The sequence below is a fragment of the Ottowia cancrivicina genome (assembly GCF_029813755.1).
Classification (GTDB): domain Bacteria; phylum Pseudomonadota; class Gammaproteobacteria; order Burkholderiales; family Burkholderiaceae_C; genus Ottowia; species Ottowia massiliensis.
Genome location: NZ_JARVII010000019.1, coordinates 1 through 51,157, shown reverse-complemented (window position 1 = coordinate 51,157; position 51,157 = coordinate 1). Strand labels below are relative to the sequence as shown.

General features: G+C 65.0%; 56 protein-coding genes. 33 read left to right on the top strand and 23 right to left on the bottom strand.

What is annotated here, in order from left to right; genetic code table 11:
- The first annotated feature begins 240 nt into the window (after positions 1 to 240).
- The 3 genes from QB898_RS09555 to ispF are packed head-to-tail and all read left to right on the top strand — an operon-like array spanning position 241 to position 1,800.
- On the top strand, positions 241 to 528 hold the full coding sequence (locus QB898_RS09555; RefSeq protein ID WP_279524764.1) for a hypothetical protein: 288 nt from the start codon (positions 241 to 243) through the stop codon (positions 526 to 528).
- Positions 525 to 1,292 carry a 2-C-methyl-D-erythritol 4-phosphate cytidylyltransferase gene (gene ispD, locus QB898_RS09550; RefSeq protein ID WP_279524763.1) on the top strand — a complete coding sequence of 256 codons (768 nt, stop codon included), beginning with the start codon at positions 525 to 527 and terminating at the stop codon, positions 1,290 to 1,292. Before QB898_RS09555 ends, ispD begins: the two co-directional genes overlap by 4 nt.
- Positions 1,279 to 1,800, top strand: a complete 522-nt coding sequence (gene ispF / locus QB898_RS09545; protein ID WP_279524762.1) for a 2-C-methyl-D-erythritol 2,4-cyclodiphosphate synthase — start codon at positions 1,279 to 1,281, stop codon at positions 1,798 to 1,800. Before ispD ends, ispF begins: the two co-directional genes overlap by 14 nt.
- Here the strand turns inward: ispF and QB898_RS09540 are convergent.
- Entirely contained in the window at positions 1,790 to 1,969 is a 180-nt protein-coding gene (locus QB898_RS09540) for a hypothetical protein (protein WP_102284201.1), read from the bottom strand. The two genes, ispF and QB898_RS09540, sit on opposite strands and share 11 nt — an antisense overlap.
- A gap of 18 nt (positions 1,970 to 1,987) precedes the next feature.
- Here QB898_RS09540 and QB898_RS09535 point away from each other — a divergent pair, with 18 nt between their 5' ends.
- Together QB898_RS09535 and QB898_RS09530 are read left to right on the top strand one after the other, a co-directional pair.
- Positions 1,988 to 2,182: a hypothetical protein gene (locus QB898_RS09535; protein ID WP_279524761.1), complete on the top strand. Its 195-nt coding sequence runs from the start codon at positions 1,988 to 1,990 to the stop codon at positions 2,180 to 2,182.
- The gene (locus tag QB898_RS09530; RefSeq protein ID WP_279524760.1) at positions 2,164 to 2,409 is read left to right on the top strand and encodes a hypothetical protein; all 246 of its coding nucleotides are present in this window, start codon (positions 2,164 to 2,166) and stop codon (positions 2,407 to 2,409) included. Before QB898_RS09535 ends, QB898_RS09530 begins: the two co-directional genes overlap by 19 nt.
- A 571-nt stretch (positions 2,410 to 2,980) precedes the next feature.
- Here the strand turns inward: QB898_RS09530 and QB898_RS09525 are convergent.
- Complete coding sequence (locus tag QB898_RS09525) at positions 2,981 to 3,406, bottom strand: DUF2628 domain-containing protein (protein ID WP_279524759.1); 426 nt, start codon at positions 3,404 to 3,406, stop codon at positions 2,981 to 2,983.
- A 189-nt stretch (positions 3,407 to 3,595) separates the two neighbouring features.
- On the opposite strand from QB898_RS09525, the gene QB898_RS09520 reads away from it, so the two are divergent.
- Positions 3,596 to 4,720, top strand: coding sequence for an FAD-dependent monooxygenase (locus QB898_RS09520; protein ID WP_279524758.1), 1,125 nt, complete (start codon positions 3,596 to 3,598; stop codon positions 4,718 to 4,720).
- Positions 4,721 to 4,868: 148 nt separating this feature from the next.
- Here QB898_RS09520 and QB898_RS09515 read toward each other — a convergent pair whose 3' ends face one another.
- The 5 genes from QB898_RS09515 to QB898_RS09495 form a co-directional block, all read right to left on the bottom strand.
- Positions 4,869 to 5,717, bottom strand: coding sequence for a class I SAM-dependent methyltransferase (locus tag QB898_RS09515; protein ID WP_279524757.1), 849 nt, complete (start codon positions 5,715 to 5,717; stop codon positions 4,869 to 4,871).
- Complete coding sequence (locus tag QB898_RS09510; RefSeq protein ID WP_050714370.1) at positions 5,702 to 6,463, bottom strand: class I SAM-dependent methyltransferase; 762 nt, start codon at positions 6,461 to 6,463, stop codon at positions 5,702 to 5,704. The genes QB898_RS09515 and QB898_RS09510 overlap by 16 nt, the downstream gene beginning before the upstream one ends.
- Before the next feature lie 276 nt (positions 6,464 to 6,739).
- A complete protein-coding gene (locus QB898_RS09505; protein WP_279524756.1) occupies positions 6,740 to 7,393 on the bottom strand; it encodes a C40 family peptidase in 654 nt (217 codons plus the stop codon).
- Positions 7,394 to 7,765: 372 nt separating this feature from the next.
- Positions 7,766 to 8,149, bottom strand: a complete 384-nt coding sequence (gene gcvH, locus QB898_RS09500; protein ID WP_279524755.1) for a glycine cleavage system protein GcvH — start codon at positions 8,147 to 8,149, stop codon at positions 7,766 to 7,768.
- Between the two features lie 6 nt (positions 8,150 to 8,155).
- Complete coding sequence (locus QB898_RS09495; RefSeq protein ID WP_050714372.1) at positions 8,156 to 9,862, bottom strand: electron transfer flavoprotein-ubiquinone oxidoreductase; 1,707 nt, start codon at positions 9,860 to 9,862, stop codon at positions 8,156 to 8,158.
- 230 nt (positions 9,863 to 10,092) lie between these two features.
- On the opposite strand from QB898_RS09495, the gene QB898_RS09490 reads away from it, so the two are divergent.
- The 4 genes from QB898_RS09490 (at position 10,093) to QB898_RS09475 (ending at position 14,208) form a co-directional block, all read left to right on the top strand.
- Positions 10,093 to 10,989: a DMT family transporter gene (locus tag QB898_RS09490; RefSeq protein WP_279524754.1), complete on the top strand. Its 897-nt coding sequence runs from the start codon at positions 10,093 to 10,095 to the stop codon at positions 10,987 to 10,989.
- 25 nt (positions 10,990 to 11,014) lie between these two features.
- Positions 11,015 to 12,433: a DNA recombination protein RmuC gene (locus QB898_RS09485; protein ID WP_279524753.1), complete on the top strand. Its 1,419-nt coding sequence runs from the start codon at positions 11,015 to 11,017 to the stop codon at positions 12,431 to 12,433.
- Positions 12,434 to 12,681: 248 nt separating this feature from the next.
- Positions 12,682 to 13,575: a 3',5'-nucleoside bisphosphate phosphatase gene (locus QB898_RS09480; protein WP_279524752.1), complete on the top strand. Its 894-nt coding sequence runs from the start codon at positions 12,682 to 12,684 to the stop codon at positions 13,573 to 13,575.
- 105 nt (positions 13,576 to 13,680) lie between these two features.
- Entirely contained in the window at positions 13,681 to 14,208 is a 528-nt protein-coding gene (locus tag QB898_RS09475; RefSeq protein ID WP_279524751.1) for a hypothetical protein, read from the top strand.
- On the opposite strand, the gene QB898_RS09470 is transcribed toward QB898_RS09475, so the two are convergent.
- Positions 14,123 to 14,968: a uroporphyrinogen-III synthase gene (locus QB898_RS09470; RefSeq protein WP_279524750.1), complete on the bottom strand. Its 846-nt coding sequence runs from the start codon at positions 14,966 to 14,968 to the stop codon at positions 14,123 to 14,125. The genes QB898_RS09475 and QB898_RS09470 overlap by 86 nt on opposite strands.
- Here QB898_RS09470 and QB898_RS09465 point away from each other — a divergent pair.
- Complete coding sequence (locus tag QB898_RS09465) at positions 14,967 to 15,230, top strand: hypothetical protein (RefSeq protein WP_146006996.1); 264 nt, start codon at positions 14,967 to 14,969, stop codon at positions 15,228 to 15,230. The two genes, QB898_RS09470 and QB898_RS09465, sit on opposite strands and share 2 nt — an antisense overlap.
- A gap of 376 nt (positions 15,231 to 15,606) precedes the next feature.
- Here the strand turns inward: QB898_RS09465 and hemC are convergent, their stop codons facing one another.
- Together hemC and QB898_RS09455 are read right to left on the bottom strand one after the other, a co-directional pair.
- The gene (gene hemC / locus QB898_RS09460) at positions 15,607 to 16,524 is read right to left on the bottom strand and encodes a hydroxymethylbilane synthase (RefSeq protein ID WP_279524749.1); all 918 of its coding nucleotides are present in this window, start codon (positions 16,522 to 16,524) and stop codon (positions 15,607 to 15,609) included.
- A 339-nt stretch (positions 16,525 to 16,863) separates the two neighbouring features.
- A complete protein-coding gene (locus tag QB898_RS09455; protein WP_279524748.1) occupies positions 16,864 to 17,010 on the bottom strand; it encodes a hypothetical protein in 147 nt (48 codons plus the stop codon).
- Between the two features lie 376 nt (positions 17,011 to 17,386).
- Here QB898_RS09455 and QB898_RS09450 point away from each other — a divergent pair, with 376 nt between their 5' ends.
- The 5 genes from QB898_RS09450 to rplS all read left to right on the top strand — a co-directional run bounded on the left by QB898_RS09450 (position 17,387) and on the right by rplS (position 22,095).
- Positions 17,387 to 17,839 carry a DUF2069 domain-containing protein gene (locus QB898_RS09450; protein WP_279524747.1) on the top strand — a complete coding sequence of 151 codons (453 nt, stop codon included), beginning with the start codon at positions 17,387 to 17,389 and terminating at the stop codon, positions 17,837 to 17,839.
- A 46-nt stretch (positions 17,840 to 17,885) separates the two neighbouring features.
- Positions 17,886 to 19,298 (top strand): FAD-binding oxidoreductase, encoded by a 1,413-nt coding sequence (locus QB898_RS09445; protein ID WP_279524746.1) that lies wholly within the window; start codon positions 17,886 to 17,888, stop codon positions 19,296 to 19,298.
- A 176-nt stretch (positions 19,299 to 19,474) separates the two neighbouring features.
- Positions 19,475 to 19,963, top strand: coding sequence for a tripartite tricarboxylate transporter TctB family protein (locus QB898_RS09440; protein WP_279524767.1), 489 nt, complete (start codon positions 19,475 to 19,477; stop codon positions 19,961 to 19,963).
- Positions 19,964 to 20,039: 76 nt separating this feature from the next.
- A complete protein-coding gene (locus tag QB898_RS09435; protein WP_279524766.1) occupies positions 20,040 to 21,548 on the top strand; it encodes a tripartite tricarboxylate transporter permease in 1,509 nt (502 codons plus the stop codon).
- A 157-nt stretch (positions 21,549 to 21,705) separates the two neighbouring features.
- Positions 21,706 to 22,095 (top strand): 50S ribosomal protein L19, encoded by a 390-nt coding sequence (gene rplS, locus QB898_RS09430; protein ID WP_050714381.1) that lies wholly within the window; start codon positions 21,706 to 21,708, stop codon positions 22,093 to 22,095.
- A 397-nt stretch (positions 22,096 to 22,492) separates the two neighbouring features.
- Here the strand turns inward: rplS and QB898_RS09425 are convergent, their stop codons facing one another.
- The gene (locus tag QB898_RS09425; protein ID WP_279524745.1) at positions 22,493 to 24,757 is read right to left on the bottom strand and encodes a M48 family metallopeptidase; all 2,265 of its coding nucleotides are present in this window, start codon (positions 24,755 to 24,757) and stop codon (positions 22,493 to 22,495) included.
- A 358-nt stretch (positions 24,758 to 25,115) separates the two neighbouring features.
- Between QB898_RS09425 and QB898_RS09420 the strand changes: the two genes are divergently transcribed.
- The 4 genes from QB898_RS09420 to QB898_RS09405 all read left to right on the top strand — a co-directional run bounded on the left by QB898_RS09420 (position 25,116) and on the right by QB898_RS09405 (position 28,569).
- Entirely contained in the window at positions 25,116 to 26,108 is a 993-nt protein-coding gene (locus tag QB898_RS09420; RefSeq protein WP_279524744.1) for a hypothetical protein, read from the top strand.
- Between the two features lie 119 nt (positions 26,109 to 26,227).
- The gene (locus tag QB898_RS09415; protein WP_102284634.1) at positions 26,228 to 26,815 is read left to right on the top strand and encodes a LemA family protein; all 588 of its coding nucleotides are present in this window, start codon (positions 26,228 to 26,230) and stop codon (positions 26,813 to 26,815) included.
- A gap of 66 nt (positions 26,816 to 26,881) precedes the next feature.
- Positions 26,882 to 27,364 carry a hypothetical protein gene (locus QB898_RS09410; protein ID WP_279524743.1) on the top strand — a complete coding sequence of 161 codons (483 nt, stop codon included), beginning with the start codon at positions 26,882 to 26,884 and terminating at the stop codon, positions 27,362 to 27,364.
- Between the two features lie 77 nt (positions 27,365 to 27,441).
- Complete coding sequence (locus QB898_RS09405) at positions 27,442 to 28,569, top strand: M48 family metalloprotease (protein WP_279524742.1); 1,128 nt, start codon at positions 27,442 to 27,444, stop codon at positions 28,567 to 28,569.
- Between the two features lie 328 nt (positions 28,570 to 28,897).
- On the opposite strand, the gene QB898_RS09400 is transcribed toward QB898_RS09405, so the two are convergent.
- The 5 genes from QB898_RS09400 to QB898_RS09380 all read right to left on the bottom strand — a co-directional run bounded on the left by QB898_RS09400 (position 28,898) and on the right by QB898_RS09380 (position 34,501).
- Positions 28,898 to 30,001: a DUF1176 domain-containing protein gene (locus QB898_RS09400; RefSeq protein ID WP_279524765.1), complete on the bottom strand. Its 1,104-nt coding sequence runs from the start codon at positions 29,999 to 30,001 to the stop codon at positions 28,898 to 28,900.
- Positions 30,002 to 30,006: 5 nt separating this feature from the next.
- Entirely contained in the window at positions 30,007 to 31,104 is a 1,098-nt protein-coding gene (locus QB898_RS09395; protein ID WP_279524741.1) for an NADH-dependent flavin oxidoreductase, read from the bottom strand.
- Between the two features lie 209 nt (positions 31,105 to 31,313).
- Complete coding sequence (locus tag QB898_RS09390; RefSeq protein WP_279524740.1) at positions 31,314 to 32,306, bottom strand: ABC transporter substrate-binding protein; 993 nt, start codon at positions 32,304 to 32,306, stop codon at positions 31,314 to 31,316.
- A 154-nt stretch (positions 32,307 to 32,460) separates the two neighbouring features.
- The gene (locus QB898_RS09385) at positions 32,461 to 33,099 is read right to left on the bottom strand and encodes a bifunctional adenosylcobinamide kinase/adenosylcobinamide-phosphate guanylyltransferase (RefSeq protein WP_279524739.1); all 639 of its coding nucleotides are present in this window, start codon (positions 33,097 to 33,099) and stop codon (positions 32,461 to 32,463) included.
- Between the two features lie 61 nt (positions 33,100 to 33,160).
- Entirely contained in the window at positions 33,161 to 34,501 is a 1,341-nt protein-coding gene (locus QB898_RS09380) for a YihY family inner membrane protein (protein WP_279524738.1), read from the bottom strand.
- A 77-nt stretch (positions 34,502 to 34,578) separates the two neighbouring features.
- On the opposite strand from QB898_RS09380, the gene QB898_RS09375 reads away from it, so the two are divergent.
- Together QB898_RS09375 and QB898_RS09370 are read left to right on the top strand one after the other, a co-directional pair.
- Positions 34,579 to 34,959, top strand: a complete 381-nt coding sequence (locus QB898_RS09375) for a hypothetical protein (RefSeq protein WP_279524737.1) — start codon at positions 34,579 to 34,581, stop codon at positions 34,957 to 34,959.
- Between the two features lie 47 nt (positions 34,960 to 35,006).
- Positions 35,007 to 35,510 (top strand): tetratricopeptide repeat protein, encoded by a 504-nt coding sequence (locus QB898_RS09370; protein WP_082202756.1) that lies wholly within the window; start codon positions 35,007 to 35,009, stop codon positions 35,508 to 35,510.
- 317 nt (positions 35,511 to 35,827) lie between these two features.
- Here the strand turns inward: QB898_RS09370 and QB898_RS09365 are convergent, their stop codons facing one another.
- The 6 genes from QB898_RS09365 to QB898_RS09340 all read right to left on the bottom strand — a co-directional run bounded on the left by QB898_RS09365 (position 35,828) and on the right by QB898_RS09340 (position 39,621).
- Entirely contained in the window at positions 35,828 to 36,319 is a 492-nt protein-coding gene (locus QB898_RS09365) for a DUF2269 family protein (protein WP_279524736.1), read from the bottom strand.
- Positions 36,316 to 36,732 carry a DoxX-like family protein gene (locus QB898_RS09360; RefSeq protein ID WP_279524735.1) on the bottom strand — a complete coding sequence of 139 codons (417 nt, stop codon included), beginning with the start codon at positions 36,730 to 36,732 and terminating at the stop codon, positions 36,316 to 36,318. Before QB898_RS09360 ends, QB898_RS09365 begins: the two co-directional genes overlap by 4 nt.
- Positions 36,733 to 36,995: 263 nt before the next feature.
- A complete protein-coding gene (locus QB898_RS09355) occupies positions 36,996 to 38,024 on the bottom strand; it encodes an NAD-dependent epimerase/dehydratase family protein (RefSeq protein WP_279524734.1) in 1,029 nt (342 codons plus the stop codon).
- The gene (locus QB898_RS09350) at positions 38,021 to 38,437 is read right to left on the bottom strand and encodes a hypothetical protein (protein WP_279524733.1); all 417 of its coding nucleotides are present in this window, start codon (positions 38,435 to 38,437) and stop codon (positions 38,021 to 38,023) included. Before QB898_RS09350 ends, QB898_RS09355 begins: the two co-directional genes overlap by 4 nt.
- Positions 38,438 to 38,471: 34 nt before the next feature.
- On the bottom strand, positions 38,472 to 38,912 hold the full coding sequence (locus QB898_RS09345) for a hypothetical protein (protein WP_279524732.1): 441 nt from the start codon (positions 38,910 to 38,912) through the stop codon (positions 38,472 to 38,474).
- A 178-nt stretch (positions 38,913 to 39,090) separates the two neighbouring features.
- Complete coding sequence (locus tag QB898_RS09340) at positions 39,091 to 39,621, bottom strand: GbsR/MarR family transcriptional regulator (protein ID WP_279524731.1); 531 nt, start codon at positions 39,619 to 39,621, stop codon at positions 39,091 to 39,093.
- Between the two features lie 199 nt (positions 39,622 to 39,820).
- Between QB898_RS09340 and QB898_RS09335 the strand changes: the two genes are divergently transcribed.
- Complete coding sequence (locus tag QB898_RS09335; RefSeq protein ID WP_279524730.1) at positions 39,821 to 40,273, top strand: four-helix bundle copper-binding protein; 453 nt, start codon at positions 39,821 to 39,823, stop codon at positions 40,271 to 40,273.
- A 46-nt stretch (positions 40,274 to 40,319) separates the two neighbouring features.
- Here the strand turns inward: QB898_RS09335 and QB898_RS09330 are convergent, their stop codons facing one another.
- Positions 40,320 to 40,655, bottom strand: coding sequence for a hypothetical protein (locus QB898_RS09330; protein ID WP_279524729.1), 336 nt, complete (start codon positions 40,653 to 40,655; stop codon positions 40,320 to 40,322).
- A 627-nt stretch (positions 40,656 to 41,282) separates the two neighbouring features.
- Between QB898_RS09330 and QB898_RS09325 the strand changes: the two genes are divergently transcribed.
- From QB898_RS09325 to QB898_RS09280, 10 genes are all read left to right on the top strand, one after another.
- The gene (locus QB898_RS09325) at positions 41,283 to 42,527 is read left to right on the top strand and encodes an ATP phosphoribosyltransferase regulatory subunit (protein ID WP_279524728.1); all 1,245 of its coding nucleotides are present in this window, start codon (positions 41,283 to 41,285) and stop codon (positions 42,525 to 42,527) included.
- A 56-nt stretch (positions 42,528 to 42,583) separates the two neighbouring features.
- A complete protein-coding gene (locus QB898_RS09320) occupies positions 42,584 to 43,960 on the top strand; it encodes an adenylosuccinate synthase (protein ID WP_279524727.1) in 1,377 nt (458 codons plus the stop codon).
- Positions 43,957 to 44,199 carry a hypothetical protein gene (locus tag QB898_RS09315; protein WP_279524726.1) on the top strand — a complete coding sequence of 81 codons (243 nt, stop codon included), beginning with the start codon at positions 43,957 to 43,959 and terminating at the stop codon, positions 44,197 to 44,199. Before QB898_RS09320 ends, QB898_RS09315 begins: the two co-directional genes overlap by 4 nt.
- Positions 44,199 to 44,723, top strand: coding sequence for a phosphoribosyltransferase (locus tag QB898_RS09310; RefSeq protein ID WP_050714398.1), 525 nt, complete (start codon positions 44,199 to 44,201; stop codon positions 44,721 to 44,723). The genes QB898_RS09315 and QB898_RS09310 overlap by 1 nt, the downstream gene beginning before the upstream one ends.
- A gap of 184 nt (positions 44,724 to 44,907) precedes the next feature.
- Positions 44,908 to 45,336, top strand: coding sequence for a holo-ACP synthase (acpS, locus tag QB898_RS09305; protein WP_102284631.1), 429 nt, complete (start codon positions 44,908 to 44,910; stop codon positions 45,334 to 45,336).
- Positions 45,333 to 46,262 carry an ATP-binding protein gene (locus tag QB898_RS09300; protein ID WP_279524725.1) on the top strand — a complete coding sequence of 310 codons (930 nt, stop codon included), beginning with the start codon at positions 45,333 to 45,335 and terminating at the stop codon, positions 46,260 to 46,262. The genes acpS and QB898_RS09300 overlap by 4 nt, the downstream gene beginning before the upstream one ends.
- A complete protein-coding gene (locus QB898_RS09295) occupies positions 46,259 to 46,789 on the top strand; it encodes an NUDIX domain-containing protein (protein WP_279524724.1) in 531 nt (176 codons plus the stop codon). The genes QB898_RS09300 and QB898_RS09295 overlap by 4 nt, the downstream gene beginning before the upstream one ends.
- An 80-nt stretch (positions 46,790 to 46,869) precedes the next feature.
- Entirely contained in the window at positions 46,870 to 47,928 is a 1,059-nt protein-coding gene (gene cobT, locus QB898_RS09290) for a nicotinate-nucleotide--dimethylbenzimidazole phosphoribosyltransferase (RefSeq protein ID WP_279524723.1), read from the top strand.
- Positions 47,929 to 48,258: 330 nt separating this feature from the next.
- Positions 48,259 to 49,800: a glutamate--cysteine ligase gene (locus QB898_RS09285; protein WP_279524722.1), complete on the top strand. Its 1,542-nt coding sequence runs from the start codon at positions 48,259 to 48,261 to the stop codon at positions 49,798 to 49,800.
- 305 nt (positions 49,801 to 50,105) lie between these two features.
- Positions 50,106 to 50,735, top strand: a complete 630-nt coding sequence (locus QB898_RS09280; RefSeq protein WP_279524721.1) for a GDSL-type esterase/lipase family protein — start codon at positions 50,106 to 50,108, stop codon at positions 50,733 to 50,735.
- Positions 50,736 to 51,157: the final 422 nt, after the last annotated feature.

Sequence of the window (51,157 nt, the reverse complement as noted above, 5' to 3'; positions counted from 1 at the left end):
GCGCCGCCCGTCGATTGACAAATGTTCCAGTTGCATCGCTTCGCTCCTTTCCGTAAGTGGTCACTCGTTTAAATAGCGGAATCCATCGTAAGCCGAGCATGGCGGTTTTTGCCAGATCAATCAAGTGTGCCGTTCCCAAAACTCGCCGCCGCCCTCTGCAACACCCGTTGCGTTAGTAATGCTCATACATTTGAATAGGGAAAATTCCACCGCTGGCAAGGCTTTCTGCCACTCCAAAAGATGGACTGGCTAGCTGCCAGGCCGCGCCATGAAGAGTTGCCGCAGGCGTCCCTCGACTGGGCGCGGGTTAGCAAAAAAGTTGTCAGCCATGTCTTTTTTCATGTTTTTCTTCCATACGGCCCTGGCTTGGCCTTGATGATTTGCGGAACGCGAATGTGTTTGCGGGGTGGCGGGGCGGCAGGCAAAGCTGTATGCGGCAAATCAATAAAAATACATATCTTCCGCCAATATCATTTCCATGAAAATCGCGCTTTTTGCGCTGCGCGCCAGCTTCTGCCCTGCCCATGAAATCCGCCGCTCCCAACTGCCGCGTTGCCCGCTGCCATGCCCTGATTCCCTGCGCGGGCAGCGGCTCGCGCGCGGGCGCGGGGCGGCCCAAGCAATACCAGCCCATCGGCGGCGCGCCGCTGGTGTGGCACACGCTGGCGGCCTTTGCGGGCGTGCCGCGCATTGCGCAGACGCTGATCGTGACCGCGCCGGGCGATGACGCGCTGGCCGCCCGCCTGCTTGACCGCCTGCCCCATGACGCTTTCGCGCTGGCCGATTGCGGCGGCGCCAGCCGCGCCGAAAGCGTGTTCAACGGGCTGGCGCGCCTTTTGCAGCGCGGCGCGGCCGGCAGCGACTGGGTGCTGGTGCACGACGCCGCCCGCTGCCTCATCACCCCCGCGCTCATCAACCGCCTGATCGACGCCTGCCTGAATGCCGCCAGCGCAGACGAAGAAGGCGGCCTGTCTGGCGCCCTGCTGGCCATGCCCCTGCCTGACACGCTCAAGACCGCTGACGCTGCGGGGCGCGCCGCCGCCACGCTGCCGCGCGAGGGCAAGTGGCTGGCGCAAACGCCGCAGATGTTCCGCATCGCCCCCTTGCATGCCGCGCTGGCGGCGCGCGCGGCCAGCGGCTTTGCGGGCATCACCGACGAAGCCAGCGCAATGGAAGCCGTTGGCAGCCGCCCGCTGCTGGTGCGCGGCAGCGCCCACAACATCAAAGTCACCTGGCCGGAAGATTTCGCCCTGGCCGCCGCCCTTTTGCAAACCCGCCATGAACCTGCCTGAAAACACCTCTGCCGCCCCTGCTGACTTGCCGCCCATGCGCGTGGGCGAAGGCTGGGACACCCACGCCCTCGTCCCGGGCCGCCCGCTCATTCTGGGCGGCGTGCACGTGCCCCACACCCACGGCCTGGCGGGCCATTCAGATGCCGACGCGCTGCTGCACGCCATCACCGACGCCGTGCTCGGCGCGGCGGGCCTGGGCGATATCGGCACGCACTTTCCCGACACGGATGCCGCCTTTGCCGGGGCCGATTCGCACGCCCTGCTGCAAGAAGCCGCCCGCCGCGTGCGCGCCGCCGGCTGGCGCATCGCCAATGTGGACTGCACCGTCATCGCCCAGGCCCCGCGCATCGGCCCCCACCGCCCGGCCATGACGCAGCGCATCGCCAGCGCCCTGGGTGTGGCACCCGAACAGGTGAACGTGAAAGCCAAAACCGCCGAAAAGCTCGGCCCCGTGGGCCGGGGCGAAAGCATGGAAGCGCGCGCCGTGGCGCTGCTGGTCAGGCCCTAGGCGCGAAAAGGCGGCAGAAAGCGCATGCCTGAAAAATGCCCTTGCGCTTGCCGGCCATGAAAATGAATGCCGCTTCTTCCGGAAAAAAACTTTTCCCATTCAGGCCATCGCCAAAAACGCACGCACCCATTTCTTCATGACGCATCAGCCAAACCGGCAGACCGTGCATGATTCATGCAAATGATGATTGGCTGACGCTGCGCAAGAAACCGGTCATTGCACAAGCGGTCGGTTTTTCATACTGGCCGATCATTTTCAGCGCCGTGAATCGGCGCCGGTACAAGCAATTCAAAAGGGGCTGATCAAAGCGGCAAAATTGCCCCGCTCCAATGTTTCGGCGCGAAAACAGAAGAAAACCGGAAAATGGAACGAAGCCATCTGAAAACACCTGAATCAAATGCCATCCGCACCGGCCCATGCCATTTGGCCCGCGAAATTCGGCCCGCAAATCAACTTCAGGCAAAAGCCATATCGGAATGGCGGTCCGTCATTTCGGTTGGCGCAGTTTGGCAGCAGTTCCGGGCATCAGAAAACATTGCGCGGCAGATGAATTTGAGGCAAGCCCATTGCCATGCGCATAGCCGCCCGGAGCTTTTCGCCTGCCCGTGAAATGAAATCACGCCCCTGAAGCGCCAGCATAAATGTTGCCCTTCTGCGCGGCGGCTTTTATCCGCCCGCCCAATTTTCCAGCTTTGCGAACGCAGTAGCAAAGGGTCGCAGCATTCAGTCTGAAATCTGAAAATCGGGCCTTTTCGTCAAAAGCCGTTTTTTGCCGTTTCCAATCTGGTTGCAAACGCGAAAAAGCCGCGCAGGAGCGAACGCGGACTGTGCAGGATACCGCTTTGCTGCACGCAGCACTTTTTGCTCCTTCATTCATAGCATGAGGTCCTAGTGGGCACTGCGCGAGACGGCTTTTTGTACCCTTTGAATTTGCTCCTGTTTCTGATGTCATTTGGCAAGCGCGGCCTGCCCCAAGGTGCAGCCCCTCCCACGCTGGCGGGGCGGGAGCGGCATCAGAAATGCGGGCGGGCCGGGCGTTTCATCAAGGCAGTTTTGCTAGCCGCCGGGAAACTGGCCGCCGCGCTGCGCCAGGCGCGCGGTCAAGTGAAACCGGAACGCGCGCGGCTTTCCCGGTTTCCAATTCCCCGCTCATTTATTCGGCCAACGCCGGGCGCCAGTATTACAGCATCCAGCCAATATTCTTGCCCTTGGCCTTGCTCAGGTAATACCAGTAATTGGCGCGCAAGGAAGACAGATATGAAATGCCGAAACCCAGGGCGCGAACGACATTGTCAGGCAAGTCGAAAATGACGCCAATTACGCCTGCCAGCATGGCCAGGCCAAAGATCATGAGCGCCTGTTTCCACAGTTTCAGGAAAAAGCCGACGTAGATGAATGTGAAAAAGAAGGCAAGCCAGTTGTTCAGAACCAGCAGCCGCTCCTTCCACGGCATGGCCTTGAGCCTGGCGGCCATTTCGGGCGAGCCTTTGAACATTCGCACGGGCGGCACGCTGTCGAAAAAGGCGAAGCGCTTTTTCCATTTCTCCTTCAGATTGGGGTCATTGCGCCAATCATAAGCATCGGGTTCGGGCATGAAATCAGACATGGTGTCACCTTCCGGACAGGGTTCAAAAGCGCCGATTGTAACTAACCTCATTCGCAAAACAACCACCGTGCGGCATTTTCAGCAAACCCCGCTTTCCTGCCGCGAGAAACATGCCCATTCTGTTTTTCCGTCTTCAATGGCCGCGCTTTCGGGTTTTCTGCTCCCCTGCCCCGCCTAAAATCCGCCGCCATGAGTGCATTTCAAGCTGACATCTGCATACGCGGCGCAGGCATTACGGGCCGTGTGCTGGCGCTTTTGCTGGCGCGTGAAAAACTGCGCGTGGCGCTGACGGCCCCGCCTGAGCGTGCGTCCAAAGCGCCTGACGTGCGCGCCTACGCCATCAACCCCGCCGGGCAAAAGCTGCTGGCCGGCCTGCGCTGCTGGCCCGCGCCGGAGCACGCCACGCCCGTGATGGAGATGCAGGTGCGCGGCGACCAGCACGGCCAGTTGCGCTTTACCGCCGCCATGCAGGGCGTGCCGGCGCTGAACTGGATCGTGGATGTGCCGGTTCTGGAAAACCTGCTGGCCGAGGCCGTGCGCTTTGCGCCGGGCATTGAAGTCACGCCCGAGGCCGTGCCTGCGCCGCTGACGGTGATTTGCGAGGGCCGCGACAGCGCCACGCGCGAAGCCCTGGGCGCGGGCTGGCAGGCCGTGCCCTACCCGCAGCACGCCGTGGCCGCGCGGCTGGCGTGCGAGCGCCCCCATGAGCAAGTGGCGCGGCAGTGGTTCACGCCAGAGGGCGAAATCGCCGCCCTGCTGCCGCTGGATGGCCCGGCGGGCCGCCGCGTGGCGCTGGTGTGGTCTGCCCGCCCGGAGCACGCGGCGCAGCTGATGGCGCTGCCGCCCGAAGCCTTCGCCGCAGAAGCCGCTGCCGCCAGCGAACACGCACTGGGCGCGCTGGCGCTGGAGGGCGAACGCGCCTGCTGGCCGCTCATGCTGGGCCGCGCCAGCCGCTGGAGCGGCCCCATGCCCGGCCGTCCCGGCCAAAGCTGGGCGCTGGCGGGCGATGCCGCCCACGCCATGCACCCGCTTGCGGGCCAGGGCCTGAACACCGGCCTGGGCGATGTGGCCTGCCTGGCCGCCACGCTGGCGCAGCGCGAATACTGGCGCAGCGTGGGCGATGCCCGCCTGCTGCGCCGCTACGCCCGCGCCCGCGCCCTGCCGGTGGCCGCCATGCAGTGCGCCACCGACGGGCTGCAACAGCTCTTTGGCCAGCCGGACAGCGCCCCGCTGGCCGCCCTGCGCAACTGGGGGCTGAGCGGCGTCAATCAGCTGCCTGCGCTCAAGCGCTGGCTGGCCCGCCAGGCCATGTGATCCGCTGGCGCCAGAGGCCGCTTTTTCGCGCGGCCCATCGCCCGCAAGCGCGGGCCGGGCATGCAGCGGCTGGCGAAAAAACGGCCAGGCCCAGCCCGCCGCCGCCAGCCCGCCTGTCGCCTTGCGCCCCCGTTCTGCCTGCTTTTTTCTAGGTGGAAACGGGCTCTTGGCCAGACGACCCTTCCTGCGGCAATTGCAGCCAGCACACGCCAGGGAAATGATTGGCCAGCCAGGGCAGGTAATGCTCGCTCATGGGAATGAACCAATGCAGGGGGCCGCGCGGAAAAACAAAGGTGACGTTGTGCACCCGCACGGGCTGGCCCAGCCAGCGCGAAAAGAGCGGCTCCAGCTCGTCGCGGTTCACGCCCCAGGGCATGGGCGGCGTGCGGTAGTAGGGCGTTTTCATCCAGCCATGCTTGCTCAAGGTGCGGCGCGAGAGGCTGCGGCTGATGTAGTCGAACATGAGGATGGCGCCGGGAAAACGCTGCGCCAGCGCCCGCGCGAAGCGGGCCATTTCCTCTTCGCTGAAATACATGAACAGGCCCTGGGCGGTGATAAAGCAGGGGCGCCCTGGCGGCACGGCGCCGAACCAGGCGGCGGTGTCCAGCGCGCTGGCGCGCACGTGCAGGTGGCGCGCGTCAGGCTGGATGAAACGCTCGCGGATGGCAAGGGCCTCGGGCACATCCACGCTGATCCACAGGGCCTCGGGCGCGTCAATGCGGTAACGCTGGGTTTCCAGCCCTTCGCCCAGATTGACGATGGCGGCGCGGGGATGGGCGGCCAGAAAGATGCGCAGGTGCTCATCAAACAGCTGCGAGCGCACGCCGTGCGAGCCATCGGCATGGCCAAAGTGGCGCTCGTAGTCGTAATGCAGGGCGCGGTAGATGTGCAGGCACATGGGATCGCGCAGACAGCCGTCAGGGCGGGCGGCTTCGCTGGCGCGGTTGTGCAGCGTCCAGAGCATGGTTTCGGAAATGCCCGTCAGGCCGGGTTGCATGGCCGCGCTCCTTCTTTGGAAAAAGTAATGCAGTAAAAGCGCCCCTGCCAGAGCAGGCGCGTGCGGCGGTTCAGAACACCGGGCGGAATGCAGCTTTCAATGGCGGAGAGGTCAAAGCGCGCGTCGCGGAAATCCCGGCGCGTGAAAAGGCTGCGCTTGTACTGGCGCTCAATGTGCTCAGCCGTTTCGTCCGCAATGAGCAGGGCCGCGCCGGGGCGGGCCACGCGCAGCATCTCCCGCACGGCCTGCGCCGGGTCGCTGAAGAAGTTGATGCCGCCCACGTGAAAAACGATGTCAAAAGCGCCATCCTGAAACGGCAGCTCTTCCGCCTGGCAGCGCACCAGCTCAAGGCGCGCTTTCCGCGCCCAGACAGCGCGGCAGCGGCAAAGCATGCCCTGCGACAGATCCGCCCCAATGAGGCGGATGGCGTTCAGATCCGCCGGAATAGAGGCCAGATCCATGCCCGTGCCGATGGAAACATACAGCGCCCGGCAGCCAGGCCGCCAGGGCAGGCTGGCCATCAGCTCGCGGCGCATGCGGGCGATGGAGCGGCCATAAAGCAGCCGGCCTATCCAGCGCTCGCCCAGGTCGTACCAGCGGGCGAGGCGGTCGTACATGCGCATGTATCTGGCATTGCTGCCCTGCACCTGGCTCGCGTCCAGGCACTGCCAGATGCCGTCCCGCATGGGAATGCCCGCAGCGGCCAGGCCAGGCTTGAAGGGAATGTCTGATTCGGAAGGGTTCATGGTCTGGCCTCAAAGAGCAAATCGGGATGGAGCGCACCGTACGGACAAGGCCCGAATGCACGGGATATTTCAGCTCCTTGTTTCATAGCATGATGTCCTAGTGGAAACTGCGCGAAGCGGCATTTCAACCCGCCCGAATTCGCTCCTGTTTTTGATGAATCCAGGCATGCGCAGGCGACTTGTCGCGCCAGCTTCTCACCCTTCGCCGCTCGCTGTCATGCCAAGGGCGGGTTCTGCCAGACGCGCGGCCATGCTGGCCGTTTCAGCATCAGGCTCTTAGCGCGACCGCCGGGGCAGCAAGCCTGCTCTTTCAGCAGCGGCAATGGCCGACTCGGCCGCTTCCGTGGGCGATGAAGGCGGCGGCATCAACGGAGCGGCAATGGCTGAAGGCACAGGCGGCTTGAGGCCGGACAACACGCGGCGCGCGCCATCAAAGCGTTGCTGCCAATAACGGGCATTCATGCTCTCCAGACGCACCTTCTCGCCCGTGCGCGGGGCGTGAATGAATTTGCCATCCCCCACGTAAATGCCCACATGGCTATGGGCGCGGCGCTGCGTATTGAAAAAAACCAGATCGCCCGGGGCCAGATGAGCCGCGTCAATGGGTTGCGTGGCCGCCGCTTGCGATGCGGTATCACGCGGCAGTTTCAAACCCACCGCGTCCCGGTACATGTGCTGCACAAAGCCGCTGCAATCAAAACCCGTTTCCACCGAAGTGCCGCCCATCCGGTAGGTGCTGCCGCTGAACCCCAGCGCCGTCATCAGCAGCTTGCTGGCTTGATCCGGGCTGACGGATGGGCCGCTAACCGGCGTGCTGACTGGCAAAAGCCCCCGGCTAGCCAGCAAGGCTGCCAGTGGGTCCTGCTCGGGCGAGGCATGGACGGCAAAGGCCGTCAAGGCCAGACACAGGAGCAGCAGTTTGTTCAGCATGACAGCACCGGCAGGAGGAAGATGGGGCAAAAAAACGCCTGAAGTTTAAGCGCCTATTCCGCTGCAAGGCAAATAAAACAGGCACCTTGAAACAAAAGATACGCAACTGCCTGGCGCTTGCGTCCATTTCCAGCGCATCCGGACGCGTTTTCCTGGATGCTTGGCAATTCGCCTCTGCTCACAACAAAGAGAAGCGTCGAAACCGGTTCGCGCAGCAGCTCAAAACCCGCTTTCTGCTTTTCGCGTTGGCATGTTTCCAACGCAGACAGCTATTCCCGCAGGCATAAAAAAGCGCCTGAAACAGGCGCTTGAAAGTCGGGGAACCCTTTCAGGTTGCATAAAACCTGTTCACAGCCGACCGTCAACAGGCTCTTAAAGCGCTCGCGTCAGTGCCAGGTAGTCCGCTTCATCCAGCAGAGTTTCCAGCTGGGATGGATCGCTCAGTCTGACCTTGAAAATCCAGCCCGCCCCCATCGGGTCGGTGTTGAGCAGGGCTGGATTGGCTGCCAGGGCGCTGGCATTGGTTTCGACAATTTCACCCGAAGCGGGCATGAAAACGTCTGCGGCGGTTTTCACGGACTCAATCACAGCGGCGATGGCATCCTTGGCAATGACCTGGCCCACATCAGGGCACCTCACGTAAACGATATCGCCCAGCGCGTCTTGCGCATGAATCGTGATGCCTACGGTGGCTATGCCCGCCGCCGCATCGTCCACGCGCAGCCATTGATGCTCTGGTGTGTATTTGAGGGTCATATGGCTTTACATGCCTGAATAGTTGGGACCGCCGCCGCCTTCGGGCGCAACCCACACGATGTTTTGCGTGGGGTCCTTGATGTCGCAAGTTTTGCAGTGCAGGCAGTTGGAGGCGTTGATTTGCAGGCGCTGGGCGTTGCCGCCTTTGGTTTCGTCGGGCACGTATTCGTACACGGCGGCGGGGCAGTAGCGCGCCTCGGGGCCTGCGTATTTGGCCAGGTTCACCTTCACGGGCACATCGGGGTCTTTCAGCGTGAGGTGCGAGGGCTGGTTTTCCTCGTGGCTGGTGTTGCTGATGAAAACGCCCGAGAGGCGGTCAAAGGTAAGTTTGCCGTCAGGCTTGGGGTAATCAATGGGCTGGCACTGGGCAGCGGGCTTGAGCTGCACGTGGTCAGGCTGGTGGCGGTGCAGCGTCCAGGGCATGTGGCCGCGCAGCGCCATTTGCTCGAAGCCGTTCATCAGGCTGCCCACCGTCAGGCCCTTCTTGAACCAGTTCTTGAAGTTGCGGTCTTTTTCCAGCTCGGCATACAGCCAGCTTGAGTAGAAGGTGCGCGGGTAATCGGTGAGTTCGTCTTGCTGGCGGCCTTGCGTCACGGCGTCATAGGCGGCTTTGGCGGCCAGCATGCCGCTTTTGATGGCCGCATGCGCGCCCTTGATGCGGCTGACGTTCAGAAAGCCCGCGTTGCAGCCCAGCAGCGCGCCGCCCGGAAACACCAGCTTGGGCAGCGACAACACGCCGCCAGCGGTGATGGCGCGCGCGCCGTAGGACACGCGCTTGGCGTTCACGTTGCCGTGGTCGTCGGTGAAATACCAGCTGATGCGCGGATGCGTTTTCCAGCGCTGGAATTCCTCGAAGGGGCTGAGGTAGGGATTGGTGTAGTTCAGGCCAATGACGAAGCCGCAATACATCAGGTTGTTTTCGGCGTGGTACATGAAGGCGCCGCCGTAGGTCATTTCGTCCATGGGCCAGCCGGCGGTGTGCATGGCAAAGCCGGGGGTGTGGCGCGAAGGGTCGATTTCCCACAGCTCCTTGATGCCAATGGCGTAGCTTTGCGGGTCGCTTTCGGCGTCGAGCTTGTAGCGGGCGATGAGCTGCTTGCCCAGCTGGCCGCGCGAGCCTTCGGCAAACAGCGTGTATTTGCCCAGCAGCTCCATGCCCAGCTGGAAGTTTTCGGTCGGCTCGCCGTCTTTGCCCACGCCCATGTTGCCCGTGGCCACGCCCTTGACGCGGCCTTCTTCGTCATACAGCACTTCGGCGGCGGGAAAGCCGGGGAAGATTTCCACACCAAGCTCTTCGGCCTGCGCGGCCAGCCAGCGCGTGACGTTGCCCAGGCTGACGATGTAGCAGCCGTGGCTGTCGGCAAAAGGCGGCAGCAGCACGCCGGGCACCCGCGCGCCGCCGCCGTTGCGGTTCAGAAAGACATAGGCTTCGTCCGTGACGGGCTGGTTCAGCGGCGCGCCTTTTTCCTTCCAGTCGGGGATCAGCTCGTTCAGCGATCGCGGATCCATGATGGCGCCTGAAAGAATGTGCGCGCCCGGCTCCGAACCTTTTTCCAGCACCACGACAGAAAGCTCTTTTCCGTCTTGGGCGGCCAGCTGCTTGAGCCGGATGGCGGCTGACAGGCCGGCGGGGCCGCCGCCAACGATCACCACGTCGTATTCCATGGCCTCGCGCGGGCCGTACTGCTCCAAAATGGCTTGTGCTGTACTCATGGTTTTGTCTCTTTCTTGTGAGTGGGAGAAGATCACTTCTCATTGTAAATATGCCTTCCGTCAAAACGAAGGAACAGCACAGGGCTGGAGCGCTCCGTAATACAAGGTATTGAGTTGGGTCACTGAACCTGCTTTCAACGCTGGCCAGCCCGTTACGCGGCCCTGATTCGCTGCTATCCTTTCAGGAGTTGCGCGTGTGCAAATGAACGTTTTCGGGCGAAGCTCTAAGCATGTGGATTGGCGTTTTTGCGGGCTTGGGCGCGGGCGCGTTCTGGGGCTTTTCCTTTCTGGCGCCGCGCGTGGTTCCGGCTTTTTCGGCATTGGATGTCAGCGCGGCCCGCTTCATCGTTTATGGCCTGACGGCGCTGCTCATGATGGCCTGGCGCTTCGCTCCCAGCCGTCTGCCCGGTTTGCGGCACTGGCTGGCGGCGCTGGCGCTGTCGGTGTTGGGCTTCACGGGCTACTACCTGCTGGTCGTGCTGTCCATCCGGCGGCTGGGCGTGGCGCTGCCCGCGCTCATCATGGGCACCGTGCCCATCTGGGTGATGCTGCTGGGCAAGCCCCAATCCCTGCGCTGGGCCGCCCTGCTGCCGGGGCTGGCGCTCACGGCGGCAGGCCTGTGGCTGATGGGACTGCACAGCGCACAACACGCAGCCACGGGCCGCCTAGACGCCGCAGGCCTGGCGCTGGCTTGCGGCGGCCTGGCAAGCTGGACGGCCTTCGCGCTGCTCAACGCCGCCTGGCTCAAGCGCCACCCTGATGTCGGCGCCCGCGACTGGACCAACTGGCTGGGCGTGGCCACGGGCCTGGGCGGCGCGCTCATGTGGCTGGCCGCCGGCACGCCCGCCACGCGGCTGGCCGCCACACCCGGCCTGGGCGTTTTTCTGTTGGTGGCCTTCGCCATCGGCTTTTGCGCAAGCTGGCTGGCCACCGTGCTGTGGAACGTCGCCAGCCAGCGCCTGCCCGCTAGCCTGTGCGGGCAGCTCATCGTGAGCGAAACCCTCTTCGCGCTGTGTTACGACGCGCTCTGGGCGCGCGCCTGGCCTGATGGCGTGCAACTGGCCGCCGCCCTTCTTTTCACCCTGGGCATCGTGGCCGCCATCCGGGCGCACCACGGCAGTCATTGAGACCGGACCGGCTCGCTTCATTTCCATGAACCACCCTGCTTTTCTTTTCTGGGCCGCCCTGGCCTTGGGCCTGCTGAATGCTGCGCTGCTCATCGCCGTGCTGCTGCGTAGGCCGCAGCGCGCGGCGGATGCACCTTCGCTGCAAGACATGCAGCTGCTGACCCAAAGCGCTGCCGCACAGGCTGCCACGCATGCGCAGGAGCAGCGTGAAACCTCCGTGCGCCTGGAGCGCGAACTGCGCCAGCAAATCGCCCAAGGCGCGCGCGAAGGGCGGCAAGAAAGCCTGCACGCGCTCACCGCCTTTCAGCAAACCATCACCCGCCAAAACGCCGAAGCCACCCGCACGCAAAATGCGCAGATAGACGCCTTCGCCCAGCAGCTGGCCCTGCTGCAAAAAACGCTGGCCGACACGCTGGCCACGCAACTGCAATCGCTCAGCGAAAACAACGCCCGCCGTTTGCAGGAAGTGCGCGGCGCCTTGCAGCAAGAGCTGGCCCGCCTGCAACAAGGCAACGCCGAAAAACTGGACGAAATGCGCCGCACCGTCGATGAAAAACTGCAAACCACGCTGGAGCAGCGCCTGGGCGAGAGCTTCCGGCAAGTGGCCGAGCGGCTGGAGCAAGTGCATCGCGGCCTGGGCGAAATGCACACGCTGGCGCAAGGCGTGGGCGATCTCAAGCACCTGCTGGCCAACGTGAAAACGCGCGGCATCTTTGGCGAAGCGCAGCTGGCCGGCCTGCTCGAGCAGGTCTTCACACCGGAGCAATACGCCGCGCAAGTGGCCACGCGCCCCGGCAGCCGCCAGGCCGTGGACTTCGCCATCCGCCTGCCGGGCCGGGGCGAAGACGGCGAAAGCGTCTGGCTGCCCATCGATGCCAAATTTCCCACCGAAGACTACGAGCGCCTGCTGGACGCCCAGCAAAGAGCCGATGCGCCTGCCGCCGAAGCCGCCGCCCGCGCGCTGGAAGCGCGCTTGCGGCAAGAAGCGCGCAGCATGGCCGACAAATACCTGCAGCCGCCGCACACCACCGACTTCGGCATCCTCTTTCTGCCCGCCGAAGGCCTGTATGCCGAAGCCCTGCGCCGCCCCGGCCTGCTGCAAGCCTTGCAGCGCGAATGCCGCATCACCCTGGCCGGCCCCGTCACCTTGCTGGCCATGCTCAACAGCCTGCAAATGGGCTTTCGCACGCTGGCGCTGCAAAAGCGCAGCAGCGAAGTCTGGCAGGTGCTGGGCGCGGTGAAAACCGAATTCGGCAAATTCGGCGACGTGCTCACGCGCATCCGCAGCCAGACGCAAACCGTGCTCAACACGCTCGAGCAGGCGCAAACGCGCAGCAACGTGATGCACCGCGCCCTCAAACAAGTGGAAGCCTTGCCCGAGAGCGCGGCGCAAACCCTGCTGCCGCCCGCGCCGCCCAGCAGCCGCCCGGCCGCTGAAGGCTAGGCCCCCGCTAAGCGCCTGTTTGCAATCTGGCCGTGAGAAGCAAAACAGGCTCCAAACCTTTCCAAGAAAGAAAATGATTTGCAAATACATCCATGACATCTGACTGGGCAAGCATCAAAACGCCTTCACGTCCTAGTCCACGCGTGTTTTCCTGCTATCAATTCCAAAGCGGAAAAAAGCTTTTTCAGCCCTTCGTTTAGGTGGTTTTCCAGGCCTGTCCGCCCTTGCCTTCCTCCTAGAATGCCTACGTGAACATCAGCCGCCCCAAAACCTCCATCTCCCCCCTCTCACCCGAACTCAATGCCGACCTGCACAGCCACTCCACTGCCTCTGACGGCACCTTGGAGCCTGAAGCGCTGGCCGAGCGCGCCGCTGCCAACGGCGTGCAGTTGTGGTCGCTGACCGATCACGACGTCATCAGCGGTCAGGCGCGCGCGCATGCCGCCGCCAGCGCCTGCGGCATGCGCTATCTCACCGGCGTGGAAATTTCCGTCAGCTTCGCAAGCGATACCGTCCACATCGTCGGCCTGGGCTTTGACCCGGCGGAAAGCACCGCCCTGGCGCGCGGCCTGGCCGCCAACCGTGACGGGCGCGGCCCCCGCGCCCAGAAGATGGCCGAAGGGCTGGCCAAGGCAGGCATTTCAGGCGCTTACGAAGGCGCATTGCGCCATGCGGGCAGCCCCGCCCTCATCGCCCGCACCCATTTCGCCCGCTTTCTGATTGAAACCGGCGTGTGCCGCGACAACGGCGAAGTCTTCCGCCGTTTCCTCACCGCCGGCAAGCCCGGCTATGTGCCCCACCACTGGGCCGGGCTGAGCGAGGCCATAGGCTGGATCACGCAGGCAGGCGGCGTGGCCGTCATCGCCCACCCGGCGCGCTACCGGCTCACGCCCGTCGAAAAATACGCGCTGTTTACCGAATTCAAGACGCATGGCGGGCATGGCATTGAAGTGGTCACCAGCAGCCACACCCCGGCCGAAATCGCGCACTACGCCAGCATCGCCCGGGAATTCAACCTGGCCGCCTCGCGCGGCAGCGACTTTCACAGCCCCCGCGAAAGCCGCACCGACCTGGGCCGCCTGCCGCCCCTGCCTGCGGGCCTTACTCCCGTCTGGATGCTGCCGCAGCTGGCTAGCCGCTAAATCTCCAGCGCTGCCGTTTTTGCCTTTTTGCCTTTTTCAGCTTGATGCAAACCGGCAAACGCCCAGCGCCGCAAACAACAGAAAATATCCATTTCCAGCATCGCCATGCGCTCTGGCGATATCCGTTTCAGCCATTCATTCAAGCGCATTCAAAATCCGGCGCGGCATTGCAAATACCCTGAATGCCCTGTCAGCATCCTGAAACAGCGGCGTCTTTCAGGCGCGCGCCAGCGCTTCATGCAAGCCTATCGAAGAAATAGCGCCAGACAAACCCACGCCCGGCATGGCGCAATGGCGAATCTGAAAACTCCCGCCTGCCGTCATGCGCTGGATACCTTGAAAATCACCCATAATGACGAGGCGAAAGCGACAGGCGGCAAATTATTGCCGGATTTATCCGGCAATCTGCGTCTTGAAAGACACATCGCCCAGTCAATCCAGCGCATCTCCAATATGACCAATCGCCCGCTCTGGCGAGCGGATTTCAGCGATTTTCAAACCATTGATCTGACGGGATCCGGGCGTTATTTTCATGTGCGCCGCTTTTTCAGGGCTGCGGCGCGTCCTGCTCCTGCGCAGGCTCCTGCTGCGGCTCGTCCCAGCAGCGCAGCGCCTGCACCACGGCCTGCATGACAGGGCGGGACTCGCGCACTGTGCCAAAGCCCGCCTCGCGCGCTGCCTGCGCGATGCGCGGATGCGTGGTCAGCGCGCGGGCCTTCTGCCAGTTTTGCCCGGGCGCGGACTTGCGCAGGTTGGAAATGGCTTCGGAGCTGCTGAACACCCACACCGTGCCATCGCCCGCCGCCTGGCGTGCCAGCGCCTTCTGCTCGGCGCTGAAGATGGGCGCGGTGCGGCAGTAGGCCACCACCTGCTCCACTGTCACGCCCGCCTCCGTCAGCTGCTCGGCCAGCCAGTCGCGCCCCTGGCTGCGCCCCTGGGCATCGCCGCCGCGCACGATCAGCACGCGCTCGCCGGGGCGCACGTTTTCGCGCACGCTCTGCCATAGCGATTCGGAATCGAATTGCGGCGCATCCGCCGCAGGCTGCACGATCAACGCCGTAGGCCAGCCGCATTCGCGCAACACTGCGCTGGTGCCGGGGCCAGGCGACCAGGCGGCCATCTCCAGCAAGCCCGATTCCAGCAACTTGGGCGCAAAGCGCTTGAAGGCCATGAAAAAGTGCCGCGCCGCATTGCCGCTCACAAACATCAGCGCCGAATAGTTGCCCAGACGTGCAAATGTGTCGATCAGCGCCGCTGCATCCGGCACGGGCTGAATGGCGATGAGCGGCAGCACATGCGCGGGCACTCCCCGCGAGGCCAGCGCCTGCACCCAGCGGCTGGCTTCAGGCTCCGGACGGGTAATGAGGGCGCGGGGGCAAAGAGGCTCGGTCATGATCGTCAACTACTCGAAAAACGGAAGGGAAAAACAAAAAGAGATTTCCGTCCAAACGGATTTCCGCGCATTTTGTCACGCCATTGCCTGTGCACCGGCCCCGCTCGTCCCGCGCGCGGCGCCGTGCACCCCGGTTCAAGGGCCATTCAACGCACGAAAACCGCCATTTTCAAAGCCGCAATGCCCATATTTGCAAAAAGCATTTTTGCCGTGTTTGAAAAATACCCGTCACACAAGGCCGCCGCCAAAAGAGCTGTGCTGATCCTGCTGTTTTTTCACCAAAGTCCGGAGCCTGCCCGCAACCTGGTTGCAAGTGCGGAAAGAGCGGGCTATAGCGTTTAAAGCGATAACGAAGGGATATTTTTGCTCCTTTATTCATAGCACAACGTCCTAGTAGGACGTGCGCAGAAAGGCATTTTTGCCCCATCAAATCCGCTCCTGTTTTTAATGCCGCATGGCGGGCATACCGCCACTTGCTCCGGCGTCAGTCGCAAGCAGTCGCACAGATCCCGCTGCCATCTGGCTGTGGGGGCGGCGGATCGGGGGCTGCGCGGCGCGAATCACAAGCGGGTTTTGTGACACGGCGAGGATTTCCAAGGCCGCGCTTTTTGCCCCACGGCCTGACTTTGGAAAGGTTTTCAGGGCCTGGCGCCGCCCGCTTGCAAATCGGCCGCCACGCGCTGGCCCAGGGCGCGCGCTTCGGCCTGCGTGGCGACGGCGGCGCTGCCTTGCGCGGTCACCAGGCGCGGCTGTCCCTGCGGATCGCCCCAGGCGGCGCGCAGGCGCATGGCGCCGCCTTCCAGCGTGGCATGGGCGGCCAGCGGCATGGAGCAACTGCCGCCCAAGGCGCGGCTGACGGCGCGCTCGGCCTCCACGGCCAGCCAGGTGGCCTGATCCGCCAGCGGTGCCAGCGCGGCTTGCACATCAGCGCGGCCTTCGCAAATTTCGATGCCCAATGCGCCCTGCCCTGCGGCAGGCAGCATTTCGTCAGTAGAAAAAAGGCGGCGGATGCGCCCGCCCAGTCCCAGGCGCTTGAGGCCGGCGGCAGCCAGCACGATGGCGGCGTAGCGCCCTTCGTCCAGTTTGCGAAGGCGCGTGTCCAGGTTGCCGCGCAGCGGCTCAATGCGCACGTCAGCCCGCCCCAGCGCCGCCAGCCGCGCGCGCAGCAGCACGGTGCGGCGCAGGCTGGAAGTGCCAACGGCCGCGCCCGGCGGCAGCTCCTCCAGGCTGGCGCAGCCGGGCGACACCCAGGCATCGCGCGGGTCTTCGCGCCGCATCACGCAGGCCAGCGCGAAGCCGGGCGGCAGCTCCATGGGCACATCTTTGAGCGAGTGCACGGCCAGATCGGCGCGGCCCTCATGCAGCGCCGTTTCCAGCTCTTTCACGAACAGGCCCTTGCCGCCGACTTTGCTCAGCGCCACGTCCAGAATCTGGTCGCCGCGCGTGGTCATGCCCAGCAGGGAGGCCGCATGCCCTTGCTGCTGGAGCAGCGTTTTGACGTGTTCGGCCTGCCATAAGGCCAGGCGGCTTTCGCGGGTGGCAATGGTGAGGAGCATGGTGCGCGGCATGTTCGAGTGGCGAAGCAGGCGATTATCGGAAGGCTTGGCGCCGGAAAGCCTCGCGCCCCTGTCCGCGCCGTTTTCCACGCCGTTTTCCACGCCGTTTTCCACGCCGTTTTCCGCGCCAGTCTGCCCCCTTCAAAAACCCGCTTCGCTTTGCCGTCTGGCTCCAGGCCAGGCGCCAATCAAGGGTGCAAGAGCCTTTTTCTAAACGCTGTTCTTTTTTGAATCATCGACAGCGCCACCAAAAGTGTCCGCATGCATCAATATGGGGTTTATTTCGCATGGGCGCCGGCTGTTTTCCGGCGTTTTGTGAAAGCAGTGACATTCAATTGGTTAATGACGTGCAGCCAGGCGGGTAAAACCATTTTCAGGCGAAAGACTGTGCCGGATGCGCAGAGGCAACGAGGCCAGCTCATCAATCAAAGCCGCCAGCGTCATGCGCGCGACAAAAATCAGCTTTCTGAAATTCGTGGCAGCCATTGCTTCAATCTTTCATGCCGCATCTGATTTGTCATTGCTGCCGGGGCCGCCATTCAGCCAGCGGGCCAGCGCGGCTTGCGCCCGGAGCAACGTGGCGCGCCAGGCAGCGGCATGTCGAAAAGGGCGGGTTGCAGAAGCTGTTTACCAAGGATGGAGAAGCTTATTTCGCTCCTGCATCGATAGCATGAGGTCCTAGTGGAACGGGCGCAGAAGCCATTTTTCGGCCTTCTGGATTTGCTCTGTTTTTTAATGCAAGAAGCGGCCGACCCGCTCTTCTTGCGCTGCTGGCCCTGGCGTCTGTGCCTGCCCATCCGGGTGCGGCCAGACTGTCCATCCACGCATCAATGCAGGCCGGTATGATGCCCGCCGCCTTGTCATGACCGCTGTTTCCGCTCCTTTGCCAGCTTGCGCGCCCTGCCCCGCCCGGCCTTCGCCTGCCGCGCGCGCCACGCGCGCTGCCGCCGTGGCCTGCGTGCTGGCGCTGGCGCTGCTGGCGCTGGCCTGGGAGCTGTGGCTGGCCCCGCTGCGGCCAGGCGGCTCGTGGGTGGCGCTGAAGGCGCTGCCCGTGTTGCTGCCGCTGGGGGGGCTGTGGCGCTACCGGCTCTATACCTACCGCTGGGTGAGCCTGTTTTTGTGGCTGTATTTCACCGAAGGCGTGGTGCGCGCCACGACAGAAGGCGCGCCTGCGCGCTGGCTGGCGCTGGGCGAGGCGCTGCTGTGCCTGGGGCTGTTTGCCGCGTGCGTGCTGCACATCCGGGCGCGGCTGAAGGCGGGCCGGCTGGCTGCGCAGGCCACGCAGACCGCCAGGCAGGAAGCGGCGGGCGCTTGAAAATCAGCCTTTCCTTTTTTCTCCCACTGCAAATAGCCAGATATTCATGTCCCATCCTGTTCTCGATACTTTTCGCAGCGCCATTGGCGCCGAACACGTGCTCACTGAAGGTGATCTTTCGGCCTGGGAGCAGGACTGGCGCCAGCGCATGCGCGGCAAGGCGCTGGCCGTGCTGCGCCCCGGCAGCACGGCGGAGGCGGCCGCTTGCGTGCGCGCGTGCGCCGCGCATGGCGTGGCCATCGTGCCGCAGGGAGGTAACACGGGGCTGGTGGTCGGCTCCGTGCCCGATGCCAGCGGCCGCCAGGTCGTGCTTTCCACCACGCGCCTGAATGCCGTGCGCGGCATTGACGCGGCCAATCTCACCATGACCGCCGAAGCCGGCTGCGTGCTGCAAAACGTGCAGCAAGCCGCGCGTGACGCAGGCCTGCTCTTTCCCCTGAGCCTGGCGGCCGAAGGCAGCTGCACCATCGGCGGCAATCTGGCCGCCAACGCGGGCGGCACGCAAGTGCTGCGCTACGGCAACGCGCGCGAGCTGTGCCTGGGGCTGGAAGTGGTCACGCCGCAAGGCGACATCTGGAACGGCCTGACGGGCCTGCGCAAGGACAACACGGGCTATGACTTGCGCAACCTCTACATCGGCAGCGAAGGCACGCTGGGGCTGATCACGGCCGCCACGCTCAAGCTCTATCCGCTGCCTGCCGCGCGGCTGACGGCCTGGGCCGCCGTGCCATCGATTGCCGCCGCCGTTGATTTGCTGGGGCTGGCGCAAAAGTTTCTCGGCTCCAGCCTGACTGGCTTTGAGGCCATGTGCCAATTTGCGCTCCAGCTGGTGGACCGGCACTACCCGCAGCTGCGCGTGCCCTTGTGGCAAGGCAGCCCCTGGTGCGTGCTGCTGGAAAATTCCGACGACGAGAGCGAGGCCCACGCCCGCGCGCGCTTTGAGGCCCTGCTGGAAGCCGCGCTGGAAGCGGGCTGCGTGAGCGACGCCGTGGTGGCCGAAAGCCTGGCGCAAGCCAAAAACCTGTGGCACATCCGCGAAAGCGTGCCGCTGGCGCAAGCCGCCGAGGGGCTGAACATCAAGCACGACATCAGCATTCCCATCTCGCGCATTCCCGAATTCGTGCAAGCCACCGACGCGCTGCTCACCCAGGCCATACCGGGCGTGCGCCTGGTCGATTTCGGCCACCTGGGCGACGGCAACCTGCACTACAACGTGCAAGCGCCCGAAGGCGCGGATGCCGCCGAATTCCTGCGCACGCAAGAAGAGCGCATCAACGAAATCGTCTATGGCAGCGTGAAGGCGCACGGCGGCTCCATCAGCGCCGAGCACGGCGTGGGCAGCCTCAAGGCGCACACGCTGCCGCATTACAAGCCCGCCGTGGCGCTGGATTTGATGCGCGCCATCAAGGGCGCGCTGGATCCGCAAAACATCATGAACCCGGGCCGCGTGCTGGCTTGAAAGGGCCGCTACGAACGGCTGGCGCGGCGCTGCCCGTCCGCCGCCCCCTCCCTTCCGGCAGGGCGCGCGATGCGCCACTGCTTATGAATTCATAGGTGGCATCCACAAGAAAAACATTCATGCGGCTGGCAACAATCGCCCCCATTCATTCACACACGAGCGAGGAGAAGAAAGCCGTGCTCATCAAAAGCCAGAAGGATTTTTTCGCCGGCTTGCTGTTCATCGCCATTGGCCTGGGCTTTGCATGGGGCGCCACGGATTACGAACTGGGCAGCACGGCGCGCATGGGGCCGGGCTACTTTCCCATGGCGCTGGGCGCGCTGCTGGCGGCGCTGGGGGCCGTGATCGCCTTCAAGGCGCTGGTTATTGAGACCGCCGACGGCGAGCCGGTCGGGCGCTGGGCCTGGCGGCCGCTGTTTTTCGTGACGCTGGCCAACGTGCTGTTTGGCGTGCTGCTGGGCGGCGCGCCCTGGCTGGGATTGCCGCCGATGGGCCTGATCGCTGCGGTGTACACGCTGGTGCTGGTGGCGTCGCTGGCCAGCCGCGAATCGCGCCTGAAGGAATCGCTGGCGCTGGCCACCGTCCTGGCGCTGGGTTGCTGGGGCGCTTTCGTCGTGGGGCTGAAGCTGCCGTTCCAGGTTTGGCCCGCTTTCATTTCCGGGTGATCAGGCCCCGATAGCCGCAACAACAAGAAAAATGGAAATTCTGAGTCAGTGGGCGGCGGGTTTCGCTCCCGCCCTGATGGAACTGCAAGGGCACCTGTCGCTGGGCTTTTCCGTCGCCTTCACGGTTGAAAACCTGCTGTACGCGCTGGTGGGCTGCCTGCTGGGTACGCTCATTGGCGTGCTGCCCGGCATTGGGCCGGTTTCCACCATTGCCATGCTGCTGCCCGCCACTTACGGGCTGCCCCCCACGGCAGCGCTGATCATGCTGGCAGGCATTTACTACGGCGCGCAGTACGGCGGCTCCACCACGGCCATTCTGGTGAACCTGCCGGGCGAAGCCTCGTCCGTGGTCACGGTGATTGACGGCTACCAGATGGCGCGGCGCGGGCGCGCGGGGCCGGCGCTGTCGGCGGCGGCCATTGGCTCGTTTTTCGCCGGCTGCGTGGGCACGCTCACGCTGGCGGCTTTCGCGGCGCCGCTGGCGGAGCTGGCCTTCAAGTTCGGCGCGGCCGAATACTTCTCGCTGCTGGTGCTGGGGCTGGCCGGCGCGGTGGTGCTGGCCTCCGGCTCGCTGCTCAAGGCCGTGGGCATGGTCGTTCTGGGCCTGCTGCTGGGCATGGTGGGCACGGACGTGAATTCGGGCGTGATGCGCTACACGTTCGACGTGCCGGAGCTGAGCGACGGCATCAGCTTCATCGTGATTGCCATGGGCATCTTCGGCTATGGCGAAATCATCTCCAACCTCTCGCACACTGAAAAGCGCGAAGTCTTCACGGGCAAGCTGGAACACGTGTATCCCACCCGGGAAGACTTCCGCCTGATGATGCCCGCCATGCTGCGCGGCACGGCGCTGGGCGCGGCGCTGGGCGTGCTGCCCGGCGGCGGCGCCATGCTCTCGGCCTTTGCCGCCTACACCGTCGAAAAGAAAACGCGCCTGCGCCCGGGAGAGGTGCCCTTCGGCCAGGGCAACATCCGTGGCGTGACCGCGCCGGAGTCGGCCAACAACGCAGGCTCGCAAACATCCTTCATTCCGCTGCTGATTCTGGGCATTCCGCCCAATGCCGTGATGGCGCTGATGGTGGGCGCCATGACCATTCACGACATTCAGCCCGGCCCGCAGGTGATGACGGGCAACCCGGATCTCTTCTGGGGCCTGGTCGCCAGCATGTGGATCGGCAATCTGATGCTGGTCATCCTCAATCTGCCGCTCATCGGCATCTGGGTGCGGCTGCTGAAAGTGCCCTACCGCTGGCTGTTTCCGGCCATCGTGCTGTTTTGCGCCATTGGCGTTTACTCGCTCAACAACAACACCTGGGACGTGTGGCTGCTGGGCTGGTTCGGCATCATCGGCTACGTGTTCATCAAGCTCGGCATGGAGCCGGCGCCGCTGCTGCTGGGCCTGATCCTGGGGCAGATGATGGAAGAGAACCTGCGCCGCGCCCTGCTGCTCTCGCGCGGAGACTGGAGCGTGTTTGTCACGCACCCCATTTCCGCCGCGCTGCTGGCCGCCGCCGCCTCGCTGCTGGCCGTCGTGCTGCTGCCAGCCATCCGCAAAAAGCGCGAAGAAGCCTTCGTCGAAGAGTAGCCGGGCGCCTGCGCCTCAACCATCCGCGCTGGCTATAATGGCGGGCTTTGCGATCCTCTGCCAGCCGCGGCACGGAACCCCAGGCCCTGCGGGAGTCCTTTCCCCAGGGTTGCCGCCTTTAGCGTAGCGTGAGCATGATCGGAAGACGAGGACTTTCATGAACCTGATTCAACAGCTCGAAAAAGAAGAAATCGAGCGTCTCGGCAAGCAAATTCCTGACTTCGCCCCCGGCGACACCGTGGTGGTGAACGTGAACGTGGTGGAAGGCAACCGCAAGCGCGCCCAGGCCTATGAAGGCGTGGTCATCGCCAAGCGCAACCGCGGCCTGAACAGCAGCTTCATCGTGCGCAAGATTTCCAGCGGCGAAGGCGTGGAACGCACGTTCCAGACTTACAGCCCGCTGATTGCCAGCATTGAAGTCAAGCGCCGTGGCGACGTGCGCCGCGCCAAGCTGTACTACCTGCGCAGCCGCAGCGGCAAGAGCGCCCGCATCAAGGAAAAGCTGCCCAGCCGCGTGGCCAAGCAGCAGGCCAAGGCCGAAGCCTGACAGACACGCGGGCGGCCTTGCCGCCTTCCCATCAGCCGCCTTGCAGATTCGCCGTCTGCAAGGCGGTTTTTATTTGAGCCAGACAAGGCGTCTGGGCTGCCCCGCTGGCGGCATCACCGTTGCCGCATTCCGGGAACCCGTTTGCAATCCGTTCGTGCAGGCGCCGCAGACAAACGCTTATTTTCGCTACTGTATTCGTAGCATGAGGTCCCAATGGAAACTGCGCGAAATGGGATTTTTGCCCCCTTGAATTTGCTCCTGTCTTTGATGCAGCCTGGCGGGCGGGAAGCGAACTGGAGACTCCGCTGCGCCGCCGTCAGCCGGGGCAGCTGATGGGCAAGCCGCAAGAGCCGGTTTTCAGAACCTGTTCGCAACCGGCCCGCAAGCGCGCGGACGCTCACATCTGCCTGAGCGCCTCACTGGCATGCCAGGCGCGCAAGTAGATAACGAGCAAGTCGAGCAGACGCTGTCTTTTCAGGCCTCTGGGGCTGGACATTTGTGCAATGACGCTGCGTTTTTTGGCCTTCACGCTCAAGCGCTGATAGTTGCCGTGCTGGCGGACGGGCAAGGCTGCTTCGGAAGTGAGCTGGAAGGTGATGGTGAAGAAGTTGCCGATGTCTTCGGCGCTGAAATCTTCAATATCGCCCCACGCCAGGGGCGCGGCCAGGCCGGGCAAAAGCAGGGCGGCGGGCGTCAGGGTCATCACCGGGTGGCGGCAGCGCAGCCAGAACCAGCGGGTCATGAAGGCGAAAAAGGCGCAGGCGGCCAGCAGCCCCAATGCGGCATGCCAGGCGCGGTGCATGACGCAGGCGCAAACGGCAGCGCCCAGACCCAGGGTGATGAACGCGGTCAGCCCCAGAAAAAAGCGCCCCTCGTGCACGATGACCTCGCCATGCACCTGGTCACGGATTTCAGTCAGTTCACGGCGCCTTTCTTCGTTGTGCATGGCGGCGTCGGTTTTGAAGTCTTGCAGCAGCTGGCGCTGCACGGCGTCGCTGTCGGCAAACAGGGAACGCACCCAGGCAAGCGAGTCGGCATCGGGCGCGGCCAGCGCGGGCAGAGCGCTGGCGCTGCCGCTGCCGCTGCCTTCTGGCAGAGCGCCAAGGGCACGCAGGCGCTCCAACGTGGGCGGGTGGCTGTCAAAGGGGTGGCTGGTGGCGGCTTCGGCGTCAAGGTCATGCGTCTGCAAGGGGTGGGCCTGCACGTCGGCCTGAAGCATGGCGATGAGGTCTTGCCCGGCCTCGGCGGGGCGGCGGGCAATGGCGCTCAGGCGTTCATACACCACCGGCTCCAGCGCGCTCACATGCACCAGCGCGCGGGCTGCGGCTTCGGGGCCGGCCACGCGGGCGCTGACGGCGTCGGCCTGCAACTCGCGCACGCGGCTCCAGTGGCTCACGGCACGGTGAAAGCTCTCCAGAACGTATTCGCCAAAGATGACGGCAGAGATGCAGCCCCAGGAAATCCCGTCCTCATCGCCTTCGGCCACGCTGTCGAGAGCGTGCATCATGCTGGCGTACATGGGCGCAAAGCGGACGCTGTAGGCGCTGTCTTCCCCCAGAAAATGGCCCAGCTCGTGGGCGAGGATGGCATCCGTCTCATCACGCCGCAGCAAGCTCAGGTAAGTCAGCGGCAGATGCAGCGTGCGGCCCTCCAGCAGCTGCCCGCCGGGCATCACGCGCTGGCGGGCGCAGGTGACGTAAAAGCTTTCGGTCATGCCCAGCACCATGTGATCGGGCGGCGCGGTGCCCACGCGGCGTGCCAGGTCGGTCACGTGCCGCCACAAACCGGGCGCCTGCCCATGCGAAAGCAGCATGCCCAGCACTTCGCCCGGCTCATCGGCCTCCGGCATGGCATGCCGCAGCCGCCACAGAGCCGCCAGCGCGCCCAGGGCGGCAAAAGCCACCAGCAGCAACATCCAGACGCCGCCCCGCATATGGCTCCGCGCCGCGCCGTCACCCGCCAGCGCCGCCCACATGGCGGCCGCGCGCGCTACCAACAGCGCCACCAGGGCCAGCGCCAGCAGTGCGAGCAGCAGCCCCAGATAGCGCCCCAGCCCATGCCGCCAGCGTGAAAAGGCGCTGATCAATTCGTCACGCGAGCGCATGGCCCGCCGCCCCGAGCGGCGCGCCGCCCAAATGCCCAGGCCGCCCCACAGCGCCGCCGCCACGCCTGCGGCCACCGTCACCTGCGCCGCAAGCCGCACCAGGCGGACTGCGCGCTCATCGCCGTCAGGCGCGGCCGCCGCCTCCTCGCGCAGGCGTTGCAGGCGGCGTTCCACCTGCATTTGTGCGGCCTGCCCTACCTGCTGTTCGTCAGTCACCTCTGCCAGCAGCGGGGCGGCGGGGCGGGCTTGCAGCGCAGCCTGCAAATCGGCCTGAATACCTTCCAGCTGGCGGATTTCTTCCTGCCGCTGGGCCTGCCCATCGGGATACAGCGCCAGCTGCCACGCCCCTACAGCCGCCACGGCCAGAGGCAGCGCCACCGCCCACAGCAACACACGAACAATGCGCGGCAGGTTTTGCAGAAACTTGAACAGCAGGTCTGACAGGTACTGGAACATACGGGGCAGGCGCTGGCAGGGCAGCGGAAAAAAGCCAATGGCCGTGGCGGGCGGGACAGCCGCAAAACCGGACGAGCCAAAGCGCGCGATTGTTGCAAACAAATACAAACCATAACAGAGCGGCAGCGCCGTGCCGGGCAAAGGCTGCGGGCACAACGGCCAGCCGCTGGTTTGGCTGCGCAAGGAATTCGCCTGCTCTTTTATCCATGGCAAACCCTCGTTGCGCATCCAGCGGCAAAGAGCATCCAGAACGGCTCCGTTGCGCCTTCACCCAAAGCCTGCGCGCAATGGAGGCCTGCACATGATCTGGCCGCAAGGGGCGCAAGTGCGGATCGGGATGGGCTGCAAGGCGGTTTTTCTCTGGGGCAGACAAGGCGTCTGGACTGGGCGCCTGGACTGCTCCGCTGGCAGCAGCACAATCGTCACATTCTGAAACCTGCCTCGCCTGCCTTCACCCGCCATGCTGATTCCGAAATACTGGGCCAGCGCCTCCGCCCCCGCCCAAAACCGCTGGCGCCACACCGTCACCGTGCGCCGCTGGGGCTGGTCTGACGACAGCCAGCAGGCCGCCGAAGCGCACGCGCAAGAGCGCCTGCGGCAGGCGCTGGCCGCCTACGCGCAAGGCCAGGCCAGCGCCCATGAAAACCGCCCCGGCTACAACGGCGCGCAGGGCCTGCCCATCTGCGAGGAAGTGCTGGCCCGCCACGGCAGCGCCGTGCTCACGCGCAACAGCTATGGCGCGCACTGCATCAACACGCCCGACGTGCTGTTTGCCGACGTAGACGATGCCCAATACACCGGCTACGACATCGGCTGCCTGATCGCGCTGCTGGCCCTGGTCACGCTGCTTTGCGCGCTTTACTGGCTGCTCTCCCCAGCCTGCAAGCCGCCGCGCTCGCCGCAGCCCTTTTACATCTCGTGCGCGCTGCTGCTATCCGCATGGATTTATGCGCGCTGGCAGCGCTGGCGCCATCGCCCCGCCGCCGCGCGCCGCGCCTCGCTGGAAAGAATTCGCCGCTTCGCCTCAGCCCGCCCGGACTGGAGCCTGCGCCTCTACCAAACACCGGCGGGCCTGCGCCTGCTGGCCACGCACCGCACCTTCGCGCCCGGCGACCCCGCCGTTCAGGAGCTGTTCAAAGCCGTGCGGGTTGATCCGGTCTATCAGCGCATGTGCCTGTTGCAACAGTGCTTTCGCGCCCGCGTCACGGCCAAGCCCTGGCGCATCGGCATCAATGCCCACATCCGGAACGGGAGCCGGGCATGGCCCATCGCCCCCGGCAGGCAGGCCGAGCGCGATGCCTGGATCGCCCGCTACGAGCAAACGGCCAGCGCCTGGGCCGCCTGCGCCTTCATCGAAACGCTGGGCGCCGGACAGATCGATATCAACGTCCGTCCCGTGCTGGACTGGCACGACGAACTCAGCCGCGCCACCTGCGCCCTACCCTTGGGATAAGCAAAAAAAAGCGACATGAAAAGCCAGAATCAGACATAACATGGCCGCTTATTTGATACATTTGCAAACCTTCCAACCTCCATTGCCAGAAAGGGAAAAACGCCATGCCGGTTTCTTTCATGGGTCTCATCATCGTGTGCGCACTGATTGCAGGCGTGCTGCTGTGGGCCGTGCGCGCCTACAACCGCATGGTGGAGCTGCGCAACCGCATCGCCAATGCCTTCGGGCAGATTGACGTGCAGCTCAAGCGCCGCCACGACCTCATTCCCAACCTGGTGGAAGTCGCCCGCAAATACATGGAACATGAAAACGCCACGCTCACCGCCGTCATCCAGGCGCGCGGGCAGGCGCAGGGGGCCACTGCCGCCGCGCGCGCCAACCCGGGCAACGCGGCGGCCATCGGCGCGCTGGCCGTGGCCGAGCAGGCGCTCATGGGGCAGGTAGGCCGCCTGCTGGCCGTCTCTGAAAGCTACCCCGCGCTCAAAGCCGACCAGAACATGCGCGAGCTGAGCGAGGAAATCACCAGCACCGAAAACCGCATCGGCTTCGCCCGCCAGGCCTACAACGACGCCGTGCTTGACCTGAACAACGCCGTGCAAGCTTTCCCTGATGTGCTGCTCGCCCGCCTGACCGGCTTCGCCCCCGCCGCGCCGCTGGAATCCACCGCCAGCGAGGCCGAACGCGCCGCGCCGCGCGTGGCCTTCTGAACGCGCCCCAAGCCGCAAAGCGGGCCACTCCGGCCCGCTATTTGCCATTGGCATGCAGCCCTGTTCATGAAAACAAAAAAGCAAATGCTCTGCGCCATGATATTGATCCTGGCGCCTGCGCTGGCCCTGGGTTTTCTGTTCTTTTCTGAACTCAGGGAAAAAGAAATGCACGAGCCTTCCATTTTCAAAAACGGGTTCCGGGCAGAATTTGAAGTTCCATGCAACCGCTTTCATGCAATGGAAATTGGCTTCGAAATTGCTCCTCCGCTTCCCGTGGCTGATTTCGCGAACTTCAGCAAGGCCATTGCGGGAAATGCCACGCTTTCCTTTTCGTCCCATGGCGTGACCGAGCGGCACGACATCAATCTTCTCGAAACATCCACGGGAATGAACAGCAAGGGAATCTGGATCAAAACACTGCTTCTCAAACCCGGAAAATGGCGCTTGGCGTGCCCCGAAACCAGAGTTTCAATAGAGGCGAGAAACGTCAATTTCGACATGAACCAGCATCACATCAGCATTTTCGTCTCAAGAAGCCTGAAAAAATAAGCGCCATCCGTGCTGCATATTAAACAAGGTGATTTGTAGCGGTTTTATCCAGCCATCTCCATCTGATTTCAGAAAACATGCGCTTTTTTGACCAGCAAGCCGACGCCCGCACCCGTTCCCGCCAGCTCTCATGGGCTTTCGCGCTGGCGGTGGCGGCCACCGCCGTGGGCATGAACCTGGCGCTGTCGCTGCCGTGGGTCATCTGGAATGCGTTCGCCCCCCATTACGCCGCGTATCCGCTGGGCTTCATGCCCATCAACATCGGGCTGACGCTGCTGCTCATTCTGGGCGGCTGGTGGATTGAAAGTAGCAACTGCCGCCACGGCGTGCGCCTGGCCGAAAAGCTGGGCGCACGCCGCGCGCAGCCGGGCACGCGCTTTGCCGAGCAGCGGCTGGTGAACATCGTCGGCGAAATCTGCATTGCCGCGCACATGCCCGCACCCGCCGTCATGGTGCTGCCGCGCCATGAAGGCATCAACGCCTTTGCCACCGGCACCACGCCGCTGGACTGGGCCGTCACCGTCACCGATGGCGCGCTCGAGCGCCTCACGCGCGACGAACTCATGGGCCTCATCGCCCATGAATGCAGCCACCTCAAAGAAGGCGACACCGCCCTGAACATGCGCCTGATGGGCATGGTGGCCGGCCTGGAAATGGTGTGGGACTTTGGCCGCAGCCTCATCCCTGAACCAGAGGCGGACGGCGACCGGCGCAACGAAGACTGGCGCTGGCAGCTGCGCACCTTCCAGACGCCGCTGGCCGCGCTCGGCCTTGTTTTCGGCCCCATCATCATGGCCGTAGGCTGGCTGGGCTGGCTGGCCGGCCACATCCTGCAAGCAGCCGTCTCGCGCGAGCGCGAATACCTGGCCGACGCCCGCGCCGTGCAATGGACGCGCCAGGCCGACGGCCTGGGCCGCACCCTGCGCAAAATCCTCACCCAGCAGCAGGAAGCCGCCGCCCAGCGCCCCCTGGCCCGCCCGCTGCTGCGGCTCAGCCGCGCCTCCCACCTCTTTCTGGTGGCCGACGACGGCCAGTGGCCCACCCCCGAAAACCCGGGCCGCCTGGGCCGCTTCCTTGCCACGCACCCGCCGCTGCCCGAGCGCATCCGCCGCATCTATGGCCGCCCCCGCAGCCCCCTGTCCCTGCCGCTCATCGACCAGCGCACAGGCGAACCCGTCATTGAGCTGCCGCCCCACGCCTGGTAAGCGCCGGCAAAGCAGACCGGCTCATATTCGCTCCTTATTCAATAGCATGATGTCCTAGTGGATATTGCGTGAAGCGGCATTTCAACCCCCTTGGATTTGCTCCTGATTCTGATGTTGATGCTCCCGGCGGGCGTGGCCGTCAGATGCCGCATTAGGCTGGTGCGCAAGGCGGCTTTCATGCGAGGGCATGGACGCGGCTTTTCCCGTGAGATGCCGGCATTGGCCCGGCGGAAACCGGCCAAGGCGGGGAGTGAATGGCGCTCCCGCCAGCAGGCGCTGCCGCTCCCGGCTGAATGTGCAGCCGTCAAACCATTCGAATAGGCGGCCTTTACGGTTTTCCTGAGCGGCGTTTCTTTTTGGGCGGCAACACTTGGCTGGTGTGCTGCGTAAATTCCCAAGGTGGAGTATCAGCAAATCCGTCAAAACCGCGCGCCATACCGCTGTTGCTTTTGCTGGCCAGAACAAAACGCCTGCCTGTCCACACCCAGGTTTCCCATGATTGCCCATCGCCCGGGGCCGTTTCTTTCCAGTATCCGGTAATGGTCAAAACGCCTTGTTCGTCAAGCCCATAATCGTTAGTGATATGACTGTCAATTACGTCCACAACGTGATTCAGATCGCGAGTCAGCACGGCATAGGCATTATGGCTGTTGAAACCCGTATGCGCGCAGGGAATTTCTGCCAGCGTGAGATTGGAAGTCAGAGGGTCAAGCGTAATGGTCCGCCATTCGTCGTGACTGAACACATCGCACCCATCCAGCCTCCATTTATTCGCGTTTTCCTTTTTTTCCAGCATTTCGCGCAAGGCGGCAAATTGCGGATCGGAATGCGCCAGCACGCGCCTTTGCTCCCTGGCCGTGGCAGCCGCCGCCTGAATTTTGGGCACGGCGGCAGGCGCTCGCACGGGGCGCCGCGAGCGGCCTTTGTCAATGAGCGCGGATGGCGTGCCGCTGCGTTGCTGGTAATCGTCCATGAAGCGCAGGGCAGCAAGCGCGCCATTGCTGGAAAGCTGCCAGACCGGTCCGCCCTCAGCCGCCCAAGTGATGCTGCTGCCGCGCTTGAGTGCCTCGAGCAGCGCGGCAATTTCCTGCGGCGTGAGTATTTCATTGCGAGTGAGCGGTTTGCCGTCAATCCGCAAACTGCCGCCTTCAGGCAATGGCTCGTCGCTGCCGCGATAAATGGCAAACCAGAGGCCTGCAACCTTGGCTTGGGCGCCTGCCTCGCGATAAAAAGACAAGGTAATGAGGCGCTCAGCGCCATCAGCGTTGTAGCCCGCCGTGCGGCAGCTGCCCGTGTTATCGCAAACGGTCAGCCAGTCGCCCGTCCATAAATCGGCGGGCTTGGGGCCGGCGGTTTCAGCGGCGCCGGCTGCACGGGCGGCCAGCAGGCAAACAAGCAGCGCAAAAAACCAAAAACGGGCATGCCTGTGCATGATTTTCACGCTCCCTTGACTTTGGGCAGAAATCCCGCGTTCTGCATATTGCGTTTCCACAGGTTTTCGGGATAGCGGTATTTGGCTTTTTGCGCGGGGTCCAGTTCGGTTTCAATGCGGTCATATTCGCCGCTTTTCAGCAGTTCGGCCATATTGGAATTGAGCAAAACGGCGCGGCCCAGCGCGATCAGTTCCGCCGCGCCGGTGGCCCAGGCTTTTTCAATTTGCGCAGCGGTCAGCAGGCCGCCTACGGCCATGAGGGGCAGTTTGCCGCCAATATGCTGGTGCAGCAAATCCACGCGCATGCGCTGGCTGTCTGCGCCACGGCGGGCGCAGCTGAAAAAGTCGTGCAGGGAAACGTGCAGGTATTGCAGCGGTTTTTGCACAAGCGCGTCCACCAGCGCGAAGGTTTCGGTCATGGTGATGCCGTTTTCTTGCGGCTCTTCGGGCGAGAAGCGGTAGCCGATGATGAAGCCGGGGCGGCGGTGCTTTTCGCGCGCGGCCAGCACGGCGTCCGTCACGGCCAGGGGAAAGCGCAGGCGGTTTTGGCCCCATTCGTCAGCGCGGCGGTTGCTGTGGCCGGAATAAAACTGCTGCAAAAGATAGCCATTGGCGCCGTGAATTTCCACGCCGTCAAATCCGGCCTGAATGGCCCATTCGGCGGCGTGGCCGAATGCGGCGATGACGCGGGCGATTTCCGCTTCTGTCATGGCGCGCGAGCCGGTGGCGCTGTCGTCGCTGGGGGCGATTTTGTCCAGGCTGCCAATCAAATGCTTTTCGGCCAGTTTGCCGCCGTGGTGCAATTGCAAAATGGCTTTGGCGCCCTGGGCCTGAATGATTTTTGCGACTTCGCTCAGGCTGGGCACATCGGCGGCGCTGATGGCGTAAGGCTCGCCTTCAAAGGATTGGCCTTCGGGCGAAACCAGCGTGGCAGCGGCGATGAAAAGGCCGAAACCGCTGGCGCGCCCTTGCAGAAACAGGCGCTCTTCTTCGCTGATGTGCCCTTGCGGCGTGGAAGCAAAATGGGTCATCGGCGCCACGGCCAGGCGGTTTGGAATTTCAACGCCGTTATTGAAGGTGAAAGGCTGGAAAAGGTTTTTCATGGCGGTTTTGGGGCAGAGGTTGTTGAAAATGGCGCGTTTTTCCGGTTCGCCGGGCGGGCGGTTTTTCGCGCCGCCGTGCAATATCCGGCCCCGGCGTATTGTGCGTTTTCCGGTTTCAAATGGCCAGATAAATGGTCGAACGGCGCGGAGCGCGCCCTGAAAACGGCGGGCCGCAAAGCGCTCCCGGGGCCGTCAGATATTCGGGCGCTTCAGGGCCGGGGCGTTGCGCGGGCCTTGCCAGGGCTTGCGCGCGGCGCTTTTTCGGCCAGGCAGCGGGCCATGAGGCGGGCGGCCTCGGCCATGCGGGGGCCGGGGCGGATGAGGGTGTCGGTTTCTTCGGCGTTGAAGATGCAAAGGCGCCCTTCGCGCCAGGCGGGCAGCTTTTCCCAGCCGGGGTAGGGCTGCGCGGCCAGCTGGCTGCGGCTGGTGGCCATCAGCACGTCGGGGCGGTGTTCGAGCACGTATTCGGGGTTGAGGTGCGGGAAGGGGCCTAGCGCAGCGCCCACTACGTTGCGCACGCCCAGGCGCTGGAGCGTTTCGCCGATGAAGGAGCTTTCGCCCGCCGCGTAGGGGCCGCTGCTGACTTCAAAGAACACGCTCGCGCCACGGGCCTGCGCGGGCATGCCGCGCGCGGCTTCATCCACCGCGTTTTCAATGGATTGCCATGTCTGCTCGGCCTGCCCGCCGGGCAGCGCCAGCATGGCCGCCAGCGTGTGCAGCACGCGGCGCACGTCGGCCTGCGTGCGGGTGTCGAGCTGCGCCACGCGCAGGCCCAGCGCTTGCAGGCGCGGCGCGGCGCGCGAGCCTGCGGCCATGAAAACCAGATCAGGCTTGAGCGCCAGAATGGCTTCCACGTCCGGGTCTTGCCCGCCGCCCACGCGCGGCAGCGCCTGCACGCTGGCGGGCCAGTTGGCGTAGCGGTCCACCCCTGCCAGGCGCTGGCACGCGCCCAGTGCGCAAATGCTTTCGGTGATGGATGGCAGCAGGCTCACCACGCGCTGCGGCGGCGCGGCAAAGCGCAGGAGCTGGCCGCGGTCATCCCGCGCTTCGTAGCCCTGCGCCGCCTGCGCCAGCCCGCTTGCGCCGGCCAGCAGCAGCGCCACGGCGGCCAGACGGGCCAGACGGATCAGACGGGCCAGCCAAGCCAGATTTGGGCCGCCAGTGCAAGGCGCAGCGGCTGGCAAGCGAGGTTCAGAAATCATGGCATTTCTTTCATCAGAAAAAGGAGCGAATTCAAGGGGGGTGAAAAGGCTGTTCGCGCAGTTTCCACTAGGACATCACGCTATTGATCAAGGAGCTGAATCAGCGCTCTTTCATGCCTGCCAGCTTCGCGCGCCTTCGCTTGCCGCCGCGCGCTCATGCCTTGAGGTGCAGGGGCAGCCCGGCGGCCATGAAGGTCACGCGCTCGCAGCAGGCGGCGGCCTGCTGGTTGAGCCAGCCCAGGGCGTCGGCAAACGCGCGCGTTTCGCGCCCCAGGGGGATGACGCCCAGCCCGATTTCATTGCTCACCAGCACCAGCGGGCCGGGGCAGGCCCGCGCGGCGTCCAGCAGCCAGGCAGCCTGCGCCTGCCAGGCCGGGGCGGCGGGCGCGGCCAGAAAGGCGTCAGGCGGCTGCCGCAAGGCGGGCATGCCCGGCGGCGGCAGCATGATTTGCGTGAGCCAGAGCGTGAGGCAGTCCACCACGCGCAGGGTTCGCTCGCCGCCTGCGCCGGCAATGGCTGCGGGCAGATCGCGCCAGGCTTCTTGCGTGCGCATGCCCGGCGCCCGCCCGGCGCGCTCGCGCTGGTGGCGGGCGATGCGCTCGCGCATTTCCGGCCCGTGCGGCCAGGCGGTGGCCAGCAGCACGGCTTCATGGGCGGGGTCTGCCGCCAGCCAGCGGGCCGCCGCCTCTTCGGCCCAGCGGGATTTGCCGCTTTTCTGGCCGCCCAGCACCAGATGGGCGCGCGCGAAAACATCTGAAAGGCGAGGCGAAGAAGGCAATGGGGAAGAGGACATCAGGGCGCGAAGCATAGTGGCGCTGCCGCCGCCTGCCGCGCACAGACCACCCGCTGGCGGGCTATGGCCCGGGCGGTGCGCCCCGCGCATGCTGCTTTGCCGCCCAAGCGGCCTTGCCAGCCGCGCGGCCCGGCTCCAGCAAATCCAGCAACTTCAGCGCCCGCCAGTGCCGCCACAGCGCGGGCAAGGCGGGCGGTGCGTCTGGCGAGACATCCAGCGGCGCACCGGCGCCAGCCTGCGGCGGGGCCAGCAACAGGCGCTCCACCAGCGGCGCCAGCGGCGTGCGCGCCGGATCGGCCAGCAGCACGTAGCGCGGCAGCGGGCAGGCGCCCTGCGCGCTCAGCTGCCCCGTCCAGCCCAGCTCCTGCAAGGCTTGCAGCACGGGCGGCAATTGCAGCGGATCGGCGCGCAAAGCGGCGGCCAGCTCCATCAGCGTGAGGCCATGCGCGGGCGTGTCGCGGGCGGCGGCCAGCTGCTGCAAGGCTTCAGCGGCCAGCTGGAAAGACCAGCCTGGCGTCTGGCCGCAGCGCAAGCGCGCGCGGGCCGCGCCCGCCGCCTCCTGCAACAAAGGCAGGCTGGCCGCAAGCACCGCGCCCAAAAGCACGATGAACCACGAAAGATGCATCCACAGCAGCAGCAGCGGCACGGCGGCGAAAGCGCCGTAAATGAGCGAATAGCTGGGCACCTGCGCCAGATACAGCCCCATGCCCCAGCGCAGTGCGGCCAGCCCCAGCGCGGCAAAAGCGCCGCCCGCCAGCGCGTGCCGCCAAAGCACGGCCGTATTGGGCACATAGTGATACAGCAGCGCCAGCCCGCCCACCGGCAGCAGCAGCTGCAAAGCGCGCAGCGCCGCCACGGCGCCCTGCTGGGCATGCCGGGCCACCCCCGCCTTCTGCGGCAGCCAGGCCAGCCACGCGCCGGATTGCGACATCACATAGCTCGTAATCGCCAGGCTGGCGCCCAGCAGCAGCGGCCCCAGCGTCAGCGCCGCCCAATACACCAGCAGGCGCTGCCCCAGCGGGCGCGGGCGCGGCACGCGCCAAATGCCCCCCAGCGCGTGGTCGATGGTGAGCATCAGCGACAGCGAAGTGAACACCAGCACCGCCAGCCCCGCCGCGCCAAGCTGGCTGGCCTTGCCCGCAAAAGCCGTCAGGTTCTCCAGCACGCTCTGGGCAATGCCGGCCGGAATCAGGTTGCCCGCCAGCCACTCTTGCAGCGCCAGCCGCAGCCGCTCAAACGAAGGAAAAGCCGTGAAAAGCGACAGCGCCACCACCGCCAGCGGCACCAGCGCCAGCACCGTGGTGAAAGTCAGCGATCCGGCCGTCACGCTCAGCCGCTCCTGCGCGCAGCGCCGCATCAGCACGCGCCAGGCCGCCAGCACAGGCGAAGCCGCCGGATTCATGAAATGCCAGGCCAGCCTGCGCGGCAAGAAAAAAAGCCAGCGGGAAAGAGCAGCGCGTTCCGTCATGGCCGGGCATGATGCCTGAGCGCCTGCTCACAGGGCCGGACCGATTCAAGAAGAGGAGCAAATTCAAAGGGCAGAAAAACGCCTCTTGCGCAGTCTGGACAAAGACTTGCAGCTATCAATTAAAGAGCAAAGAAAGAGCAAAGCTCGTCCCTCGTCTTCCTTTGCCTGCTCCTGGCTCAGGCCTTGCCGCTACCCGTCTTGCAGAGCATTCGCCAGCTGCTTTTCCGTTTGCCATGGGCGGCGGGGGTGAAAAGGGAGCAGCAAAAGGTTCTTCAGGGCGACATACAGATAATCCATGCAAACATCGCGTGGCCGCGCCTGACAAATTTCAGGAATATTTGAACCGGCCGTCAAACCGGGAAAGACAAAAAAACAAGGCGGCCCGGGTTTGATCATTCACGAAAGCAGAAGAAAACAGTTTGCATCAGGAGCGACCGGAATGAATACTTCTTTGTTTGATGCGGCCAATAAGGCGCTGGATTGTGGAGATGCAGATAAAGCATTTCGCCTTTTCATGCAGGATGCACAAGACGGAGGACCAGATTCATTGAATAGCATTGGTTTCTTGTATGATCATGGGCGGGGCGTGAAAAAAAACCGCAGGCTTGCCATTCAATGGTATCGCCTGGCTGCAAGCAAAGGATATTTTGTCGCATGCTTTAATCTCGGCCTTGTTTACAAAAATGCTGGGCGAAAGAGATTAGCCAGGTTCTGGTTCAAGAAAGCATATGCGTTGGGCGATTTTGACGCGGCGTATGAGCTGGGCATTTTATATGCACGCGCGCCATCCAGGCATATACCTTCCCGCAGATCAGTCAGATATTTTTTGGCAGTGCTCGGGCAAGAATGTTTGACGGATGAGCAGGCAAGGGAAATCAAGCGGTATATTGATCGTACTCTTGTTGGCAAGCGAAGTTTGATGGCAAGGGCCGGTTCTCATTGAACATTATTTTTCATTCCAGACTGTTCGCCGAACAATACGTTTCAGCCGCTTCATGCAAAGCGAATCATTGGAAGATGATATTGATCGCCTTGCATGATGCATGCAGGTGAATTTTTTCACGCTTGATTGTTCTTTTCAAAGCATGGTTGATTGCTCCGTGGAACAGGGGCATGAATCAAAAAAAGTGAGAAACCGGATGACAATGTGCCTGAATGCCATCCGGTATTCAGAGCGTTTATTCATCATTCGCGCAGGCAATTCAATTCGCCTTGTCTTGAAACAACGGGGGTGTGGCCATTGGCGTATTGGGCGCGCCTTCAGCCGCCCCACAGCGCGGGCTTGTTCACCATGAGCCAGTAGATCACGCCCATGGCTGCGAAGGCGGGGTAGCCCAGCGCCTCCCAGCGGCGGGCGTAGCGCCAGTAAAGCGGGGGCAGGGGCGCGCCCTGGGCGTGGGCGGCTTGCGCCATGCGGGCCATGCGCAGTTGCAGCCAAACGACGGGCAGCCAGCATGCGCCGGCCAGGGCGTAGAGGGCGAGGGTGAGCGCGATCCACGGCGCGCCAAGCGGCCAGCCTGCGGCGTGGGCCAGCCACAGGCCGCTGGCGGGCTGGATGAGGATGGCGGGCGTGGTGAACCACCAGTCGGCGCGCACGAGCAGGCGGCTGACGACGGCCTGGGCGGCCACGCTGCCGCTGCGGTTGGCAAAGAACATGTAGAAGGCCGAGCCAAAGCCCGTGCCCACCATGAAAACGCTGCTGACGATGTGCAGCCACTTGACGGCCAGATAGAGGCTGAAGGCATGGTTCATGGCGCGCGCCTCCACAACACGGCCAGGATGGCGAGGATGGGCAGGTTCTTGCTCAATGGCCCGATGGGGTGCAGCCACAGCGCGGGCAGCAGCGCCGTGGCGGTGAGGGTCAGGCCGATGACGCTGGCCGCCGCCAGGGCATAGGCGGCGCGGCCGGGCCGCCAGATCAGGGCCAGCGCCAGCGCGGCGTCCAGCGCCACGCCTGCGGCGATGAGGGCGTGCGCCAAGGGCAGCGAATGCACGCCGCCTTGCCGCAGCAGCGCCAGGCTCTGGCCGTTGCATTCCAGCAGGCTGGCGGCGATGGTGATGAGCCAGACGGCGATCAGGCTTGCGCGCAGCAGGCGGGCGTCGTCAGGCGAATGGGGGCGCAAAGCTGTGGGCATGGCGGGAGAGGTCATGGCAGGCAAAGTCATGGCAGGAGAAGGCGGAAACGGGGCCGGCTGGCGTTGGGCCGGGCGCGGCTGCGGGCTTCTTGCCGTCAGGCCATGAAGAAGGCCGCAGATCATCAGAAACAGGAGCAAATTCAGGGGCCGTGAATTCCGCCTTGCGCAGATTCCACCAGGACGTATTGCTATGGAAACATGAGCGAATTTATCCGGGCTGGGCGTTCCGCCTGCTTCAGGCGTTCCGGGCGCTGAAGCGCGCGGGCATGCAGGCGCTCTGTGCGTTCTGTGGCTCATGGCGCGCCTCCTTCGTCTCTGCCGTTTTGAGGCTTTCGCACCCCGGGCGCGTCCGCCTGGGCGGCAGCGGCCAAAGCCTGCATGAATTGCGCGGGGGCGGTGGCGGGGCGGCCCAGCAGCTCCGGCAAAGCTGCGGGGCTGGCCACGTTGCTGGCAGACAGCAGGTGCAGCGACTGGGTACACCACGGCGAAAAAGGCAGCGCGTCGCCCAGGCGGGCGCTGGCGCGGGTGATGCAGGCGGGCAGCGCCAGCGCGCGGGCGGGCGGGCGGCCCTGACTGGCGCGCAGTTGCTGGATGTAGGCGGCCAGGGTCAGCGGCTGGGGGCCTGCCAGCTCCAGCAGGCCGGTAAGGGGGCGGGCGTTCGCCGCATGGCTGGCTGCGTGGCTGGCGGCAGAGCTTGCAGCCAGGCGGGCCACGGCTTCGGCCAAATCCCACACGGCCAGGGGCTGCACGCGGGCGGTGAAGGCGCAGCGCGGCAGCGCGAGCACGGGCAGGCGGGCCAGGGCCAGAAAAAGGCGGGTGCTGGCGCCGCCCGCGCCAAAAACAAGGCTGGGGCGCAGGGCGATGCCATCGAGCCGCCCCTGCGCGGTGAGGGCAAGCAGGCGCTCTTCGGCCTGGCGCTTGGTGCGGGCATAGGGCGTGCGGGCGGCGGGGCCGCCGCCGTCTATGCCCAGGGCGGAGATGTGGATGACGCGCCGCACGCCGCTGGCCGCGCAGGCTTCAAACAGGGCGCAGGGCGCATCCGCATGCAGCGCCTGCATGGGGCGCGCGCGGCTGTCGCGCAGCACGCCCACGGCGTTGATGACGGCGCTGGCGCCTTGCAGCAGGGGCTGCCAGTCGCTGGCGTGGGTGGCGCGGGTGTAGTCCACAGCCGGGGCGCTGCGGCGGCTGGCGGGTCGCACTTGCCAGCCGGCGGCCCGCAGGGCGCAGGCGATGTGGCGGCCAATGAAGCCGCTGGCGCCGCACAGCAGTGCAAGGGGCGGGGCGGCGGATGCGGCGGATGGAGTTGCGGCTTGGGCGTTCATGAGCTGGACTCCCCGTCTTCAGGCCAGCACACAGCGGGCGCGGGCACGGCCCCAGGCGGGCGGCGGGCGGCCAGCAGGGCCGCCACGTGCTTCCACACATTGAAAGCAATGAAAGCCACGCTGGCAAACACGCCGCCTGACACCAGCAGCAGCCCGCGCCGCAGGGCCTGCATGGGGTGAATGGCGTCGAAATCGCCCCACAGCAGCACCAGCAGGGCCGTGCCGCTGATGGCCAGCACATAGGCGGCGCGCGTCCAGAAATCGGCGGTAATGGGGCCGCTGCCCTGCCCGTCGTCACACAGGCGGCCAATGGTCTGCATGAGGATGGGGCGCAAATAGCGCATGGCGGCCAGCGGCCCGGCGACGGCAAGCGCCAGGGAGATGAGCAAAGCGGCAAAGGGGGACAGGGACATGGTTTTCTCCGGTTGGGTTGAGGCAATGCATTCGCTACCGCATCAATGGCGCAGGGCTTTTCCGTTTTTGCAGGGACGTTTCGCGGTTTTGGAACCTGCCCGGAGCCTGGCCGTGAGGGGGCGCAGACCGCCTGAAGGCCGCACTTTTCGCGCCTGTCGGCAGCCTTTGAACAGGTTCTTGAGCTTTCATGTCTGCTCCTTTTCTTGATGCGCCTGGCTGCACCGCCCAAGCGGCGGCACCGGCCTGGCTGGCCGGGTTGGCGCGGCTGTTTTCATCAGTCATAGCAGTTTCTTTCAAAATTTCAGTTAAAAATGAAACAGATAGGCAAAAAAAGGGGGCGGCGCGGCGCAGCGCGAAGCCTGAAGCCCCGCTCCAGCCGCCGTCCGCAGCCCGGCCAGCGGCGCAAGCAAAAGCGCCCGCGCCGCGAAACAAGAGCGGGCCAGCCCGGCGAAGGGGTGAAAACAAAGGCGCCATCGTTCAAACCTTTATCAAAAACAGAAGCAAATTCAAAGGGTCAGAAATACCGTTCCTCGCAGATTTCACCAGGACATCATGCTATGAAGAAAGGAGCTGGAAAAAGCCGCACGCCCGCCGTCTGCGCCTGGCGCCATTGCGAAGCGCTGAACCCTTCGCGCCGGCGCCCAGTCCTGCCTCAGTCCGGCTTGTCGCGCACGAAGCGTTGCACGCTCGCGCCCAGGCGCAGCACTTTCTCCAGCGTGTGGGGCGACAGGCGCAGCATCTCCTCCGTCCACGCGCCCAGCGCCTGCATCAGGCGCAGCGTTTCACGCAAGCGGTCTTGCGCCTCGGGCGGCTCCTGGGCGAAGTCTTCGCGCGCGGCCAGCTCGGCCAGCAGGCGCGTGGTGGGGTCGAACTCGCGCTCCTTGCGGCCGCGCACGATGGTGCGAAACAGCTCCCACACATCGCCCGAAGTTTCGAAATAGTCGCGCCGGTCGCCCAGCGTGTGGGTCACGCGCACCAGGCCCCAGTTCTGCAATTCCTTGAGGCTGTTGCTCACGTTCGAGCGCGCCACGCCCAGCGTGGCCGCCAGCTCCTCGGCGTGCAGCGGCCTGCCGTGAATGAACAGCAGCGCGTGAATCTGCGCCACCGTGCGGTTCACGCCCCAGGCCGAACCCATCTCGCCCCAGTGGATGACGAAGCGTTGCTGAATGTCAGTGAGTTCCATGAGCGCGGATTGTAGGCTGGCTGAAATTTCTGTCAAGAATGAAATTTGATACGTGAAGCGCCCTGCCCTGCTGGCCCGCGCGCTTGCGGAAAGCCATTCGTCACTCATGCAATTCAGGTTTCCCCTAATATCCGCGCCGGTGCGGCCAATCCGGGCCGCATCTGTTTTTTTTGATCTTTCATTTGTGAGCCATATCAACATGAACCGTCGTTCATTCGTGGGCAGCGCCGCTGCCGTCTCCCTTGCCGCCCTGTCAGCTGCCGCCATCGCCGCCGAAGAGCACCAGCACGGCGACCACGCTGCCGCCAAGGCCGCGCCCAACCCCTATGACGCCGCCCGCCTGGCCGCCGCCCACTGCCTGAGCGCCGGTCAGGTGTGCCTGGACCACTGCATTCGCCAGCTCTCCAAGGGCGACACCAGCATGGCCCAGTGCGCCAAGAGCGTGAACCAGATGCTGGCCCTGTGCGGCGCGCTGCAAAGCCTAGCCGCGCAAAACTCCACCCTCACGCCCGCGCTGGCCAAGGTTTGCGCCAAAGCCTGCAAGGAATGCGCCGACGCCTGCAAGGAACACGCCGCGCACCACGCCGAATGCAAGGCTTGCCACGAGTCTTGCCTGGCCTGCATCAAGGAATGCGAAAAAATCGCCGCCTGATGCGCTGATGCGGCCCCGGAAAGGCGCGGCAGGCCCGAAACGGGCGTCATGCCTCTTCTTTCCGGATATTTCCGGAAAATCCGCTGCCGGCCCCGCCGCCCGCAGCGGATTTTTTCATGCCCGCCATTTGGCGCCTCAAGCCGCCGCGAATATAAAGCGCCAATTCGCAAAAAGCTGATGCCAGAAACGCGTAAACAAATGCGAATACCAGCGCGACAAGCCAGAATTTATCCCGCGTTCCGCCGCCCAGAATGAACATCACGGCCGGGGCAATCAATAAGGCCGCCGCCATCCGCTGCCACCATTTTGCTTTTATTTTGAGGCATCCATAGTAAATTACCGAAACGATGCTGAGAAACACGCTAAAAACCAAAAACACCATTGAAAGCTCCTGCTTGCGTGTGAAAATAAAATGCAAATATGGCCCGAATGAGTCAGCAAAACCGGGCCTTTCAGCCGCCCGGTTTCAACAACTCTTCCTCATGGCGTGAAAAAGGCTTTCTTTCCCTGACATGAGCACGAGAAATCATTCATAAAATCCTTGTGGATACCGGAAAAACGCTGTTTTCCGAATATCTTTCCAACTCGCCAGAGTGCAGCCAGCCCGATTTTGCTGCGTCCTGATCCAATATCCATGCTCTCCGTCCATTTGGATTTCCATTATGCATGCCAGGCAGGCGCAAAAACAGGGCCTATTCGAATGGCGGGGTGAAATGATTGGAGACGGCGTGAGCGGCATCCGGGCAGGCCGTTGCGCGCTTGCGCCATGAACCTGTGCAGGCAGACAAGCGGCGAAGGGAGCAAAGCGTCGTTTTTCGCTCCTTGATTCATAGCAAGACCTCCCCGCCGAATGGGCGGGAACGCCGGTTTCAAGCGGCGCGAATTCGCTCTTTTTTTTAATGCACGCTGCCGCTTCCGGCGGCGAAGGCGCAGCCTGCGGCGGCTACAGACGCTTACATCCGCCGCTGCGCCGATAGAATTTCCCCTTTTTCGACTGCCTTCACTGCCTATGTCTGCCTGGCTCCTGCCGGATCACATTGCCGATGCCCTGCCCGCCGAGGCGCGGCACATTGAAGACTTGCGCCGCCAGCTGCTGGACGCGGCCTGCGCCTATGGCTACGAGCTGGTCATGCCGCCGCTGGTGGAGTATCTGGATTCGCTGCTCACCGGCACGGGCAGCGCGCTGGAGCTGCAAACCTTCAAGCTGGTCGATCAGCTCTCGGGCAAAACGCTGGGCGTGCGCGCCGACACCACGCCGCAAGTGGCCCGCATTGACTCGCACCTGCTGGGGCGCGAAGGCGTGGCGCGCCTTTGCTACTGCGGGCCGGTGCTGCACACGCGGCCCGAGCGCGCGCTGGCTTCGCGCGAGCCGCTGCAAATGGGCGCGGAAATTTACGGCTACGCCGGGCGCGAGGCCGATCTGGAAATCCTGCTGCTGGCGCTGGACTGCCTGCGCGCCACCGGCCTGGCCGCGCAAGGGCCGCTCACGGTCGATCTGGCCGATGCCCGCATTCCCCGCGCGCTGCTGGCGGGCCTGCCGCTGGAAGCGGGCGCGCTGGGCGAAGTGCTGGCCGCGCTGGCCGCCAAGGATGAAAGCCGGCTGGACGCGCTCACGCGCGACTTTCCTTCCGACACGCGCCAGCGCCTGCTGGCCCTGCCCGGCCTGTATGGCGACGAAAACATGCTGGCGCGCGCCGAGCGCACGCTGGGCACGGCCCCGCTGCTGCGCCAGGCGCTGAAAGATTTGCGCTGGCTGGCCGCGCGGCTGGGGCCGGATGTGCGCGTGAGCTTTGACCTGGCCGACGCGCGCGGCTACGCCTACTACAGCGGCATGCGCTTTGCGGTCTACGCCGGCTCGCCCGCGTGCGAAGACGACGCACAGGCGCTTTCCAGCGCCGAGCAGGCGCGCCGCCAGGCCCGGGGAGCCGATGCCGTTTTGCGCGGCGGCCGCTACGACGGCGTGGGCGCCGTTTTCAACCCTTATGTGGAGCGCGAACGCCCCGCCGTGGGCTTCAGCCTGGATGTGCGCCACCTGGCCCGCGCCACGGCCCCGCGCGCGCGCCGCGCCGCCATACGCGCGCCGTGGGCCACGCCCGCCGAAGCGCCGCAACTGGCCGCCGCCATTGCCGCGCTGCGCGCACGCGGCGAAACGGTGATCAGCGACTTGCCGGGCACCGAGTGCCAGCCCGACGAATTCGCGTGCGAGTTGCAGCTGGTGGAAATCGCCGGCGAATGGATCGTGCAGCACACATAAATGGCCGCAAAAATGGCCGCAAGCCTTCTCTTTTTTCTTTTTCAGGAGCGCATTTCATGAAAAGCACAAGCGGACGCAACGTCGTTGTCGTCGGCTCCCAGTGGGGCGATGAAGGCAAGGGCAAGCTTGTGGACTGGCTCACCGAAAGCGCGCAAGGCGTGGTGCGCTTTCAGGGCGGGCACAACGCGGGCCACACCCTGGTCATTGGCGGCCAGCGCACGGCGCTGCACCTCATACCCAGCGGCATCATGCGCGCGGGCGTGACGTGCTACATCGGCAACGGCGTCGTGCTCTCGCCGGCCAAGCTGCTGGAAGAAATTGCCGAGCTGGAAAAAGCCGGCGTGCAAGTGCGCCAGCGCCTGCGCGTGAGCGAAGCCTGCCCGCTCATCCTGCCCCTGCACGCCGCGCTGGACGTGGCCCGCGAAGCCGCGCGCGAGCAAGGCGGCAGCGAAAAAATCGGCACCACGGGCCGGGGCATCGGCCCCGCCTACGAAGACAAAGTGGCCCGCCGCGCCCTGCGCGCGCAAGACTTGCGCCACCCCGGCCGCTTTGCCGCCAAGCTGCGCGAGCTGCTGCATCTCTACAACTTCATCCTCACCGGCTTGCTCAATTCGCGCCAGCACCCCTTCGGCCCCGCGCTGGCGCCCTACATGAAAGACGGCGAGCTGCTGTTTGAACCCATCTACGCCGAGGCCATGCAGCAGGCCGAAGCCATCCGCCCCATGCTGGCCGATGTCTCGCGCGAGCTGAACGAAGCCCACCTGCGCGGCGACAACCTGCTGTTTGAAGGCGCGCAAGGCACCTTGCTGGACGTGGACCACGGCACCTACCCCTTCGTGACCAGCAGCAACTGCGTGGCGGGCAACGCCGCCGCTGGCGCGGGCATCGGCCCCGGCCTGCTGCATTACGTGCTGGGCATCACCAAGGCCTACTGCACCCGCGTGGGCGGCGGCCCCTTCCCCACCGAGCTGGAATGGGAAAAGGAAGGCACCCCCGGCTGGCACATGAGCACCGTGGGCGCCGAGCGCGGCGTCACCACGGGCCGCCCGCGCCGCTGCGGCTGGTTTGACGCCGCCTTGCTCAAGCGCAGCGCGCAAGTCAATGGCCTCTCGGGCCTGTGCATCACCAAGCTCGACGTGCTGGACGGCCTGCCCGAACTCAAACTCTGCGTGGGCTACGAACTGGACGGCCGCCACATCGACCTGCTGCCCCTGGGCGCAGACGACATCGCCCGCTGCAAACCCATCTATGAAACGCTGGAAGGCTGGAGCGACAGCACCGTGGGCCTGACCGAATACGACAAGCTGCCCATCAACGCGCGCCTGTATTTGCAGCGCATCGAACACGCCACGGGCGTGCCCATCCACCTCATCTCCACCAGCCCCGACCGCGAACACACCATCATGACGCGGCACCCCTTCCTGGCCCCATGAGCACCCTGTTCATGCTGGGCGCCGTCAGCGGCAGCGGGCGGCTGCGGCACCGCATCCACATCATCCAGGGCGACAGCGGCTGCCTGGTGTGCCAGTGGTGGAACGGCCCCGGCGGCGCGTTGCAGACGGCCGATGCGCAACTGCCCACGCTGGATGCCGTGCAAGCCTTCATTGACCAGCAAGGCTGGCGCGTGCAGTGGCTGCCCAATGACATTGTTTCCCTGCAAGGACCCCGCTGATGCTGACCGAAGACGGCAAACACCTGTATGTGAGCTACGACGAATACCACCAGCTCATCGAAAAGCTCGCCCTCAAAATCCACCTCTCGGGCTGGCGCTTTGACACCATCTTGTGCCTGGCGCGCGGCGGCATGCGGCCCGGCGACATCCTCAGCCGCATCTTCGGCGTGCCGCTGGCCATCATGTCCACCAGCAGCTACCGCGCCGCAGCGGGCAAGGTGCAAGGCCACCTGGACATTGCCCACTACATCACCACGCCCCAGGGCCAAATCGCAGGCCGCGTGCTGCTCGTTGATGACCTGGCCGACACCGGCGTCACGCTGCAAGCCGTGGTGCAGCGCCTGCGCAGCAGCTACCCGCCCATCACCGAAATGCGCACCGCCGTGCTCTGGAGCAAAGGCTGCTCCAGCTTCCAGCCCGACTACTGCGTGGAGCGCCTGCCCACCAACCCCTGGATACACCAGCCCTTCGAGAACTACGACGAGCTGCCGCCCGAAAAGCTCATGGCCCGCTGGAAGCTGTGAGCAAGCCGGAAGGCCGCCTGCAATGCCCCGAAAACACTCCTGAATCAGGAGCGAATTCAGACCCATCAAAAGGGCGTTCGGCGCACATTCGGCTAGGACATCATGCTATGGATCAAGGAGCTAATTCTGCCCCGCCCTGCCCTTTTTTCCTGCCCTTCAACCTTCTGCACTCTTGCGCCTCACCATGATCTACGGCATCGGCACTGACATCTGCGACATCCGCCGCATCCGCGCCAGCTTCGGGCGGCATGGCGAGCGCTTCGCCGAAAAAATTCTCTCCGGCGGCGAGCTGGCCGTGTGGCGCCGCCGCAGCGCCCGCTGGCCCGAGCGCGGCCTGCGCTACCTGGCCACGCGCTTTTCAGCCAAAGAGGCGTTCAGCAAGGCCATCGGCACGGGCATGAGCGGCCCCATGCAGTGGCAGCTGTGCGAAATCGCCAACCGCCCCGGCGGCGCGCCGCAAGTGGTGCTGCACGGCGCGCTCCAAAGCTGGTTTGCCGAACGCGGCCTGCGCGCGCACATCAGCCTCACGGACGAGAGCGAATACGCCGCCAGCTTCTGCGTCGTTGAATGCGCCGATGAAACCCGCATTCAGGCGCCAGGGAGCCAGCCATGACCGCGCTGGAAGAGTTGCTGGCCACGCTCATCGCCCGCGTAGAGCGCCTGACCGAGCGGCTGGACGCCGCCCTGCCCCGCCCGCTGGCCGCACCCGACTGGCCGCGCGCCGTGGCCTGGCGCTACCGCAAGCGCGGCGGCGCCTGCCGGCTGGAGCCGGTGCCCAGCGTGGGCGCCATCGCCCTGGGCGACCTGAAGGAAATTGACACGCAAAAAGAAAAAGTCGCGCGCAACACCCTGCAATTTCTGCAAGGCCGCCCGGCCAACAACGTGCTGCTCACCGGCGCGCGCGGCACGGGCAAGTCATCGCTCATCCGCGCCTGCCTGAACGAATGGGCCGCGCAGGGCCTGCGCCTGATTGAAGTGGACAAGGCCGACCTGCCCGACCTGCCCGACATCATGGCCCTGGTGGCGGGCTGCCCTGAAAAATTCATCATCTACTGCGACGACCTCAGCTTTGACGAAGGCGAGCCGGGCTACAAGGCCCTCAAAAGCGCGCTCGACGGCAGCGTGGCTGCCGCCGCGCCCAACGCGCTCATCTACGCCACCAGCAACCGCCGCCACCTGCTGCCCGAAACCATGCGCGACAACCTGGCCGCCCGCCACGGCGAAAACGGCGAGCTGCACCCGGGCGAGGCCATCGAGGAAAAAGTCTCCCTCTCCGAGCGCTTCGGCCTGTGGGCGAGCTTTTACCCCTTCAGCCAGGACGAATACCTGCGCATCGCCGCCCAGTGGCTGGCCGCGCTGGGCGCCAGCCCCGCGCAAATCGCCGCCGCGCGGCCCGAGGCTCTGATCTGGGCGCTGGAGCGCGGCTCGCGCAGCGGCCGCGTGGCGCAGCAATTCGCGCGCGACTACATGGGGCGGAGCGCATCTGATCAACCCCCGGCAGCCGCCGCGCCAGCTGCCACGCAAGGCGGCCCGGCATGAACAGCCGCATCCTCCACGCCGACCCGCAGCTGCCCCGCACGGGCGGCGCGCAGCAGGCGCAGCGCCAGGCCATCGACGTGGCCGTCGGCATCCTCATCCGCGCAGACGGCTCATTCCTGCTCACCACGCGCCCGTCCGGCAAAGCCTACGCGGGCTACTGGGAATTTCCGGGCGGCAAGCTCGAAGCGGGCGAAACCGTCGCCCAGGCCCTGGCGCGCGAACTCAATGAAGAGCTGGGCCTGACGCTGGAGGCCGCCGCCATCCGCCCCTGGCGCCAGCAACTGGTGGACTACCCCCACGCCCTGGTGCGCCTGCACTTTTGCAAAGTCCACGCCTGGCGCGGCCAGCCGCAAATGCGCGAAGGCCAGCAGCACGCCTGGCAAACCCTGCCCGTGCAAGTGGCGCCCGTGCTGCCCGGCACGATTCCCGTGCTGCAATGGCTGCAAGAACAAGCGCGGGAAAAACCGCCAGCCGCACCCCCGGCAAAACCGGCCCATCGCTCCTCAAACAATAGCGGCATGCGCTGACTGCACAAGGACAAACGCCCGATTCCGCGCCTGAAAGTCTCTGGTGACGGCATTTCTTCCACCCCGCAAGGACAAACACCATGACATCCGAACTGCCCGGCCTCATTCCAGACATCGCCGCCCCCGACACCGCCCTGGCCACGCGCATTCAGAGCCTGCTCGACAGCAAAACCAAGCCGACCGGCTCGCTGGGCCGCCTGGAAGCGCTGGCCGTGCAAATCGGCCAGGCGCTGGGCAGCGAAGCGCCGCGCCTGGCGCAGCCGCAAATGCTGGTGTGCGCGGCCGACCACGGCATTGCCGCGCAAGGCGTCTCGCCCTTCCCGGTGGACGTGACTTGGCAGATGGTGCGCAACTTCCTCTCTGGCGGCGCCGCCATCAGCGTGCTGGCGCGCCAGCACGGCGTCGCGCTCACGGTGGCCGACTGCGGCGTTCGCCAGCCCTTTGAAGACGCGCCCGGCCTGCGCCAGATGCGCATTGCCGCCGGCACGGCCGACAGCACGCAAGGGCCGGCCATGAGCCTGGCGCAGTGCGAGCAGGCCATCCGCAATGGCCGCGCGCTGGTGCAAAGCCTGCCGGGCAATGCCGTGCTGCTGGGCGAAATGGGCATCGGCAACACCAGCGCCGCCTCCTTGCTGCTGGCGCGGCTGACAGGGCGCGAAAGCGGCGCCGCGCTGGCCGCATGCGTGGGGCGCGGCTCCGGCCTGGACGACGCGGGCCTGCAACGCAAGTGCGAAACACTGGCGCGCGCCCTGGCGGCCAATGCCGACGCGCGCACGCCGCTGGCCGCGCTGGCCGCGCTGGGCGGCTTTGAAATCGCCACGCTCGCCGGCGCGCTGCTGCAAGCGGCAAGCGAGCGGCGCGTGATCGTCGTCGATGGCTTCATCACCACCGCCGCCGCGCTGGCGGCCTGCGAACTCGCGCCCAACGCGCGCCCCTACTGCGTATTCGCCCACCACTCGCAAGAGCGCGGCCACACGCTCATGCTGGAGCGCCTGCACGCCCAGGCGCTGCTCGATCTGGGCCTGCGCCTGGGCGAAGGCACCGGCGCCATGCTGGCCTGGCCGCTGCTGCAAAGCGCCTGCGCCATCCTGAACGAAATGGCCACGTTTGAATCCGCGCAAGTCTCCAACCGGGCTTGAGGGCTTGCCAATCCCGCCAAACCGCAGAGCGTGGTCAATGGCTGGCAGGGCCTTCATGCCAGCGCCACCCAAAAACAGGAGCGGATTCATGGGGTCAAAAATGCCTTGTTGCGCACATTCCACTAGGACATCATGCTATTGATTAAATAGCTAAACTGACCTGCATGCTTTCTGCTTGGCCATCAACGCGAATTGGGCGGAAAAAGCGTGAAACGGGCGTGCGACAGGCGCTGAACAAACACGAGACAGACGCAGAAAGACGCTCGGCCCGCCGCGCGGGGGCCGTGTGTTACCTTCCTCTGCCATTGAACGACCCCGGGGCTTGACGACATGAACGCATCCAGTGATTTGCTTTTGCGCCGCCTGGCGGCCTTGCCGCCCGAGGCCCTGCCGGGCATGCGGCGCGGGCTGGAAAAAGAAAGCCTGCGCGCTGCGCCAGATGGCGCGCTGGCGCTCACGCCGCATCCGGCGGCGCTTGGCTCGCCGCTCACGCACCCGCACATCACCACGGATTTCAGCGAGTCGCAGCCGGAGCTGGTCACGGGCACGCATGGCAGCGTGCAGGCTTGCCTGGATGAGCTGCGGCAAATTCACCAGGTGGTGTATGCCGAAATGGCCGCGCTGGGCGATGAGATGCTGTGGGCTTCCAGCATGCCCTGCAAGCTGCCGCCTGATGAAATGATTCCGCTGGGCTACTACGGCACCAGCAACGTGGGCCGCGCCAAGAGCGTCTATCGCATGGGGCTGGGGCACCGCTACGGGCGGCGCATGCAGACCATTTCGGGCATTCACTACAACTGGTCGCTTCCGGGCGCGGGCAGCGAGCAGTATTTCGGGCTGATCCGCAACTTCCGCCGCCACGCCTTTTTGCTGCTGTACCTGTTTGGCGCCTCGCCCGTTGTGTGCGGCACTTTCGTGCAGGGCCGCCAGCATGCCTTGCAGCCGCTGGGCAGCCGGGCCATATATTTGCCGCACGCCACGTCGCTGCGCATGGGGCGGCTGGGGTACCAGAGCGATGCGCAATCCACGCTGGCCGTCAGCTACAACGGCCTGGAAGGCTACGCCGCCTCGCTGCAAGACGCGCTCACGCGCCCCTGGCCCGCGTATGAAGCCATCGGCATCCAGGCGCCCAGCGGCGACTACAACCAGCTGGCCGTCACGCTGCTGCAAATTGAAAACGAGTTCTACGGCACCATTCGCCCCAAGCGCGTGATCGAGCCGGGCGAGCGCCCCCTGCACGCCTTGCGCGCGCGCGGCGTGGAATACGTGGAAGTGCGGCTGATGGACCTCAATCCCTTCCTGCCCGTGGGCATAGACGAGCAGACCATGCGCTTTCTGGATGTGTTCTTGCTGCACTGCCTGCTCAGCGACAGCCCGCCCGACAGCCCCGCCGAAATCGAAGCGCTCAAGCGCAACCAGCATCTGGTGGCCGAGCGCGGCCGCGAGCCGGGCCTCAAGCTCGCTTGCGGCGGCATGGAAGTGGCGCTGACCGACTGGGCCGCCCAGGTGCTGGGCGAGCTGCCCGCGCTGGCCCGCGCGCTGGACGAAGCCCTGGGCGGCGACGGCCACCAGGCCGCCGTGCAGGCCGCGCAGCAGGCCCTGCACAACCCCGCCCTGCTGCCCTCGGCCCGCGTGCTGGCGGCGCTGCCCGGCTATGGCGACAGCTACGTGGCCTTCATGCTCGACCGCTCGCAGCAAATCCGCTCCCTCATGCTGGCACAGCCGCCCGGCGCCGCCTTGCGCCAGCGCTTTGCCGAAATGGCCGTGCAATCGCGCGCGCAGCAGCATGCAATTGAAGTGAGCGACACCCTCAGCTTCGAGCAATACCGCCGCGAATACACCTCGCCCGCGCGCCTGTCGCCCCAGGCCTGAAAGCCGCGCCCATGCCCTGCTCTGCGACAGTCCCATGTCCTACGGCATGGCCGTCTGCAAAACCCGTCAGTGCGTCGCCAGCCGTGGCCTTGGTTTTTCATGATTTCAAAAAGCAGGGCGCGCTGCCCGCTGCACTGGCGCAAGACGGCGCCAGTGCCCTGATGCTGGTCCGCCCCAGTCTCATCAAACGCCCCGTACTGCTCTTTCCTCCCCGCAAGGCAAGTGGCGCAGACAGCGCAAACCACGTGCCGCAAACCTGGGCGCAATGGCCGAGGCCGGACGCATCCGCCTGATTTCTCTCTTCCATGCCCTCGCGCCGCTGCGCCTTCCTCCTGCTTGCTTGTGCCTGCCTGCTGCCCGCCTGCGGCCGCAAAAAGCCACCCGTCACGCGTGTGCCGCCCGGTGCGCCCGTGCTGGCCTTGGGCGACTCGCTCACCTGGGGCGTTGGCGCGACGCCTGAAACCAGCTACCCAGCCGTATTGGCGGCGCTGACGGGCTGGCGCATCGCCAACGGCGGCGTGCCCGGCGACACCGCCGCGCAAGCCTTGCAACGCCTGCCCGGACTGCTGCAAGAACACGCGCCGCAACTGGTCATCGTCAGCATTGGCGGCAATGACTTTCTGCGTCGCCTGCCCGAAGCCAACACATACCGCCACATCCGCGCCATCTGCGAGCAAGCCAAGGCCAGCGGCGCGCAAGTGCTGCTGGTGGCCGTACCCGCCCTCACCCTTTCCGCCGCCCTGGGGCGCTTGAATGACCACGCGCTCTACGCCAGCCTGGCTGGCGAGCTGCAACTGCCCCTGTTTGCGAACGGCTGGAGCCGCGTGCTCGCCCAGCCCGCTCTGCGCAGCGACGCCGTGCATGCCAACGCCCAAGGCTATGCCGAATTCGCCCGGGCGTTGAACGCTTTCGCACGGCAGGCAGGCCTGCTCTAAGAGCCTTTTCAAAGCAGCCCACCTGCACTCTGGCGCTGGCCGGGCGGCATCGGAAACGGGAGCAATTTCGATGAGCCAAAAATGCAGCTTCGCTGTTTCACGCGATTTTCACCAGAGCGTTTCATCAGGAGCGTGATACGCAGATGCGCCCTTGCGGATTTGCCATGGAACTTGATTGAACATTTGTTGCCACGACAGCGTGGGCTTTGCAGCTTGCTTGGGGCCTGGCAAGGGTGCGCAAGGCCCAAGTCCGTGCTTTTTGCGCTCACGAACGCACGGGTGAGCCGCCTCTCACATGAGCAGGCAGCGCCACAGCACGCGCGGCGTGTCGCGGCGGCGCAGCACGGGGCGCGTGGCCAGGGCGCGCGGGCCGAGGGCGCGGGTCTGCGCCAGCACGCTCAGGGCGGCTTGCACCACGGCGC

Coding starts and splice junctions, on each gene's coding strand:
- QB898_RS09555 (WP_279524764.1), top strand. CDS start 241: ATGGACTGGCTAGCTGCCAGGCCGCGCCATGAAGAGTTGCCGCAGGCG.
- ispD (WP_279524763.1), top strand. CDS start 525: ATGAAATCCGCCGCTCCCAACTGCCGCGTTGCCCGCTGCCATGCCCTG.
- ispF (WP_279524762.1), top strand. CDS start 1,279: ATGAACCTGCCTGAAAACACCTCTGCCGCCCCTGCTGACTTGCCGCCC.
- QB898_RS09540 (WP_102284201.1), bottom strand. CDS start 1,969: ATGCACGGTCTGCCGGTTTGGCTGATGCGTCATGAAGAAATGGGTGCG.
- QB898_RS09530 (WP_279524760.1), top strand. CDS start 2,164: ATGGAACGAAGCCATCTGAAAACACCTGAATCAAATGCCATCCGCACC.
- QB898_RS09525 (WP_279524759.1), bottom strand. CDS start 3,406: ATGTCTGATTTCATGCCCGAACCCGATGCTTATGATTGGCGCAATGAC.
- QB898_RS09520 (WP_279524758.1), top strand. CDS start 3,596: ATGAGTGCATTTCAAGCTGACATCTGCATACGCGGCGCAGGCATTACG.
- QB898_RS09515 (WP_279524757.1), bottom strand. CDS start 5,717: ATGCAACCCGGCCTGACGGGCATTTCCGAAACCATGCTCTGGACGCTG.
- QB898_RS09510 (WP_050714370.1), bottom strand. CDS start 6,463: ATGAACCCTTCCGAATCAGACATTCCCTTCAAGCCTGGCCTGGCCGCT.
- QB898_RS09505 (WP_279524756.1), bottom strand. CDS start 7,393: ATGCTGAACAAACTGCTGCTCCTGTGTCTGGCCTTGACGGCCTTTGCC.
- gcvH (WP_279524755.1), bottom strand. CDS start 8,149: ATGACCCTCAAATACACACCAGAGCATCAATGGCTGCGCGTGGACGAT.
- QB898_RS09495 (WP_050714372.1), bottom strand. CDS start 9,862: ATGAGTACAGCACAAGCCATTTTGGAGCAGTACGGCCCGCGCGAGGCC.
- QB898_RS09490 (WP_279524754.1), top strand. CDS start 10,093: ATGTGGATTGGCGTTTTTGCGGGCTTGGGCGCGGGCGCGTTCTGGGGC.
- QB898_RS09485 (WP_279524753.1), top strand. CDS start 11,015: ATGAACCACCCTGCTTTTCTTTTCTGGGCCGCCCTGGCCTTGGGCCTG.
- QB898_RS09475 (WP_279524751.1), top strand. CDS start 13,681: ATGCGCTCTGGCGATATCCGTTTCAGCCATTCATTCAAGCGCATTCAA.
- QB898_RS09465 (WP_146006996.1), top strand. CDS start 14,967: ATGATCGTCAACTACTCGAAAAACGGAAGGGAAAAACAAAAAGAGATT.
- QB898_RS09470 (WP_279524750.1), bottom strand. CDS start 14,968: ATGACCGAGCCTCTTTGCCCCCGCGCCCTCATTACCCGTCCGGAGCCT.
- hemC (WP_279524749.1), bottom strand. CDS start 16,524: ATGCTCCTCACCATTGCCACCCGCGAAAGCCGCCTGGCCTTATGGCAG.
- QB898_RS09455 (WP_279524748.1), bottom strand. CDS start 17,010: ATGGCTGCCACGAATTTCAGAAAGCTGATTTTTGTCGCGCGCATGACG.
- QB898_RS09450 (WP_279524747.1), top strand. CDS start 17,387: ATGACCGCTGTTTCCGCTCCTTTGCCAGCTTGCGCGCCCTGCCCCGCC.
- QB898_RS09445 (WP_279524746.1), top strand. CDS start 17,886: ATGTCCCATCCTGTTCTCGATACTTTTCGCAGCGCCATTGGCGCCGAA.
- QB898_RS09435 (WP_279524766.1), top strand. CDS start 20,040: ATGGAACTGCAAGGGCACCTGTCGCTGGGCTTTTCCGTCGCCTTCACG.
- rplS (WP_050714381.1), top strand. CDS start 21,706: ATGAACCTGATTCAACAGCTCGAAAAAGAAGAAATCGAGCGTCTCGGC.
- QB898_RS09420 (WP_279524744.1), top strand. CDS start 25,116: ATGCTGATTCCGAAATACTGGGCCAGCGCCTCCGCCCCCGCCCAAAAC.
- QB898_RS09415 (WP_102284634.1), top strand. CDS start 26,228: ATGGGTCTCATCATCGTGTGCGCACTGATTGCAGGCGTGCTGCTGTGG.
- QB898_RS09410 (WP_279524743.1), top strand. CDS start 26,882: ATGAAAACAAAAAAGCAAATGCTCTGCGCCATGATATTGATCCTGGCG.
- QB898_RS09405 (WP_279524742.1), top strand. CDS start 27,442: ATGCGCTTTTTTGACCAGCAAGCCGACGCCCGCACCCGTTCCCGCCAG.
- QB898_RS09400 (WP_279524765.1), bottom strand. CDS start 30,001: ATGCACAGGCATGCCCGTTTTTGGTTTTTTGCGCTGCTTGTTTGCCTG.
- QB898_RS09395 (WP_279524741.1), bottom strand. CDS start 31,104: ATGAAAAACCTTTTCCAGCCTTTCACCTTCAATAACGGCGTTGAAATT.
- QB898_RS09390 (WP_279524740.1), bottom strand. CDS start 32,306: ATGATTTCTGAACCTCGCTTGCCAGCCGCTGCGCCTTGCACTGGCGGC.
- QB898_RS09385 (WP_279524739.1), bottom strand. CDS start 33,099: ATGTCCTCTTCCCCATTGCCTTCTTCGCCTCGCCTTTCAGATGTTTTC.
- QB898_RS09380 (WP_279524738.1), bottom strand. CDS start 34,501: ATGAATCCGGCGGCTTCGCCTGTGCTGGCGGCCTGGCGCGTGCTGATG.
- QB898_RS09375 (WP_279524737.1), top strand. CDS start 34,579: ATGCCTGAGCGCCTGCTCACAGGGCCGGACCGATTCAAGAAGAGGAGC.
- QB898_RS09370 (WP_082202756.1), top strand. CDS start 35,007: ATGAATACTTCTTTGTTTGATGCGGCCAATAAGGCGCTGGATTGTGGA.
- QB898_RS09365 (WP_279524736.1), bottom strand. CDS start 36,319: ATGAACCATGCCTTCAGCCTCTATCTGGCCGTCAAGTGGCTGCACATC.
- QB898_RS09360 (WP_279524735.1), bottom strand. CDS start 36,732: ATGACTTTGCCTGCCATGACCTCTCCCGCCATGCCCACAGCTTTGCGC.
- QB898_RS09355 (WP_279524734.1), bottom strand. CDS start 38,024: ATGAACGCCCAAGCCGCAACTCCATCCGCCGCATCCGCCGCCCCGCCC.
- QB898_RS09350 (WP_279524733.1), bottom strand. CDS start 38,437: ATGTCCCTGTCCCCCTTTGCCGCTTTGCTCATCTCCCTGGCGCTTGCC.
- QB898_RS09345 (WP_279524732.1), bottom strand. CDS start 38,912: ATGGCGCCTTTGTTTTCACCCCTTCGCCGGGCTGGCCCGCTCTTGTTT.
- QB898_RS09340 (WP_279524731.1), bottom strand. CDS start 39,621: ATGGAACTCACTGACATTCAGCAACGCTTCGTCATCCACTGGGGCGAG.
- QB898_RS09335 (WP_279524730.1), top strand. CDS start 39,821: ATGAACCGTCGTTCATTCGTGGGCAGCGCCGCTGCCGTCTCCCTTGCC.
- QB898_RS09330 (WP_279524729.1), bottom strand. CDS start 40,655: ATGGTGTTTTTGGTTTTTAGCGTGTTTCTCAGCATCGTTTCGGTAATT.
- QB898_RS09325 (WP_279524728.1), top strand. CDS start 41,283: ATGTCTGCCTGGCTCCTGCCGGATCACATTGCCGATGCCCTGCCCGCC.
- QB898_RS09320 (WP_279524727.1), top strand. CDS start 42,584: ATGAAAAGCACAAGCGGACGCAACGTCGTTGTCGTCGGCTCCCAGTGG.
- QB898_RS09315 (WP_279524726.1), top strand. CDS start 43,957: ATGAGCACCCTGTTCATGCTGGGCGCCGTCAGCGGCAGCGGGCGGCTG.
- QB898_RS09310 (WP_050714398.1), top strand. CDS start 44,199: ATGCTGACCGAAGACGGCAAACACCTGTATGTGAGCTACGACGAATAC.
- acpS (WP_102284631.1), top strand. CDS start 44,908: ATGATCTACGGCATCGGCACTGACATCTGCGACATCCGCCGCATCCGC.
- QB898_RS09300 (WP_279524725.1), top strand. CDS start 45,333: ATGACCGCGCTGGAAGAGTTGCTGGCCACGCTCATCGCCCGCGTAGAG.
- QB898_RS09295 (WP_279524724.1), top strand. CDS start 46,259: ATGAACAGCCGCATCCTCCACGCCGACCCGCAGCTGCCCCGCACGGGC.
- cobT (WP_279524723.1), top strand. CDS start 46,870: ATGACATCCGAACTGCCCGGCCTCATTCCAGACATCGCCGCCCCCGAC.
- QB898_RS09285 (WP_279524722.1), top strand. CDS start 48,259: ATGAACGCATCCAGTGATTTGCTTTTGCGCCGCCTGGCGGCCTTGCCG.
- QB898_RS09280 (WP_279524721.1), top strand. CDS start 50,106: ATGCCCTCGCGCCGCTGCGCCTTCCTCCTGCTTGCTTGTGCCTGCCTG.